This is a genomic window from Oceanispirochaeta sp. M1, from assembly GCF_003346715.1.
In the GTDB taxonomy this organism is placed as follows: Bacteria; Spirochaetota; Spirochaetia; order DSM-2461; family DSM-2461; genus Oceanispirochaeta.
This window is the reverse complement of the sequence record NZ_QQPQ01000013.1, coordinates 1-57,671: the sequence shown is the minus strand read 5'-3', so window position 1 is coordinate 57,671 and position 57,671 is coordinate 1. Positions and strand designations below refer to the sequence as shown.

Sequence of the window (57,671 nt, the reverse complement as noted above, 5' to 3'; positions counted from 1 at the left end):
TCAAATAGATAAAACCGCCGGCCATCAATATAAGAAGAATCCCTGTAAAAACAGTTGTCATAGTACTCCCAACAGGGCCGGATTCTAAAAAACCGTCCCTTCAGCCTGATATATCAATATGTATACCCATTTCAGGGTCTTTTACAACTTCCTTTTTTGGGTCTTCTTTATTTTCTGAAGAAGAAGGCTGTCTTTTCTGCTCTTCCCTCTTCTGTTCTTCTTCTTCTTCGTCAACCTTACTCGTTTCTTTATCTTCTTCTGTAGTGTTGACAGAACTCTTCTTGAGCAGTTCCTGTTCCACCAGTTTTCTGGCTTCCTGGTCCTGCTGTAACGCCGCAGCATGCTGAGTGTGAGATTGCTGTTTACTTAGCTTATTCAGCTGTACAAACATTGTTTGTAGATCAAGAGGCTTGATAGACATCTACTCCCTCCTCTGAATATCCTCCTCAGTGATATCCTCATACTTAGCCGTCGTTATAAAACCATCTTCTATCATAAAGGTGACAGGATAATCAAAGGGATTCGTAACTTCATACTCCTCATCCTTGATATAAACCTTCACCCCTGAATTCACATTCTTTGATGCTGAGATTTTCCCCTGAAGCTGCAGCACAGACAGATATTCCTGCTTATGTTCCAGTGAATCCTTCAGTTTTTCCATTTCATCGATTAAATCATTATGACGCTGTCTGAGCTCTGTAAACATTGTTTCTTTCTCAGCAGAAAGTTTCTTTCTGGCACGTTTCTGCTTCATCAGCCCCTGCAGGTTCCTATCGGCCTCATTCTGTTCCCGATCCAGTTCTTCCTGCCTGGCAAGGAGTTCGTCAAGCTCAACCTTGGCCTTTGGATCATAACCAACCCTCAGGATTGTTTCGGCACCACCTGAGGAACCCAGGGTGGCAGCATTGATCTCTTCAGAAGCCTGCAGCTCACCACCAACGATCCTGGCCCTTTTCCCCTTACAGAGAATACGGCTGGTTGCATTAATATGAGCATTGACAATACCGTCACTGACAATAACATTCTCACCGGCCTCGGCGGAAGCATTATTGATAAAACTGGACCAGATGGATTTTCCGGCAACAATACGACCGAACTCGCCTTCACCGCCGTTGATACCACGTTTTACAACAATATCACCTCCGGCCTGGAGGTTTGACTTACCGACAAAGCCGTTGACTTCAATATTAGCCTGGGCAGAGACGTGGAATCCGTCTTCCACGTTACCCTTCACTATAACTGTACCCAGCCCGCTCACATTACCTGTTGAGGCGTTTACATCACCGGGAATAACCAGAACTGTCTCGACAGTTACCTTGCCCTTCAAAAGAAGAACCTGTCCACTTGTTGTGGCTATGACAGTCTTGCCGTTATCTGTAATGGATACATTCTTTCCCAGTCCCATCTGCGTATCAGTTCCGTCTTTAGCTGGAATATACTTACCATAGACAGTTCTACCGTCTTTACCGGCTTCGGGGGGGATTTTCCTGGCAAGGGGCTGGCCCTTCACCACATTCTGTATAAGGTTCAGTTCTTTGAAGTCAACCGAACCGTCACTCTTCTGTTTCAGTTTGACATGAGACTCTTCTGTTTCAAAAAGATAGGAGATTGAGGCATTACGACCGTTTACGGGAGGGTCCCCTCTTGCAATCAGATAGGGATGACTGTATGAAGGATGATCTTCGAATCCTGTAAGAGCATCTTCAAGAATACCGAATACCACATTGTTATTTCGTAGAAATGAGGTGATATCCGAAGATGTAAGGTCAGCTCCTCCGGGTCCTGATTCCTGAACCTCTATAAATGCCTGCATTTCATCATCAGAGACATCTACTGTGGGACGGGCATCATTTACAGGATTGTAAATAAAATCACCCACTTTCACATAGACAGAATCAGCATTATCAATCACAGCAGCTACACGGTCATTGTTGACTTCGTTTACCCCACGGAAGCTCAGCTCTTTCAGAATCTCATCTTTGTCGACAGACATTCCACCCTTATCTGCTGGTCTGACCTTCAGATAAGCACCGTCACTGGCCAGTCTGACAGTAAAGTCACCATCTTTGATGATAACTTCCTCTTCCTGACTTTCATCTTCAAATTCTTCCAGAATAACTTCGCCACCTGCGGTTCGGGTAATTTTCCGCTCGGCAGTATAAACTATGAGGTTGTAACTTCTTTTACCGATTCCTATAAATCCGCGCTTACCTTTTTCCAGCAGCTCATATTCCAGACGTCTTACCGGAACACCAAGTTCAATGGCGGCCTGTCCAAGTGCTTCTTCTATAGTATTGCCGGATACTTCCACGGATCTGCGTTCTTTATCCGTTTCGGAAAGAGTCCGCATTATATCCTGGAATTCATCCTGGCTGATCATTTACATAATTCCTTTCTTCACATTCGTCAGTTTCGATCTCAGTCTCATAATTGCTTTCGTATGAAGCTGAGAGATTCTTGACTCTGTAACCTCAAGAACCTTTCCGATTTCCTTCAAAGTCAGATCTTCGTAGTAATATAATACGAGGACCTTCTTTTCCTTATCGGGTAGTTCATTGATAGCCTGTACTATAACCCGTCTTATCTCATCTTTCTCGGCAATAGAATCGGGTTGAAGGCTGATGGGAGACTCAATACTGTCCTGTATAGAAACTTTATCTGAATCATCACCGGTAAACCAGACATCATTCAGAGAGAGAATACTTGTTCCCCTGACCTTCAGAACAACCTGATTGTACTGTGCACGGGACATATTCATGGCCTTGGCTATTTCATCATCACTTGCGGATCGGCCTAAAGAGGCTTCCAGACTCTGGATTGTATCTTCTATTTCACGTGTTTTCTGTCTGACTGAACGGGGGACCCAGTCAATGGAACGCAGTTCATCAAAGATTGCTCCGCGTATTCTGGTTACCGCATAGGTTTTAAATTTGACATGTTTTTCGGGATCGAATTTTTCAATAGCATCAAAAAGGCCGAAGACTCCAAATCCTACCAGATCATCGAAATCAACATTTTGAGGCATCCCGACAGAGATCTTCCCAGCTACATATTTAACGAGAGGAGCATACTGCTTGATAAGGGTATCCCGGATTTCCTGCTTATGAGTTTTCCGGTATTCCTTCCACAATTCTTCTTCTGTTACGTTTTCCAATACCTTTTCAGACATTCCCCATTACTTCCTATTTCTGCTGGTCTCTTGCGAGTACGGTTTTTACTGCTTTAGCTATTATCTCTGGATCGCCATTTTCTCCCAGATCAATATTCCCTCTTCCACTTGAAGGTGGTGGAGTAACACTATCTATAGGTTCGGCGGCACCCACTTCTTCACTGGAACTGCCTATGCTTATCTCCAGGGAATCCAGATTCGGGAGCGAGTCCAGAGACTCTACCGCAGCAGCAGCGGTATCAGCTTCCTCTGGTTTATTATTATGCACACTTTCTGTGCTTTCTGCAATTTCATTCTCAGATGGATTTTCATCCAAAGATTCAAGTTCGCCTACTTCGTCACTATCAGCAGCAGCCTTAACTGCTGCTTCCCGGGCGACATTGGCAGGCTCAGGCATTTCGTCAGGCATCACAATGTTGACCCTTCCGCCTTCACTTACAGGCTGACTGACTTCTTCTGATCCCTTAGAATTAAGGTTACTCAACTCCGGCAGAAATGCCTTAATCAGCCAGTCCACAAAAAAAACAAAACCAGCTGCAAAAAGAGCCGCAAAGAGCCCGCGCAGCATAATTTTTACCGGATCAACACCACTTAGAAACCCTGTAATCATTGATAAAAGGGCTGTAGCGGCAGCGGCTGAGAGGGGAACTAATCCTTTGCTGAGTATTTTCAAATGCAAACCCCTCCCTTTTAAATTTTACTCGAATAATCCTTACAGGTCAAATCATTCCATACGCTTCATCAGACGGCGGATAAACTGTCCAACACCCCGTCCTTCCCTATACTCCACATTTTCCAGTCTGTTTACAATATGCTGTATACAGGAAGACGCCTGTCCCCGAGGATCTGAAATCATAAAAGGCAGCTGTTTTCTGACAGACGCCGGAACTGCAGGATCATCATAAACAAATCCTAGATAATCAATCTTCAGATTTAAAAACTGACCTGCAATATTTATAATCTTATGAGAAACCTTCTTTGCCTCTGTAATATTGGCAGCTCTATTTACAATAAGCTTCATACCCATATCTAGATTATCAATCTCGGTGGATATAATTTTAATAATTCCGTAAGCATCAGTAATTGCCGTAGGTTCTGGTGTTGTAACAATCAGAACGTCATCTGCCGCTTCCACAAAAGCAAGTACATTCTGTGAGACACCGGCACTTGTATCAATAATAATAATATCTGCTGATGAAAGCTCGGACAGCTCCAAAATAAAATTATTTCTCTCTTCATCAGTTAGATTGGCGACTCTGGAAAAACCACTGGCTCCGGCTACAATCTGAATACCGTAATTTGTATCCAGTATAACCTCTTTCATGGTCTTCTGCTTCCGGATAACATGATAAAGATTGAACTTTGGAATGACTCCTAATATAACATTGACATTTGCCAGACCGAGGTCAGCATCCAGAACAATCACCTTTTTCCCCATTTTTGCATAGGCAAGAGCCAGATTGATAGAAATGTTGGTTTTCCCAACGCCCCCTTTTCCACTGGCGACAGTTATAATTCTGGTACCCGTAGTGCTGGGTTCCTCTGCACTACCGTTCTCATTCTTTTTTTTCATCATCTCCCTGAGGAGTTCAGCCTGATCCTGCATCTATTCAGCTCCGCATTCTGGTATATTTTTTATCAAGTTTATCAACAATCTGCTGTACATCACTGCTGAAACCAATGAGAGAGTTCAGAAGCTTTGCTCTGGTATTACGAGATATATCCTGGGGCACACCCTGACCATCTGTGATATAGGAAAGTGTCTTGTTTTTCTGGGAGAGGATACTGATAAGATTTCCTACTCTGGTTGTTTCATCAAGCTTGGTAAGAATTACAGATTTATAATGGAAAGATTCAAACTGATCAAGTATCTCGTTGATATCTTTATCCTTTGTCGTGGATGAGATGGCCAGATGAATCTCGGCATTTCCACCGCAGGCTTCCACAATGGAGCGCATTTCTGCAAGTTTCATAAAATCTCTGGGGCTTTTTCCGATTGTATCCACTAAGATCAGATCCTGATCCCGGTTCATATCTATCTTATCTTTCAAATCTTCATAGGACTCTGCTGTAAATACAGGAATATCCATTATCTGACCATAGGTCTCAATCTGTGTTCTGGCACCGATACGATAATTATCGATTGTTATCATACAGACCCGCAGAGACTTATCCCCCGATGTAATACCGTTAATGGCCGCCAGCTTGGCAATGGTTGTCGTTTTTCCCACACCTGTGGGACCTACAAGAACAAAGACCCTGGGAGAAGGAACCGGACTCTCCTGAAGTTCACTCAGTGAAGAACCGATCCATTCCAGTACTGCATCTTCCAGTAGAGAATACTGATCCAGATCATCCAGAGAAAAATCACGTTTTAGACGATCCAGCATATCTTCAATATAGGAACCGGTAAAATCATTCTCTTTCAGAAGATCTTTCATTTTCTCAAGGGAGGGATGGAGAGGGGCCTCTTCACGGGGACCTGATACCAACTGTTGTTTAAGGTCTTTAACTTCCTTAAGTACTTCATCCAGGGTGGACCCTTTCTGAGCCTGTGTCATATTGAGGATTTCTTTTTTACTCTTCTCATCAGATTCCCGTCTGTTCTTTGCGGGATTATCTGTGATGTAACCCGTATACTCTATTCCGTCATGGGTAAAAAGGCCCATAAAACCGCCCAGGCGCACGCTTTTGTAAAAGAGGATTTTGGCTTTATCTCCATATTTAACACGGATATTGCTGATCACTTCAGCATGAGTATATCCGGATTCTGTAAAGTGCTGCTCCATTCCTGTTTTCGTCCTTTATGCCTGTTCTGCCAGGGAAATTACCCCCACGGATTCTATAATAATATCACTTACAACCTCGGGCACTGAGAGAATGACCAGATCGGGCATGGCTCTCTGAGTTGAGGATTTGACCAAAGGTCTGGCCGCTTCACTGCTCAGGATAACAGGGTAATATCCGGATTCCTGCATCTTCCGGATCTGATTTGCCACTGAATTGATCCAGGCTCTCTGAAATTCCGGTTCCAATGCGGCAACATCGCCTTTACCGGTCTCCATTCTTGCATCAATGATGCTCTGTTCGACCGATGGATCAATAGTAAGAACTTTAAGCTCCTTACCCTCTGTAGCATACTGCAAACATATCTGTCTTCCAAGGGTCTGCCTTACTTTTTCTGTCAGGAATCCGATGTCCTTGGTGATTGAACCATAATCACTCATGGATTCAAGAATCATAACCAGATTTCTGATGGAAACCTGCTCCTTCAGAAGATTCTGAAGTACTTTCTGGACCTCCCCTGTAGAGAAGGTCTTGTTCACTTCATCAACAACCGCGGGATAATCCTCTTTAAGAGCATTGAGCATAGCCTGAACTTCCTGACGGCCGAGTATCTCGGGAGCATGTCTCTTAATGATTTCAGTTAGATGAGTGGCAATAATTGAGGGTGGATCAACCACTGTATAACCCTCACGCTCGGCCCGGTCTCTCTGATCAGAACCAATCCAGACAGCAGATAGTCCGAATGCCGGATCCACCGTAGACTCACCGCTGAGGGGTTCTCTCTCCCCTCCCGGATTGATAGCCATATACTGATCCACACGGATCACACCGGTTCCGACATCTACTCCCTTTATCTTGAGACAGTATTCACTGGGTTCAAGACGCATATTATCTATGATACGGATACGCGGCACTACAAGTCCGAGATCCAGAGCTGCTTCCTTCCTGATTCTTGTTATTCTCTCCAGAAGTTCCGCACCCTGATCCTTATCCACCAGAGGAATCAGGCCGTAGCCCAGCTCCAGCGAGAGGGGATCAAAGGGGACAACAGGGGACATCTCGGCAGGTTCAGTGGTCTCTTTTTTATCTTCCTGTTCTGCGGCTTCAGCTTCCTGTTTATGTTTACGACTGAGACGCCATCCCGTATATCCGGAAAGTCCTCCCAGGGGAAGGAGAATATACCAGGGAAATCCGGGAAGGACTCCAAGAAGGAAAAGAAATCCGGCGGCAATGCTGTAAACTCTGGCCTGTGCCGTAAACTGGGTGGAAACATCTTCACCGAAGGTTCCGTCTGAGATGGAACGGGTAACAACCAGGCCCGTAGCCACAGAAATAAGCAGGGCCGGAACCTGGGACACCAGACCATCTCCGATAGTCAGAGATGTATAGGTTGCCAGAGCAGCACCAAATGATTCTCCATGAAGGGAGACACCTACGATGAGACCACCGAGAATATTAACAACGGTGATAACAATACTGACTTTTACATTTCCAGAGACAAATTTAGAGGCACCATCCATGGCTCCGTAGAAGTCTACCGATTGCTGGAGATGCTCTTTCCGTTTTCTGGATTCCTCTTCAGAAATCGATCCGGAATTCAACTCTGCTTCGATAGCCATCTGTTTACCGGGCATGGCATCCAGGGCAAAACGGGCGGCGACTTCTGAAACTCTCGTGGAACCCTTGGTAATAACCATAAACTGTACGGCAATTATTATGATAAATATGATCATACCGACCACAAGACCTTCCTGTCCGGAAGAACCTACTACAAAGGTGGCAAATGCCTTGACTATTTTCCCATCAAACAAGGCTCCCTTAGTCAGAATCAGCCTTGTGGAAGAGACATTCAGGGCCAGGGAGAACACCGTGGCAACCAGAAGCATGGTGGGGAATACAGAAAACTCCAGAGGATCTCTGCTATACATAACAATCAGTATGATCATTACACTCAACAAAAGATTAAGGATCATCAGAACATCCAGCATAAAAGTAGGCAGTGGAATAATGAGCATTATAACAACAGACAGAACTCCTATAGCCACCAGCATGTCACTGTTATCCGAGGTGAGTAATCTTTTTATATTATCCTGCAAGGCCATATTTCCCGCTTCTCTCCCATGCCTGTCAGGGCATAAAAATTGCCCTGGTACTTTATATGCTCAAGGCCTAAGGGCCTAACTGACTGATTTCCCGGTCATTTCGTAAATCTTAACAAGAAGACCCGATACAACACTATAGTATTCTTCCGGTATTTCATCCCCGATCTCAACATTAGCATGTAATGCTCTTGCAAGGGGTTTATTCTCAACAATCGGAACATCATTGTCCCGTGCCAGAGCCTTAATCCTCTGAGCAACTTCATCCATACCCTTGGCGCAGACCCTGGGGGCAGTCATGCTGTCCTGCTTATATTCAAGTGCTACAGCAAAGTGGGTAGGGTTTGTTACGACCATATCCGCATCGGGAACACTCTGCATCATCTGATTTGTCAGCAGCTCACGCATCTTCTGCCTCAGCCTGCTCTTGATCAGAGGATCTCCGTCAGACTGTTTCATCTCTTCCTTGATCTCATGCTTGGTCATTTTCAATGATTCCAGATGCTGTTTACGCTGGAAAAAATAATCCGGCAGAGAAAATACAAGAAGGAGAAGAGCGGTCTCTATCATAAGCCTGAAAGCCAGTCCTCCGACAACCGAGGCCGCATCTCCGACGGTACCGTATACCAGATTGGTTATTTCAGGAACCTTTCTACTGATATTAAAATAAGCCAGAGTAACGATAACAGCAATTTTAAATAGAGATTTGGCCATATTAAACAGCCCTTCTGATGAGAACATGACTCTCTGAGCCCATTTTATTACATTAGGGGATATCTTTGAGAAATCAGGCTGAATAGGCTTGGTTGTAAACAGGAAGCCTACCTGAAAAAGATTTCCCAGGAGAGCCGCAAAAAAGGCAATTCCCATCACCGGCAGTGTGAGTTTCAGATAATAAGAGATAAAGGCCTTTGGTATCATGCCGTCGCTTGTAATATCAGCTTCTGTGGACTGAACAAGAAAAAACTGCAGCATCGATTTGAGAGTTTTAACCATGTAGGGGCTCATAATTGCAATAAGGAGCAGAGAGAAGAGCAGAATCAGTGCTGCAACAAGATCCGCAGATTTGGCAACCTTACCATCTTCACGTGATTTTCTGATTTTCTGTTCGGTAGGCTCTTCGGTTCGCCCTTCATCTTCTGCGGCAAACCACTGCAGATGCATGGCAAAATCACTTTCTTCATGAAGAGATGGAAATGAGTAAAAATGATTCTCAAAACTCTTATTTACAGAACCTTGATTGTCCTTGTGAATTCCTTCAGTTCCAGGCTGTACTCTCTGATTCATCATCATAGGGCGGCCCCCTCAAAATGATACAGTCTGAGGAGCTCTTCGATCTGTGAAAAACCGGTTTCAATAACCATAACCATCTTTTCTGCAAGAAATGGAGCAGACATCATGATAATTAAAAACCCGACCGCAATCTGAATAGGAAAACCTACCATCATAAGATTCATCTGGGGTGATGCTTTGGCCAGGAGACCCATGGTTACAGATACCATCAGGAGTGTTCCCATCATGGGAAAAGCCAGTATGAGAGACTGCTCAAAGAGCTGTCCCAGAGCCTGAATCAGTCCATCAGAGAGAAAACCGGGATTAGTAAGCAGATAATCTCCCCTCATGGCTTTAAATGAGCCGTAAACACCTATAAGAAAGACCTTCTGCAGGCTTCCGGAAATGATGAAAACAAACATACCTATAAGGTTGAAAAACTGACCGATAAGTGGAATCTGAACCTGGGACATGGGGTCAAATGTTGCTGAGGCACCAAAACCCATCTGCACTGAAAACATCTGCCCTGAAAGCTGGAATACAACAAATATAAGCTGAAGAAAAAGCCCGATAAGAAGACCGGTAAGCACTTCCAATATCAGCAGAAACCCAAATACAATTCCTGTATCAGGAATGACATACCCAAGAGTACCTACCATTGGGTATACAGCTACAGCCGTAAAAATTGCCAGACCGGTTCTTGCCATTCCCGGTATACCCGATGATGAGAGTATAGGTGTTATCGTAAACAGAGCAAAGATTCGTGCAAAGATGAGAAAATAAAGCTGTAGATTCGGAATCAGCTCATTCAGTAACAATCAGCTCTCCCTTAACCCGCCATGGATGGGATCAATTCAAAAATTGAAATAGTATAATTAATCAGAGAATTAGCCATCCAGGCACCCAGTAATCCGAGGGTTGTAAAAATAGCCAGGATTTTGGGTACAAAGGTTAATGACTGATCCTGTATTGAAGTGGTTGCCTGAAAAATTGAGATAATCAAACCGATAGTCATGGCCACCAGCAGTACCGGCGAAGCCAGAATCAGAGTCTGAACAACAGAGTTTCTTAAAAGTGCAACAACAAATCCAATAGACATATTTTCCTCCAGGCCCTAAGACCGTTACATAAAACTCAGTACCATCTGCTGTGTCAACAGGCTCCATCCGTCAACGAGTACAAAAAGGACCAGTTTGAAGGGCATTGAAATCATAACAGGTGGAAGCATGATCATACCCATGGACATAAGCACAGAAGCCACTACCATGTCGATAATAATAAAGGGTACATAAAGCAGAATTCCGATTTTGAAAGCGATGGTGAGCTCATTGAGAATAAATGCAGGAATCACAACATAGGTGGGAACATCGGCAAATGTTTCCGGACGATCCAGCCCCCGCAGAGACATAAAAAGTTCGATATTCTTTGGATCATCCTTAAGCTGCCTGTACATGAAATAGCGTATGGGTCCTTCGGCTTTATCAATCATCTCTTCGATACCGATCTCGCCCTGTGAAAAAGGTTTAAAAGACTCCTGATATATCTGGTCGAATGTCGGCCACATTATGAATAAGGTCAAAAACAGAGCAATTCCCATAAGTACACTTGCAGGAGGAACCTGCTGTAGAGAAAGTGCTCTTTTTATAAAGTCCAGAACGATGGAAAGTCTGAGAAAAGAGGTCATCAGAATTGCAATTGACGGTGCCAGTGAGAGGGTTGTCAGTAAAAGGAGAAGCTGTATGGATAAAGCTACTTCCTCATTACTCTGTGCATCCCTGACAGTAAGATTTACAAAGGGAAGATCCAGGATACCGTCGGTCTCACCGGGATCAGGTACAGGTATCTCCTGAGCAAACACAGGAGCAACAAGTAGAAAAAGCATAATCAGAAGGGCAATCTTTTTCATTCTCTGTCCCTCAGATTTTTTAATCGGTCCCGCTGGGACCTTAAGAAATCGGGTGACTGGTCAGTAACTTTTTTACCGCTGCCCAGTGACAATCCCTTTCGAAACAGAGACCTGAAACTTCCCGGAGCTGCAACAGGCGTTTCAGACTGTTCAAGTTTAAACCTGTCCAGAGTCTCCTGATCTGTAATTTCAGAAATAATATTTACAGATGAGCTGCCTGAACCTATGAGAAAGATCTGATTACCAACCTCAATAAGGTGCAGTGAGGAGTCACGTTTCAAATGACGTGTGGCAATCAGAGAAATCCGCTCTTCATCCTTTTCTACCATGGGACTCATCTTCTTGAGAAAATAGACCAGAAGATAGATTAAGCCGATGACGGCAATGAGTACAATAATTACCCTGAGAAGATCGCCGAGACCAACTGTAGGCGGAATATTTCCGTCCACTGCCGGTACATCGGTATCCGGGGTATTGGTATCTGCAGGAAAAAGGGGAAGCTCTGCTTCATTGATCTGCGGGAATTCAGTATTTTGAGAAGACTCCTGTGCCGTGATCAGCAATGGAGTTCCCATTATGATGAGTATCAATAATAAATGTTTCAGTGTCCCCCTCCCAAGTTTCACTTAATTATATGTATAATAGAATTATCCACACCGGGCCGATAGTCGGATCGCCTCAGCACTTTCATAATCCTTCTGTTCTACTGTTCTCCCATCTTGTCCAGATTGGACACAATATCAGTTACACGTACACCGAAGTTTTCATCGATTACAACAACCTCGCCCTTGGCGATCAGGTTATTATTTACAAGGATATCAACAGGTTCACCCGCTAGCTTATCCAGCTCGATAATAGTACCTTCTCCGATACCAAGAATATCCTTGATCTGCCATTTTGTGCGTCCAAGCTCTACAGTCAGCTCCATGGAAACATCCATAAGGAGTCCGATATTACGCTGTTCAGAAGGTGATATATTTCCGCCGAATTCAGGGAACTGGACACCCTGAACATTGGGTGCTGCGTTCTGCTGCATCATGTAAGGGTTCATCTGCTGGCCCATACCCATCTGCTGCTGGCCCATACCCATCTGCTGCTGGGGCATACCCATCTGCTGCTGGGGCATCCCCATTCCACCCATTTGATTTCCCATCATCTGCTGCTGGGGCATACCCATGCCGCCCATTTGATTCCCCATCATCTGCTGCTGCTGATTCATATCGGGCATGCCACCACCCATGGGAGATCCCATTCCGGCGTTTCCACCCATTCCCATGGCAGCCATTGGGTCAACGGCGCCAGAAGTTTCTGGTGAGGCACCGAGTTTGGCTGCCAGATCGGCTGCGACACTCAGTTCCAGGATTTCTACCATTTCCAGACTGCCCTGTCCTTCAATCTCAACAGGATAAGTGATTTTGACCAGTGTATCTCCACCTGTGGAAAGAAGTCCCTTGGCTATCTTCTGGCTTTCTGGACTGATGGTCATTATATTGCTTTTTACGGTATCACCGATGACAGTGACTTCAGAGCCTGTTATCTGAGAAACAGCTTCACCTACAGCACTTATGGCCGTACCGTCAAGTTCAACATCTTCCTGTCCAATCATAGGACCGGCAATTTTCACAGCATTTTCGGGGCTGAAAACAAAGACATGCCCTCCGGAAAGTCCCTGGTTAAAATCCATCTTGACTTCAACAATTTCATTGCTGAGTTGAGCAAGAACGCCGTCCCGGGAGAGGCTTTCAATTACAGGAGGTTTTATAGTTACTCCCGTAGACATTAAACCACTCATAGTGGAACTCAGATTTCCGACAACCTTGGAAAAAAGGCCGTTAAGAGCTTCTAATTCAGAAGAACCGAGTCCACCCGCAGAAGCACCTGATCCCATATCATCCATACCGCCCAGAGAGTCATTACCCATTAACAGAGCATCAATTTCATCTTGAGAGAGGGAACCATCACTCATTCTTCGTCTCCTTCAACGGCCAGTTCTTCAAAGTCCGTCTGATCTATATCTTCAATTTTCCGGGTTACCTGAACAGCAATCTTGTTGCCCACGACTCCGGGACGGCAGTCAAATTTAGGACGGTTACCGATTTTAAGAATCATGGGATCATTCAGAGTTGTATCTGATAATCTGATAATATCACCGGTCTTGATAGAGAGGATATCCCGCATGGAAAGCTGAATACCACCGACTTCCGCCATCATGGGAACGTTGATACCTGCCAGACGCTCCCTCAGTATATTCAAATTTTCAGTAGTTGTACCTCTCCTGATGGATGAGTAGTAATACTGGGCCGACAGTTTTGAGATAATCGGCTCGATTGTCAGATAAGGAATACAGAAGTTCATCATCCCTTCCACATCCTCAACCTTTGTTTCCAGTGTTACAAGAACGACCATTTCTGTAGGAGGTACGATCTGTGCAAACTGAGGATTTGTCTCAATCTGCCCCAGCCGTGGTCTCAGGTCGATAACCTGACTCCAGGCTTCTCTCATATTACCAAGGATTCTTACAATAATTGATTCCATTACAGAACGCTCAATCTCAGAGAGCTCCCTGTTTATCTTGCTGCCCTCACCTGTACCACCGAAAAGACGGTCGATAATAGAAAATGTTACAGCCGGGTCAATCTCAAGTATGGCTGATCCCTTCAAGGGGTCCATATTGATAACCGCAAGAGCTGTAGGAGAGGGAATTGAGCGTATAAACTCTTCATATGTGAGCTGATCTACCGAAGCAACATGTACATTTACAAGACTCCGCAGCTGTGCGGAAAGTGATGTGGTTGTTAAACGTGCAAAGGTCTCATGCATAAATGAGACCGTACGAATCTGTTCCTTGGAGAATTTATCCGGACGTCTGAAGTCCCAGATTCTGATGTTTTTACGCTCGGTGACCTGCTGTGCCTCTTCGGGTTCTGTATCACCCGTGGAGATAGCGGTTAAGAGCTGATCTATTTCATCCTGCGACAGAACTTCTGTCATGCTGTCCCCTTTCCAATATCAGAATTCATAAACTTGGAGTTCCGGAAAAATAATATCCTGAACCTTACCCTGGCTGAGAACTCTGTTCACCAGATCTTTCAATTCAGTTTTTATGATATGCTCTCTTTCCGGAGCCAGTTCAGCGGCTGTTTTCTGACTGAAGTAATTTCTTATTATGTCTGTTAACTGTGCTGTTCTGGCTACAAGTTCCGTTTGAACCTGAGAATCTCCCTCTTTATATCCGATATCCACTTTAACAATTACCGAATGGGGAGACTGGTCCCGGGTGACTCCTCTGATCTGAGGGATCAGGGTGTAATAGGTATAGGGTTCGGGAATGGTTTCGTAAGCCTGTGAAACCTCTGCAAAACTTCTATTGACAGAACCCTTATCCAGTACCCGGAAGGTGACTACTGAAATAGTTATGGTCAAGAGGATAGCTATAATACCCGATGCCACGTACACAAGTACTCTGGCAATCTTATCGGAGATAAAACGCTTTTTCTTCGGCTCACCCATTTCATCGGGTGACGCTGCTTCCAGTGCATTTCCTAATTCTATGTCTTCATCAGCCATCTTATCACCTGCATCCTATTTAACAGATAAATTTTATCAGAAAAAGGTGTTTTATGCAAACACTTCCTCATTTCTGATCCTACTATTACTCATGTGCCTCTGCAAGCACAATAACATCCACTCTTCTGTTATACGCACGCCCCTCCGGACTGTCATCAGCCACCAGAGGAACCGTATCACTCATACCTGCAATCTGGAACTGAGCCTCATCAACACCAAGGTCTACAAGATAGTGCAGAACATTGGCAGACCTTGCGGCTGAAAGTTCCCAATTACTGGGCCAGGGTCCCTCAGGATCAGTAGGACTTGCATCCGTATGTCCCTCAATCCTGAACTTCCTGTCCTCCAGTGCCTCTGATGAGAGAAGCCCGGAAAGTTTCTGAAGAATATCCCTTGTATTTTCAATATCCACATCAGCACTGGCAGGTTTGAAAAAAGCATCAGAGGCCAGAGTAATCACCAGCCCCCGTTCATCCTCTGTTATACGTACCTGCTTGCTCTTTACCTCGGGTTTAAACATGGATACAGCCGTCTGTCTGGCTTTATCCAGTCCCCGCGCCCTCTTGGTGGAAGGCATGGCCATTATGTTATTTCCAAGTTCTGCAAGTTCACCTACATCCAGAGTATTACCACCCTGCAGGGGGCCCAAACCATTAAAGGAAACCATGATAAGCTCCATACGGGCTCCCTCAATGGTTTCCGGATTCATCAGGATTACAAAAAAACATAGAAGCAGAGTTACCATGTCTCCGTAAGTGGTCAGCCACTCGGCTGCACCTTCTTCACACTTTGGACATTTTTTTTCATCTTCGTCAGCCATTGAGTTTCATCCTATTCTCCTCCGCTGCTCTTCTGAGGACGCTCAGCAGGCGGCAGATAGGTGTATAGTTTGTCTTCCAGTATTCGAGGGTTATCTCCCGACTGAATAGACAGGATTCCCTGAATCATAATTTCTTTAACCATAAGCTCTTCTTTATTTCTGTCGTCCAATTTGACTTGTATAGGCATAAGCACAAGGTTGGCAAATATAGATCCGTAAAGAGTGGTTACAAGGGCTACTGCCATGTTAGGACCGATAGACGCCGTATCTTCCAGGTTGGCCATCATACCGATCAGACCCAGCAGAGTACCGATCATTCCGAAAGCTGGAGCGATTTTAGCCCAGTTTCCAAAGAAATCGATCCCGTCCTGATGACGGGAATCTATCATGGAGACATTTCCATAAAGAATTTTTTTTATCACATCAGGATCGGTACCATCAACAACAAGTCTCAAACCACCTCTTAAAAAATCATCTTCCACATCATTCAGAGCATCATCCAGAGATAACAGTCCCTCTTTACGGGCATTATCTGCAAAGGAGACAAGCTGTGTAATAATGGCTTCCTTGTTATAAACCTGTACATTCATGGCGACATTCAGGAATTTTGTAAATCCCAGAGCTCTCTGCAGGGGACTGGCGACAATCATGGCCGCAAAGGAACCGAATATAACGATAATTACAGAAGGGAGATTTATAAATAGATTAATAGCATTACCTGATGCTATTATCGATCCGACAATCAGCAGGAATCCCCCGGCTAAACCACCTATTGTTGCTATATCCATAGAATTGTCTACTCCTCGTTCTTGAATCCGCCGATCAGGCGTCTGTAATCCACTATTCTCTGGAAGATAGTATCATAATCTTCCTGGATCATCAGACGCTTTCCTGACAGCATTACCAAGGTTGTATTTGCCTCTGTCTCAATGTATTCAATCTGATGGGGATTCAGAAACAAAACCTTGCCCAGTTTCCCCATCACAGTTATTTTAATCATTGATCAGATTAACCTTATCTTTTCAGCTGCAGAAGTTCCTGCAGCATGGTGTCACTGGTTGTAATTGTCTTACTGTTGGCCTGAAACCCTCTCTGAGTAATAATCATATCAGTAAACTGTTCAGCCAGATCCACATTTGACATTTCCAGTGCACCTGAAACAAACTTACCCTTTCCGGCTATTCCGGATGGACCTACATTGGCTTCACCGGAGTTGATGGTTTCCATAAAAGTGCTTTCACCATTCTTTTCCAGACCTCCGGGATTAACAAAGGATGCCAGGGCAACCTGCCCCAGAGACCTGTTTGTGCCGTTGGAATAGACACCGGTAATAACACCGCGGGAGTCAATCTGGAATGTCTCCAGATATCCCATGGAATATCCATTCTGACGAAAGGCTTTTGTGGAGGAAGTTTCAGCAAACTGAGTTACAGTATTGGTATAACTTCCCACTTCACCAAGATTAAGGTTAAGTGTCTGTCTTAAAAGAGCTCCATCTCCATCGGGGGTGGTATCCTGTACATCAAAAGAGACAGGAATAAGAAGAGCACCTGCTTCCACTCTGTCACCCTGTCCGTCAAAAGCTGCTGTCAGGGCACCAAGATTATCAAATTCCATGATGAAATTGTTGTCTGTATTATTTTCAGCACCGATATCCAGTGTTGTGTTGGAGGGCAGTTCGGCATCCTCATCAACGGCAACATTGACATTCCACTGGTTGGCAGTACCGTTCACCTTGGTGAAATTGACGGTCATCTTATGAACATTTCCAAAGTTATCATAAATATCTTTATCAATTGTCCAGCTTCCCTGCCTGACATCACCGGGGCCTGCGCCTTCAAGTACTTCAGGTGTTCTTTTATCCAGATTACAGGCCAGCTCAACCTCACTTGTAGCACTGGCGGGATCTTTACTCCCTATAGGAATAAAAAGACTTTTTGTATCACTGGCTGAATTGATAAATGTCTCACCATCTACAGTTTCGGCTTCCCAGCCCTGTACACGCATACCGTTTGCAGGATTAACAAGCATTCCACCTTCATCCAGACCGAAGGCTCCGGCTCTTGAGTAGAATTCCTTGTCTCCCTGACTCAGGATAAAAAATCCATTCCCCTGGATAGCCAGGTCTGTAGTATTACCTGTGGACTGAAGAGATCCCTGAGTGTGAATGGTATCAATAGTGGCTACGGTCATACCGAGACCTACCTGCATGGGGTTTACACCACCAAGCTCTTCGCTGGGACGGGCGGCGCCCCGCATTCCCTGGGAAATCATATCCTGAAAAATCACTCGACCTTTTTTAAATCCGATTGTGTTTACATTGGATACATTGTTACCGATGACATCCATTCTTGTCTGATGATTCTGAAGTCCGGATACACCGGAATAGAGTGAGCGCATCATAACTGGGATTCTCCTTTGCTGTTAAATACTGTCTGTAATGTATCGAAATCATAGTAGTTACCATCAATAAGCAGCTGAGGGTATTCGCCGCCTGTTACGGCTTCGACTGTACCCTTAACAGCCTGACCGCCGGACATCAGTTCAACGTCCTGTCCAAGCACATTGAATGCCTGTGAACTATTTAGACGTTCTGCCACGTTGGTAAACTGCTGATTCATATTTGTCATCTGCTCAAGACTTGAAAACTGTGCCATCTGAGCGATGAATTCTTTATCTTCCATAGGCTTTGTAGGATCCTGATGAGAGAGCTGGGTAATCAGAATCTTCATAAAGTCATCCTTATCAAGATTCTGTTTAACGGCTTTGCTGCCGTTGAGTGCTTTGTTAAAGCTATCTACCTGCATGGTAACTTTTGCGTTATCCGATGCATTCATTGCTGTGCTGAATTCCATTCCAACGTTCTCCTCTATATGATCCTACACAACCAGATTTATCTGGCTCAGGTTTACACCGTCTTCATAAACTACGGGAATCTGCCCGTCCATATCGTCCAGAGCATTGCCCGTAAAAAATACGGGAGCCTCTTCTCTGTACTGTGAACCGCCCTGGGTCTGACCACCGCCGACAGAAACATCAAGGGAAGCGCTGCTGAAACCGCTGTCTTCCAATGCCTTTGTCAGATCGGCCAGATTATTCAAAAATGCCTGGCGTACACTATTATTTTCGACAATTATTTTCCCGACTATATTGTTTTCACTCAGATTCAGGTTAATACGTACTTTTCCAAGGGCTTCAGGCTTAAGAATCAGCTTGATTTCTCCCTCTTTATTGTCTTTGAGTACAAAACGGATATTTTTAGAAAGTTCCTGGGTACCCTTATCCTGAAGCTGACGATCCAGCAGGGCCGCACCTTTCTGCTCTTCCGCAGACATAAGGGAGAAGGTTTTTCCTGTATCTGCCTGCTCACCCTGAGGCATAGCGGATGTAACATCATCTGAAGGTACCAGTTCCAGAGTCAGCTTATTTGAAGAACTTCCACTCTCAACTTTCTTTAAGATGGGTGTTCCCTCTTTTACTGTTCTTCTGTCATCCACTGTGATTTTCAATTCAGATGATTTTTTATCGCTTTTCTGCTGAATACGGCTTTTACCATGTTTGTCGTTTTCTTTACCGTCTTCTTTGGCGGGAATATTCTGCTGTACAAGAATCGATGCTGTTTTAGCTGCCTGAGAAGCAGAATCACTCAAAGCTTTCTGTTCGCCACTATCTTCAGCTATCAGTTTTTCAGCAGCTATCAGTTTTTCAGCAGTCTCAGTAAGAGCAGAAGCCTCAGCTTTTGTATCTTTTACTTCAACTGCGGACTCGTCACCAGGCTCTGCTCCGGCGATCAATGACAATGCTTCATGATTCAGAGACACAGTCTTTGTCTCTTTACCTGTCTCATCAGTACCGGGGCCGGCAAGTTTCAGTGATTTTTTATCAGTATCTGATTTTACAAGTTTGAGTCCGGAATTCTTTTCCTTAGACTGGGTCGCCTTTTCAGCAGACTTGGATTCGGATGCGGCAGAAGATGAAGATGCTTCTCCGTCACTCTTCTCAGCCTTTTCAGTATCACCCTGTAGAACTTTCTGTTTCTTATGAGAAACAGTTTCAGCTGTTGGGGATTTTTTTTCCGCATCTCTGGACTCATAAATCTCTTTCTGCTCCCTGTAAGCAGTCCTGAAACCATTATCCTCAGTTTTTAGAGCATTGTTTTTTTCAGGTGATGGCCCCTTCTGTACCGGAAACATTTCGACCGGTGGGGAAGATAACTGAACCATGGCACCTCCAGATAATTTAATCTACCGGTTTCAACGCCATCTTGCTTTGCAGCTCTGCAGCTCTGTCCGCAGGCATTAATGACAACCAGTAGGCAACCAGGGACGCTTTACCGGACTCCACAGCCAGTCGCTCTGATGTTCTCAGAAGCTCAACCAGCTCGGTATCCTGCATTTCTACCATAATAGAAACTGCATTTTCCGGAGGCATTCCCTCCAGGTACTTTGCATTTTGTTCCAGGTTTGCTCTCTTATTGTCGTAAGTTTTTAAGGCTTCATTAAGAGATTTCTCTTTTTCCTCAATAGATTTCTTTGATTCTTCAAGTTGACCGCCCAATTCTTCGAGCTCGGCTTCTCTTAAAACAATCCCTTCTTCACGGGCAGTAAGGGCAGCTTCTCTGATATCAAGAGCTTCCTGTTGCTTGGCCAGTCTTTCCCTGTCCAGAAGATACATATCATCCGGCTGTTCCACCGCTTCGGGTACATCCAGGCGTACAAGCTTCAATATGGGGGAAAGTGTCTCCCTGGCATCAACGAGTCCAAGAAAGTCGACCCATAGCATTCCTCCGACGATTAGAACAAGGATCAGTACGATGAGAAAAAAGATTTTTGCCACTCCGGCGCCGCCATTTATACCAGCCACAGGACTCTCCTATTAATGAACCGTTTTCATATTATTCAACAAATCATCCAGACTGTGGGCTTCCACCCTCTTCCTGATTTCATTGTGTTCTGCTTTCCGTTTCTCTTTCAGTTTATCAAGACCTTCCCTACGGGCGCGGGCGGCTCTGTATTTTTCCCTGAGCTCTTCAAGATGCTCTTCCCGGGAATCCATATCTTTCTGAAAATGATGAATTTCCTGATTAATCCGGGCCATATACAGTCCATTCTGAAGAAGATCCTGACCGCCCGCCATGGGAGAGACTTTATTCTTCTCCCTGATTGCTAGCCGCTGCATTCTTTCTTCATTCAGATGATTCCATTCCCCCATGGCCCTGCCGAGAATCATCTCAGCTTCCTGTTCCTCTTCAAGGCGGAGTTCCAGGATAGACTCAAGCGTGAATTGAAATCGTTTCATCTCTCAGGTCCTCATCTCTCAATTTCTTATCTGTTCCCAGTTTTGCTTTTCGGTCCAGAATCTCCAGATCTTCATCTGTCAGTACATCTCCACAAAGCATTCCCGCATCCTTCAATGTGGTTTTAAGCTCAGCATTTTCTTCAATTTTCTGCTGCAGGAATCCATTGATTTCATCAATTTTCTCTATAGCCTCATCGACCAGAGGATTAGACCCCCTTGCATAAGCACCAACAGAGATCAAATCTTCCTTCTCTGTATACAGAGCCAGAAGTTTTCTGATATATCCTGCATTCTGTCTCATTCTGAGGGGCATTATTTTAGTTTCAAGCCTCGAAACTGAAGCCAGAACATCTATGGCCGGATAGTGATATTTTTCCGCAAGTTTTCTGGAAAGAACAATATGGCCGTCAAGAATACCCCTCACCGCATCGGTAATGGGCTCTTCCATATCATCTCCCTCTACCAGAATGGTATAAACACCGGTGATGGTACCCTTTTCTGCAGTTCCGCTCCGTTCAAGGAGTTTAGGCAGCAGTGTGAATACTGATGGTGTATATCCTCTGGTTGCCGGAGGTTCCCCCACCGAAAGGCCGATTTCTCGCTGGCTCATGGCCAGACGGGTTACGGAATCGAAGAGGAGCATCACATTCTTGCCCTGATCCCGGAAATATTCTGCAATGGTTGTAGCCGTAAAGGCCCCTCTTACACGGCTGAGTGCAGAAGTATCTCCCGTAGAGACAACCAGAACCGATCTTTTCAGGCCTTCAGGACCCAGATCATTTTCAAGAAATTCTCTGACTTCGCGGCCGCGCTCTCCAATAAGGGCGATAACATTGATATCCGCGGATGTATTACGTGCAATCATACCCAGAAGTGTAGATTTGCCCACGCCCGAACCCGCAAAGATTCCGATCCTCTGGCCTTCTCCCAGGGGGATCATGCTGTCGATCGAACGGACACCGGTGATTATCTGATTATCAATTGCTTTTCGGGTCAGAGGAGAGGGAGGAGTCTGAAAAACTGTTCGTCGGGATGATCCCTTTATACCTCCCAGACCGTCTACAGGATGACCAAGACCGTCCAGGACTCTTCCAAGTAAATCATCTGAAACCTGAATGCTCAGCTGTTCTCCCGTAGCAATTACGGGGCAGCCCGCCTCAATTCCCTGAATATCATCGTAGGGCATAAGCTGAACCCGCTGATCCTTAAGGGCAACGACCTCTGCAAGGTGCTCCTTCCCCAGACGTGGAATAATGATACGGCAGACTTCACCGATCACCGCCTGGGGTCCGCTGGATTCAATGAGATTTCCCTTTACCCGGATAACACGGCCCTGATATTTGACCGTGTCTATTTCTTCAACAGTATGTATATAACGTTCAAGCATGTTCCCCTCCCCAGCGGCATGCTGATCATGAAATCAGGCGGCTTTTACTGCTCACCCTTAACCTTGATTGGTACAAGTTCCATGATTTTTTCTTCAATTTCTTTAAGCTGACTTGTGATACGAGCATCAATCTGCCCAAAATCTGTCTCAATTATACAACCGCCGGGATCGACGGAGGTATCTTCCAGAATTGTGATTGATTTTACATTTTCAACCATCTTCATAAAGTCACGCGTATGATCTGTGGCCAGATCCAGATCTGCAAGATTCACACGAACAGCCACATCACCCCGGCTTTTCAACTTTCGAAGTGCCTGTACAATATTGTTAACCACAACGTTTTTCTGGTTTTCAGAAATAACCTTTATTACCTTGCGGGAGATAAGAAGCACCAGATCAATCATCTGGGTTTCGGCTTCATTGATCATATCTTCCCGCTTTTCGATTGCCTTATCAATAATAACGTGGAGTCTCTCAATCAGACGTTCGGCCTCTTTGTGCCCTTCCTGAAAACCTTCCTCACGACCGGCTTCCTCACCCTTCTTACGGGCCTCCTCTTCAATCTGGGAGACCTGATGCCGGGCTTCACTGATCATCTTATCGACATCGGATTTTGCCTGTTCAAGAATTCTGGCAGCCTCATTCTCGGCTTCGATTTTTTCACGGGATGCCTGATCAGTCTTACGACGGACCTCTTCAAAAGCAGTCTCTTCCGCCTCTTTTCTGATTCTATCGGCGTCTTCCTGGGCCCTTGTGATCAAGCCCTGCTTTTCATCTTCCCAGCTTAACTTGAAGGCTTCCGCCTCCCGCCTCAGGTCGTCCGCAGTAGGGCCGGTATATTCATCGAGATCCTGCAGATCATCCAGATCTTCCTCAACCTCAAAAACAGGGGCAGAAATCTGCACCTTCTGTGCCGTGAGGTTCACGATTTCCATGGGTCTGAACAGATTCTTAGCCATAATCTTTCTCCAACTACCAAAGCCCGTATAGAGCTTTGGCACTTTATTCGCTTAGGCCGATGGGCCCGGGATTAAATTGCTATACGAGAACGTCTTCTTCACCGCTTCTTGCGATAACAACTTCACCCTGATCTTCCAGTTTCCTGATAACAGATACGATTTTCTGCTGAGCCTCTTCCACATCCTTGCGACGTGTGGGTCCCATAAAATCCATATCTTCTTTCAGAAGTGCCGCAGCACGCTTGGACATATTTCTATAAATTTTGTCCTGAACTTCTGCATCTACAGCCTTGAGGGCCTTGGCCAGTTCGGCAGTATCAACTTCACGCATAACCCGCTGTACAGCACGGTCATCCAGCATGATGATATCTTCAAATACGAACATTCTCTTCTTGATTTCTTCTGCCAGTTCCGGATCTTCTTCTTCAAGAGATTCAATAATGGTCTTTTCAGTTGTACGGTCTACAAGGTTGAGTATATCAACAATGCTTCCCACACCACCGGCCGATGTATAGTCTTCTGATGAAAGTGAGGATAATTTCTTTTCAAGAACCCTTTCCACCTCTCTGAGGATTTCAGGAGAAGTACGGTCCATGGTTGCAATTCTTTTAGCAACATCAGACTGCTTTTCCTGGGGTAGCTGACTCAGAATCTGTGAAGCCTTCAAAGGTTCCAGGTAGGCCAGGATAAGAGCGATGGTCTGAGGATGCTCCTGCTGAATGAAGTTAAGCAGATGTGCGGGGTCAGTTCGTCTGACAAAGTCGAAGGGCCTTGTTTTAAGAGAACTGGTAAGGCGGTTGATAATATCAACCGCTTTCTGACTACCCAGTGATTTTTCAAGAAGTTCACGAGCATAATCGATACCACCGGAAGATATGAAATCCGAAGCCATCATGAGTTCCTGGAACTCCTGAAGGACCAGATCTCTCTTTTCGGAATCTATATTTTCAAGCCGTGCAATTTCAAAAGTCAAAATCTCTATTTCATCTTCCCTGAGATGCTTGAATACTTCTGAGGAGATATCAGCTCCCAGGGTTACCAGAAAGATTGCTGCCTTCTGCTTTCCTGAAAGTTCTTCCTTATGTGAGGGATTATTACCCTGCTGGTTATTGGCCATTCTACTCCTCCGCCAGCCATGTCCTGATCAGGTTGGCAACGTCTTCAGGATGCTCTCTGGCCATATTCTTGGCATTTTCCTGCATCTCCATACGTGCCCGTTCCTGAACAGACATTTCTACATCGATACCTTCTTCCTCGGCCTGTCTGAGGGTCTGTTCTCTCATAGCCTGATGCTGTCTTGCCAGCTCCTCTTCTCTGAGGCGGCGGCGTCTTTCCAATTCTTTGGAGATCATTCTGAATATGAAGAAGGCGGCAATCAGAATGACCAATGCAATTATGGAGAACAGCACGGTCTGCTGAATCTGCTGTTGACGTCTGTATTCGTCATCTTCAGATTTGAATTCAGAAGATCTGTCAAAGGGGATGTGCTGTACTGTGACAGTATCACCTCTTGCAGTGCTGAAACCTACAGCGTGCTGAACCAGAGTCAGAGCCTTTGAAAGATCTTCATCCGAAACAGCCGTATAAATACGCTTGATGCTGCCCCTCTCTATAACGGGCTTACCTTTATCATCATAATCCCAGTTCCAGATTCCGTCCACGGCAACCGCAACAGACATTCTGGCAATATTGAACGGACTCTTCTGTTCCTGAATATTACGTGTGTTTACAACCTCATTCTGGGTTTCACTGTTACTCTCATAGCTGCCCACAAGATTATTCAGATCTTTATAGGCGGGAGCAGTCTGACCTTCCTGTCCGGGAGGACCCTCGGGATTAAATCCTGTTCCTTCAAACAGTTCGGAAGAGCTGTTCTTGCTCAGGGTAATGGAATTGACTGTCTCCAGCTCACTGTAGGGAGTTTCAGGATTATCTTCACGGACGGTAATGGGGAAGTGTTCTTCCGTGGCGATAGTCTTGTTGATAAACTCAAGATCTATATCAATATTTACAATATTGACACGCTTTGCGGTAAATACATTCTGCAGAGAGGCAAGAATAGTATTTGTATACTGAACTTCCAGTGAACGCTTCTGTTTCAGCATCCGGGAGGTGAGCATCAGGTCATCCAGTTTACCCATATTCTCAAAATCATTGAGAATCTTACCGCTGTAGTCCAGAATTGTGATATTGTCCGCTTCCAGTCCTTCCACAGCAAACTGTATCAGTTTTACAATACCTTCTACTTTTACACGGTTCTCGCTTATATCACTTCCCGGACGGGGTGTGATTACGGCTGAGACAGTAGTAGGATTCTGATCACTTGAAAACAGGGTCCTCTCGGGGATTACCAGAGAGACCTGAGCATTATCAATATCACCCAGAGCCTTGATATGCTGCTCCAGATTAGCTGTAATGGCTCTTCTTAAATTTACATCCCTTTCAAAATCCGTAAGAGTCCAGCGTTCTACATCAAAAATAGCCCAGGGGTCTGTACCTGTGGGTATAAGATCTTCTCTGATAAGAAGAGAACGCATACGTCTGGCAACCTTGTCGTCGGAAACAAAGATCTTTCCATCTGCGTCGAGTTTATAATTTACGCCTTCCTCATCCAGTTTAAGGATGATTCTTTCATTCTGTGACTGATCTGTAATCGGGACTCCCAGCAAGGGTACCATGCTGGGTGATGACGAGACAGTAAAAAGTAATACGATACCCACAACGGCGCCGGTTAAGATCCCTGCGAATATCAATTTCTGGACAATACTCCACTTTCCCCAGATCGTTCCGATCTGTGATAAAAGTTTTTTAATCCATTCCAGCATTTCCCCCTCCCACGGTGAAACCTGAGGATTCCGGTTTTAAGGCCGAAACCCTTCCAAGCTTATTTACCTCATATTGATAATATCTTTATATGCCTGAACGGCTCCATCAACTATACTCTTGGTCATCTGTAGGGACATGTTGGCTTTTGCCATGGCAATGCTCACATCATGAACTTCCACTGAATTGGGATCTGTGATCATTTTCACAAAGATCTCCTGGCTGTCCAGCTGATCCTGATTGGTAGCTGTAAGTCCCTGCTTAACAAGATCGGCAAAAGCAGATTCTGCAGGAATCTCTTTGGGATCACTGTTTTTAACGGCCTTCATATGAAGATTGTTTGTAGTTTTCATTCCCACAAAGTTTCCTGAAACAGCCGATTCATTCATTATGTTCAACAGACTCATATATTGCTCCTACTTAAACTCTGCTAAGGCAGACTATCTTCCGATCTGCAGCGCTTTCTGAAACATTGATTTGCTTCCATCCATTATCGCTACATTGGCTTCATATGCTCTGGTGGCGGAAATCATATCCACCATTTCATTCACAATATTAACATTTGGATACTCAACATATCCCTTCTGAGGACCGGTTTTAATGGCATCGGGATGAGTCGGATCATAAACAAGTCTCAGTTCACTATCCATATCCTTCTCAATTTTAGAGACACGGACACCCTGGCCGATTCCGTTGTCAAGCTTGTCCGGAAGAAAAGGGCTCCGCCAGTAAGGCTGATCTACTATAGGGCGAAAAACCACACGGCTTTTTCTATAGGGTCCACCTTCGGCGGTGCGAGTGGTATTGGCATTGGCAATATTATCAGAGATAACATCGAGTCTCATGCGTTCGGCTGAAAGGCCGGATGCTGCGGTATTGATTGAACTGAATAATCCCATTACTTATTCTCCCTCGAACCCGGTTATCTGGTTACGATGTTGATCTGGCTGAATTGAAATCCCACTGATGTAGACAGCAGTTCATACATCATCTGATTCTCTGTGGCACTCATCATTTCCTGCTCAATGTCTACATTGTTTCCGTTATTCTTGCTGGTTGTCAGGTAATCCAGGACCCGTCTGGGTCTGACGCTGCGGTAATCTGTGGATTCATTAAAGCTCATATGCCTTGAATCTGTTACCTTGGCGGGGAGGGTGCGCTTCTGTTCTGAGGCCAGTGCGTTTTTCAGTTCTGTCTCAAAAGAGACATCGCTTCTTTTAAAATCAGGTGTTTCCGCATTAGCTATATTATTGGATATAACTTCCCTTCTCAAGAGACTCGTATCCATTGTCCGCTGCAGAACATCTACTGTTTTTCCAAAACTGCTTCCTGTAAACATACCTTTCTTCCTTATCTTGAAAACTTCTACCTTAATAATTTCGGCAGAACCCCCGCCTTCACTTAGGCTTTTGTACCGTTTATTCCTAAAGGATATAACGGCTTAAATCCCTATCCTGTATAACATCACCAAGCCGGTCATCCACATAGGCCGGTGTAATATCTATGGTCTGTCCCTTTAAATCGGGAGCATTGAATGAAACGTCCTCAAGGAGGAGCTCCATTATGGTATAGAGCCGTCTGGCTCCAATATTCTCGGTGCGGTTATTAACCTCTTCAGCCAGCTCTGCCAGTCTTCTGATTGCATCATCTGTAAAGGTCAAAGTGACTTCTTCTGTCCCCAGCAGTTCTTTATATTGTTTGATCAAAGCTGTCTTGGGCTGAGTCAGGATCATTTCAAAAGCATCGGCATTCAGATCTTCCAGTTCCACTCGAATGGGGAAACGTCCCTGAAGTTCAGGGATAAGATCAGAAGGCTTGGACAGATTGAAGGCGCCTGCGGCAATAAAGAGGATGTGTGATGTATCGATCATGCCGTACTTGGTATTCACGGTACAGCCTTCAACGATGGGGAGAATATCTCTCTGAACACCCTCTCTGGAAACATCCTGTCCACCGGCTTTGGCATTGCTGTTTGCAATCTTGTCAATCTCATCAATAAAAATCATGCCCATGTTCTGAACCCTGTCACGGGCCATATCCATGGCATTGTCACTGTCAATCAGCTTATCTGTCTGTTCCCCCAGGAGAATCTCTCTGGCCTGTGAAACCTTGACTTTTCGGCTCTTTTTGTTCATTCCACCGAAGATATTTCCCAATGCTCCCATTTTCATATCCATGGATTCAAAGTTGGAGCCCGAGAAGATCTCAATTGAGGGTCCACCCCCGCCTGAGATTTTAACCTCTACCATTTTGTCTTCAAGTTCGCCGTCTCTAAGCTTGCGTCTCAGAACCTCTCTGGTATGGGCTCCGGGAGGCTCAGGAATAATATCCGGCAGGTTGCCCTGATTATCGGGAACAGGATTCTGTACCTTGGAGCCGGGAAGAAGCAGATCCAGAAGAGCTTCTTCAGCTGCCATTCTGGCTTCTTCCTGAACACCTTCCTTCAGTTCAGTCTTGACCATGGAGACAGCAGAGGCCATAAGGTCCCTTACCATTGACTCCACATCACGCCCCACATAACCGACTTCCGTAAACTTTGTTGCCTCAACCTTGATAAAGGGAGCCTTACAGAGTTTTGAGAGTCTTCTGGCTATTTCTGTCTTACCTACACCCGTGGGTCCTATCATGATGATATTCTTGGGCGCTATTTCATCTCTCAGATCATCGGGGAGTCTGGAGCGTCTTAAACGGTTTCTCAGGGCGATTGCCACTGCTTTTTTTGCCTTATCCTGGCCGATTATATATCTATCCAGTTCTGAGACGATCTCTTTAGGTGTCTGCATTTCCAGTCCGACACTCATACGATTTCCTCCACAATGATATTGTGATTTGTGTATACGCAGATATCCGCTGCGATTCCCAGGGAGCGCTTCGCGATTTCGGCGGCATCCAGATCTGATCCGTCCAGATATGCCTTTGCTGCCGCAAGGGCAAAACTTCCACCGGAACCGATGGCTATGGCGCCTCCCTCAGGTTCTATAACATCCCCTGTTCCCGAAAGAACAAGTATTTTTTCCTTATCCATCACCAGAAGCATGGCTTCCAGTTTTCTCAGAGCCCTGTCGGTTCTCCAGTCTTTAGCCAGTTCTACGGCTGAGCGTGTAATATCTCCCCCGAACTCCCTGAGCTTGCCCTCAAAACGCTCTTCCAGAGTGAACGCATCGGCTGTGGAACCTGCAAAACCGCAAACCACCTGACCGCCGAGCAAACGGCGCACTTTTTTGGCATTTCCCTTCATGACAACAGATTCACCCATTGTCACCTGACCGTCACCGGCCATGGCCATATGTCCGTCTTTGGTGACGGCTAAAATTGTTGTTCCTCTCAGTTTCATATATACTCCCGCCCTGACGGAGTGAATTAAATCACTCCCATATTTTTCATTTAAGACCTGAAGGTCCTGTGAATATTCTTCTCATCTATGGTTCTTTTCCCGTGGGGATGGGCGTTTCTGTATACCTGACGGATACGCTCAATTCCTGTATGGGTATAAACCTGTGTTGTTGAGATACTGGCATGTCCCAGCATCTCCTGTACTACCCTGATATCAGCTCCCTCATTGAGAATCTCTGTAGCAAAGGCATGACGGAATGCATGAGGTCCGATCTTCCTGCTGAGTCCTGATTTTCTCATATATTTCTGAAGAATATAATATACACCCCTGGTTGTAAGGCCCTTACTCTGCTCGTCCAGTATCAGGGAACGGATATCTGTAAGCCCTTTCTGTATCAGACGTTCTTCCCTGAAAGGAAGATAATCATCCACAGCCATACGGGCCTTTTCTCCAATAAAAACATAACGCTGCCTTCCGCCCTTTCCTCTAATGAGGATACGGTTTGAAGCAACTGCGTCAACAGACAGATGACAGAGTTCACTCACACGGCAGCCCGTTGAGTAAAGCAGCTCGAACAAGGCTCTGTCTCTCGTTGCTGTAAAATCTTGACCTTCCACATGCTCCAGAATAATACTGACCTCTCTGTTTGTCAGATATACAGGAAGATGAGCCGGTTTTTTCATGGACCGGACTCCTGTAAAGGGATTGCCCTTAACTTCCTCTCTATTTTCCAGAAAGCTGTAATAGCTTTTCAGTGAAGAGAGGCTTCTATTTATGGTGGACGCTGCAAGCTGACGCATGGAGAGAGTACTGACATAGAGTCTGGCATCATCCCGTCCTGCGTTCTGTACAGTGAGCCCCTGCTGATTGAGAAACTCAATCCAGGCTGTTATATCATTACCATAGGCACGGAGAGTACTTTCTGAGAGACCTTTCAGATTTTTTATGTATTGTTCATATTCCTGAAACCCGTTGTCTGTCATCAGTACTGAACCCTCCCTTTGTAAAAACTCAAGCTGCCCTTTAATTCTTTACTCATCATTGTGGAAGCATGACGACCGGCATCCCCGGTACTGCCTGAAGCCAGACCGTAACTCTCATTCATGGAATGTCCGGCTTCTGTCAGATTTGGATAGATATCTTTGAGGGCCCCGATTACAGTTGCCCCCTGATCTGCCAGAGACGCAGTGCCGCCGCTCTTTCTTCCATAGAGTCCGCTTTCATGAACATAGACATCTCTGCCCTGATCAAGTGCAAAATCCGCAGTATACAACGCACCCGATCGTACAGGTGCCTGTACAATCACAACAGAGTCGCTTAAACCGCTGATAATCCTGTTCCGTTTTGGAAAATTATAGCGGGCTGCTCCTGTGCCGGGTATATATTCGGAGATAAGACCTCCGCCTTTATTCAGTATTTCTGCAGCAAGTTTCCTGTGCTGCCTTGGATAAGCTATATCACATCCGGTTCCCAGGACTGCCCAGGTCTTACCGCCGCCTTCAACAACACCCTTGTGTGCACTGCCATCAATTCCCGCCGCCAAACCTGAAATAAGGGGAATATCTCCCCGCGCTGCATCCAGGCCAAGAGCAAAGGCAGATCTGTCTGCTTCCAGTGCAGGTTTTCTTGTACCTACAACCGCCAGAGCACCAACAGCTTCGGGTGGAAGTGTGCCTCTCCAGAAAAGGAGGAAAGGAGGATCATAAATATTCTTCAGTATTGAAGGATAGGAAGGAGAACCGTACCAGCACCAGCTGATGCCGAGAGATTCCGTGCGCTTCAGATCAGAGATCCCCTGTTCCAGGAGTTCCCGGATATTGAATTTCCGTATTCGGAGTTTTCTATTAAGAATCCATTCCAGTTCAAAGCGGGACAGATCTTTGAAGTTCTCCCCCGTATTGAAGGAATTAAGCAGTCTGATTTTTTCTATCAGGCTGAGTGAGGCTAGCCTGTTTACTGCAAAAAGAATATTACGATCAATCAAAATGCATCCTCCCTGACACGTTCCAGGTACAGACGGGCCTGTTCTTTTTCTGCATTGAATCCGCTTATGGAGAGCAGTAAATTGTACTGATCCATAGCTTTTTCACTCATTCCCATCTGCTCCAGAAGCTGACCGTACAGAAGTAATGCCCGGCCGTCGCTGCGTTCTATCTTGAGATACTGCTCCAGATAGGGTTCTGCTTCAAAAGGACGCTCTAATTCGTAAATATAGAGAATGGCAAGACTGTAATTAGGAGGCATATAACGGGGTTCAAGGGATATGGCTCTCTTGTAGTCCTCTTCAGCCTGTTTAAGTTCGCTGACTGTCTGCTCTGCAGTATCACGGGAAACAGCCAGTTTTGAAACGGCTACGGCCCGGTAATAATACATCCGGGCATCGGAGGATGTAATTTCAAGTCCCCTGGAGAAGCTGTCTCTTGCTGGACCGTACATATCATAATCCATAAACTTCAGCCCCAGAGTTCTGTAATAACGGGCTGTATTTTTCCCGGCAGTGATGGCATCATTCAGCTCATCTTCCCAGCGGTTTATATCCTTGCGTATTTCCTTGATCTTTTCAGGATCTTCGACTGTTCCTGTCTGCTCAATCTCATATACCCTTTCGGCCAGATCATCATTTCTCATGGGTTTACAGGAAGAGAGTGAAAAAAGAACAATAACTGTCATAATTGCCGGAACGGTTCTTTTAATCTGCTTTATCATGCCTTCCCCCTGGGATGAAAAGATTCATGAGCATGCTGCAGGTCATCACGGTTGAGGTGTGTATAGATCTGAGTTGTACTGATATCCGAATGTCCCAGCATTTCCTGTACAGAACGGAGATCGGCTCCACCCTGAAGAAGATGGGTAGCAAAAGAGTGTCTCAGAGTATGAATTTTACCACTTACACCTGCATGTTCGGCTATGGTTTTAAAATTTTTCCACATACCCTTTCTGGACAGCCCCTTTCCCCTGTTATTCAGAAATACAGAGTTGGTCATATATGCGGGGCGGACAAGCCGGGGGCGGATATCATGAAGATAGATACTGAGCCAGTGTTCAGCAACAGGCCCCAGGGGAACCCATCGTTCCTTCTGTCCCTTGCCGAAAACCTGAACCATCCCCTCTTCAGGGTACAGATGATTCATTTCAAGATCCACAGCCTCTGAGACTCTCAGACCGCAGCTGTAAATCAGTTCAAAAAGGGTCCGGTCTCTCTGACCGAGGAGTGTATCAAGAGGAATGGCTTCCAGAAAAGATTCAACTTCCTCAAGAGTCATTACCTCGGGCAGAGACTGACTGATTCGGGGCATATCGATACCCTGTAGAGGGTTGTCGGAGCGGTATCCGCTGAGGATCAGGAATTCCATCATAGAACGTAAGCTGCTGAGTATTCTTGAAAGAGTCCTCGGGCTCAGGTCCTGATCCTCCTGACGGAAAGCCATCAGGTAATTTTCAAGAAGCGGCGCATCAAGATCCTGCCAGCTTCTTCCGGTACGGGTCAGAAATTCCTCCAGTTTCAGCACCTCTCGGAGGTATGCTTCAACCGTATTGGGAGACATACGGAGTTCAACAGTGAGATAAACTTGAAACTGTCTGGATAAATCCTGTCCCGTCATCTTCAGCTCCCAGCCTTCCTGTTTCTAAGGTATGTAGGTACGTATAGATCCGATTCACTGGGCCCTGCTCCTACAAGACTCTGAAAAGGACTGCTATGGGATTCACCGGGTTTATCATCATAAAAGCTCTTCCATTTGTCATAGGGAAGGATTTCATCGTTATTTCCGGGTACTTCGGGGATAACCTCTTCTTCCTTAGGAAGATTGGCCTCTTCTCTTCGGCTTCTGAATCCTGTAGCAATTACGGTAACCTTAATTTCGTCATCCATTGTTTCATCAATGGTTGTACCGGGAATCACAGTAGCCTCAGGGTCGATATTTTCGGCAATGATATCCATAACCTCTTTATACTCCGAGAGGGCAAGGCTGTTACCACCGGCTACGTTGACCAGAAGTCCTCTGGCTCCGTCTATGCTGGCATCTTCCAGAAGAGGATTATTGATAGCACTGGTTGCGGCATCAATGGCTCTGTTATCACCACGGCCTGAACCGATCCCCATGAGGGCCTCACCCTGTCCGTGCATTACGGCTTTCACATCGGCAAAGTCGATATTTATATCACCATGCTGGGTAATCAGATCTGAAATACCCTGGACACCCATTCGCAGGACATCATCTGCCATAAGGAAGGCTTCCCGTATGGGAGTATTCTTCTCAACTATTTTCATAAGGTTTTCGTTGGGGATGGTGATAAGAGTATCTACTTCCTTATACAACTTATCAATTCCTTCTTCTGCAAGAACCATCTTCCGTCTCTGCTCAAAACCGAAGGGCTTTGTTACAACAGCAACAGTCAAAGCTCCAAGTTCTCTTGCCAGTCTGGCAATTACAGGAGCCGATCCTGTACCTGTCCCCCCACCCATTCCGACAGTAATAAAGATCATATCTGCCCCTTTGAGCACATTCTTCAGGGTTTCCTTATCTTCTTCGGCAGCCTGAGCTCCAATCTCAGGATTTCCGCCTGCTCCGAGTCCACCTGTGAGCTTTGTGCCCAGAGGAAGTTTAATCGGAGCCAGTGATTTGTCCAGAGCCTGCAGATCGGTATTGGTTGCAATAAACTCAACACCCTTCACTCCACAAGAGATCATTCTATTCACAGCATTGCTGCCGCCGCCGCCTGCACCTATTACTTTGATAACTGTCTTGTTACCTAAAGTTTCTTCCATAATTTCAAGTTCCATGAATCCCCTCCCAAGGATAGATGTCCATTCAGTCATATTTGATCAGACCAACGGCCCGTCAGTTTAATCACAGACCCCGGGGTCTGTAAGTATTTATATAAAGTTCGAAAACCATTCCTTCAGTCTGGTCCATGCCTGCCCGCCTACGGGAATTTCAGTCTCCATACTTTCATCAGCCTCATGAGCTGCCATCACCAGGCCTATTACGGTGGTCCATTCCGGTCCACGGTAATCATTTGGCAGATTCTTCATTCCCGAAGGAAGAGCGATGCGTACGGGTCTCTGGAATATATCAGATGCCAGTTCACCGACACCAGGTAAAAGAGCACCCCCCCCTGCCAGTACTATTCCACCGCCCAGCCGATTCATATATCCCTTCTGCTGCAGCTGTTTGCGAATAAGAAGTAAAATTTCTGCCATTCTGGACTGAGTGATACGGCACACATCCAACTCGGGAATACTCCGGGGAGGACGTCCGCCTATCCCGGGAAGCAGAACTTCCTGAGAACTGTCCACCAGAGGTTCCCAGCACTTTGCCTGAGAGAGCTTGATCATTTCGGCCTGTTCCATGGACTGTTCAAGTACAATGGACAGATCTGTAGTCACCTGCTCTCCGGCAACTGGAAGTGAACCGGAAAAATGGGGAGTACCTTCAAGATATACAATGGCATCACTTGTTCCACCGCCTATATCCAGATACAGGACACCCAGTTCCTTCTCATCCTCCGATAAAACAGCCTGAGACCCCACAAGGGATTCCAGTGATATTTCATTCACCTTATAACCACTTCTGTTAGCACATTTTATTACATTCTGTGTAGCGGCGATACTGCCGGTCACAATGTGAACATCAGCTTCCAGACGGACTCCGATCATATCTATGGGATTTCTGATTCCCACTTTGTCATCCACCATATAATGTTGAGCTACCACATGAAGGATTTCACGATCCATGGGGACAGCAATGGCCTGAGCTGCTTCAATAACACGGCGGATATCCTGCTGGGTTACTTCACGCCCCTTCCCGCTGACAGCAACAACACCACGAGAGTTAAGGCCTTCTACATTACCGCTTGTGACTGCTGTATACACATCGTGCACCGTACGTCCTGCTTCCTGCTCGGCAGCTTCAATGGCTTTAGCAATGGCCTGCTGAGCTGCTTCGATATTTACGACAACACCTTTTCTCAGTCCCTGAGAAGCAACAGAACCGGCTCCTGCAAAGCAGAGTTCTCCCTCTTCATTGTATTCAGCGATAAGAGCTGATACGCGGCTTGTTCCGATGTCCAGTCCAACGACTATATCTCTTTCCGGCAAAACTAATTGCCCTCCCTTGTTTTCAGAACTACCTGATCGGCTCTGAAATCTGCATATTCAAAATCCTTTATGCGGTCTGCTTCATTCAAAGAGTCCAGAACCAGAAGTATCTTTTTCATAATACCGTCTGTAAGTCCTGATGAAAGGACAACAGGCAGTCTATAGGCACTTGTATATAGATGAACCTCATAGAGAGCACCCTCTATTCTCTTGATTTCAATCTCTGAAATCTGACCGAAAAGCTTGGGAGAATCTATTTGAAGGGTCTTTAAATCACTCAAAAACGGATTCAGTGCTTCCGGCAGAACTGAAAGGCTCTCTTTATCCAGCTCTAAACCCGAAAGAACAGGAAGATTCCTGTAGGGAGAAGTATCCGCTGAATGATAAAGAACACCATACTCATCAAAAACCAGAGGATTATCAACTCCATTCCTCTCAACCATCATAAGCCCCAGTGCTGATCTTCCGTAAAGGACAAGTTTTAAAGTGGAAGGGAACTGTTTTTCCACAAAAGCTTTCCTGATCAGGGGTGAACTCTCATAACGGGCTTCTATCTCTTTAGGATTCAGAGAAATATAATTTTCTGAACCTGTTATTCCACCCAGAGCCAGAAGCTCTGCATCACTGAGATTAAGTGTACTTTCCAGAAGGATCTGTGCAATTTCCATTCTGGGAAGAACAATAAACCGGGTAAGCAGCTGAAATACAAGGAGGACTGCAAGCACTGCAATAGAGATAAACAGGAGTTTTCTTATTTTTGTAAACAAAGGAGTTACACCTACTTCAGGCACCACAGAGGACCTCCCTGTCTTTTGCCTTGAATCTGGAAAAATTTATCAGAAGTCCGAAGATTCCCAGTGTTACCAGAGTTGAAGTTCCGCCCGCCGAAAAGAGGGGCAGAGGGATTCCGGTCGCAGGAAGAGCTCCGCAGACTACAGCTACATTGATAAGAACCTGAAAATAAACCGATGAGGTCAGTCCGAAGGCAGCAAGTCTGACATAACAGCTGGAGCTGTTAAGAGCAACAGAATAACCTTTCAACGCAAAAACCAGGAACAGAAGCAAAATAAATACAACACCCACAAAGCCTGTTTCTTCACCTACAACGGCAAATACGAAATCTGAATGGGCTGCAGGCAGACCTCCCAGCTTAATCTGTCCCTGTCCCAGTCCACGCCCCAGAAAACTGCCGTTCTGAAGAGCCATCTTTGACTTGAGAAGCTGGTAGCCGGCACCCGAAGGATCCGCCATAGGACTGAGCCATGAACTGATACGTTCCAGACGATAGGGTTTTGCAAGAATCATGGGTACAGCCAGAACCACAATAGTCAAAGAACCGATAGTGATGTATGTCCAGCTGATACCGGCCAGAAACAGCATGATAATAGCCAGGAGGAATACATATATTGCCGAAGAGAAATCATTCTGAAAATAAACAATACAGGCCATCAGAACAGACATAATCAGAACAGGGAGGATGGAATTGACAAAATCATCCATACAGTCTTTCTTTTTTTCAAGAATATGAGCGACATACAAAACAAGAGCAACACGAACTAATTCACTTGGTTGAAAAGAGTTACCGGCGATTTCTATCCATCGCTGAGCACCGCCTGCGGTACTGCCGATTCCCGGGACATAGGTAAGAGCATTCAATACTAAAGTAAAAATAACAAAGGGTATTGTCAGCTTACGGATCAGATCCAGTGGTACACGGCTCAGAATTAAACTGAAAAAGGTACCGATAATGATCCATATAATCTGACGGTTGAAAAAGAAAAATGGATTTCCTGCAGCTACACTGCCGAAGTGATAAGAAGCTGAGAAGAGAGCGCTCACACCGGTTCCCGTAAGAAGAACCATAATAGCCAGCAGGCCTGAGTCACTCATTCTGTTAACCATACGGTCAGCTTCGAACCGTCTCATTTCCCTTTATATCCCCTTTCCTACTGAATCTTCAGTGTAGACAGTCCCAGGATGGCAAACATGCCGCCCAGAATCCAGAACCGTGTCACAACCTTGCTTTCCGCCCATCCGGATAGCTCGAAATGGTGATGAAGAGGGGCCATCTTAAAGACCCTCTTCCCTGTTTTTTTGAACGAATAAACCTGGATCATCACAGAGACTGTTTCAATTACAAAAACACCGCCGATGATGACAAGTAGAATTTCTTTTTTAAGGATCAGTGCCAAGGTGGCTATAAAGCCGCCCATTGAGAGGCTGCCCGTATCACCCATCATGAGTTCAGAGGGGTGGCAGTTGAACCACAAAAAACCTATACAGGCCCCCAGCATGGCAAACGTGACAACTGTCAGTTCACCGGAACCCTTTAAAAAAGGGATCTGCAGATAGTCTGAGAACACGGCATGACCTGAAAGATAAGCTATTACAGTAAAAGCAATTAAAGCAATAATCATAAGCCCTGTAGCCAGGCCGTCAAGACCGTCGGTAAGATTCACTGCATTGGAAAAACCCACCAGCATAAAAACACCGAAAGGAATATAGAGCATTCCCATATCAAGTACAGGATTCTTGAAGAAAGGAAGGTACAGCAGAGTTGTGTGGTCATTCTTATAAATATAGAGGATAACCATGATAATCGTGGAAACAATCAGCTGACCCCAGAGTTTAAGACCTGAGCGCAGCCCTTCAGAACTTTTTCTTGAGATTTTAAGGTAATCATCGAGAAAACCGAGAATTCCGAAACCAATAAGAGCAATTAATGTTACCCAGGTGTAAAATTCACTCAAGTCCTGCCACATAATGACAGAGAATGTAACAGAGAGAACAATAAGGACTCCACCCATGGTGGGTGTTCCCGCCTTGGAAAGATGAGTCTCAGGTCCGTCATTTCTTACTTCCTGTCCTAATTTCAACTGAGTAAGCATCCGGATTACTCTCGGACCGAACATAAATGAAATGAGGAGTGCTGTCACTGCGGCATAAGCCGAGCGAAAGCTTATATACTTGAATATATTGAAAAAAGAAAAATACTTAACAAGCGGATAAAATATCGCTTCAAACATGTCCCCTCCCGAACATTAACGACCCCCTGCACCGCAGGAAGCCTATTTCAATTTATAAGACGCTTTAAAGTCAGGACTTCAAAACAGACTCACTTGACATGCCCTTTAAAAGAGGAGCGGTCAATCTTTCCAGTTCCATTCCCCGGGACCCTTTCAGGAGAAGAAGATCTCCAGGCTCCACAGTACCCAGTACTTGCTGTTCCAGAATGCGATAGTCGTCGGTACAAAACGCATTCTTTCCACTCAGTCCATACTCCCGGGCTGCGGCCTTCATTTCGGGGCCGAAGAAAAACACCTCGTCCACAGAGCTGTCGGTTAACGCTCTGCCGAGATTACTGTGTGAAGTATGACTCTCTTCACCGAGTTCAAGCATATCGCCCAGCACCAGAAGACGTCTTCCGCCGCTTGGGAGATCCACAAGCATTCTTACCGCAGCCATGACAGAATCAGGATTGGCATTATAACAGTCCTGAATAATGTCAACTTTCCCTTTCAGAATTTCGCTGCGTCCGAATACTGCCGAGAGTTTCCCCAGACCTATTCGAATATGATTCCAGTCTGCCCCCAGACTTCTGCACACAGCTGTTGCAGCCAGTGCATTATTTAGATTATGGATCCCGGGAAGAGCGAGAGTGACGGTACAGTCGGTGAATACCAGTTTCTGCCCTTCCAGGCCCAGATCAATAACTTCAAGCAGCTCAGGTATGGACTTTACTCCAAAACGGAGTGTTTCACCCTGAGCATTTTCAAATAAAACATCAGCAAAGCTCTCATTTTCATAAATAAAAGCCTTCCCGGAGGAATCCTGAAGAGAAAAAATCTTTCTCTTTTCTTCGGCAATGCGTCTCTGACTTCCCAGATACCCTATATGTGCTGTTCCCACATTTGTTATAACAGCCGTATCGGGACGGGCGATATCAACAAGAATATCCATTTCACCTATATGATTGATCCCCATCTCTAAAACGGCATATTCGTACTGCTTGTTCATTCTGAGCACCGTAAGAGGAAGTCCAATTTCGGAATTCAGATTTCCCGGATTCTTATAGGTGCTTCCCATTGTCTCAAGAATAGAGGCGATCATCTCCTTTGTAGTAGTTTTCCCATTACTACCGGTGACTCCTACAACCTTCAGATCCTTAAAAAGCTGCCTATGTCGGGAGGCCAGGATCTGCATATGCTTCAGAGTATCATCTACAGGAAAAAACAGAACATCATAAGCAGAAGCCCAGTCCTGGAGTGTTGCTGTATGATTTTCAGCCCAGACCTTTTCAACCAGAACAGCAGTACTGCCGCCCTCTATTGCAGATTTGATATGAAGATGACCGTCAGTCCGTTCCCCTTTCAGTGGAACAAATAGAGTATCAGGACGAGCATCTCTTGAGTCTATGCAGATATAATGTGGTTCCCGCCACTTATTTCTGTCTCCCAGGAAAAAGCCCTCGGAAAGCTTAAGCAGTTTTGTGACACCGAAAGGTGAGGTCACTGGCCCTCCTTCTGCAGCAGAATTATATCTGACGCAGCCGCTTTCACAAGATCATCGCTCTCTTCTGCCAGAAGCCCCACTCTCAAGGGGGAACTGAAGACGGCAACAGCCGCAAGAGCACGTTTATTCTTCTCTACAAGGTCCAGCTGCTGTTTCTGCAGACTCACAAGGTCCGCCTCCAGCTGCTGATACCGAAAACTCTGCCATACATTCAGACAGAGGAGTGCCGGAAAAAGGACCAGCAGACTGAAGTGCAGTACTTTCCTATACATCAGATTCTCTCCAGAAATCCGAAATTCTGCGGGCCACCCTCAGCTTGGAGCTGCGGGAGGCAGGATTTATAGAGATTTCTTCTGCTGTAGGCACTACGGGCTTACGGGTGACCATATCAACCACTCTGGCTCCGCCGCAGCTGCAGCGGGGCTGTTCGGAAGGACAGATACAGTCCCGGTTTAAATCTCTGAAAAAGTGTTTCACTATCCGGTCTTCCAGAGAGTGAAAAGTAATAACGGCAATCACGCCGCCGGGTTTAAGAGACTTTACCGCACCCCTGAGAACAGAGTGAAGACGTCCCAGTTCATTATTCACGACAATGCGGATAGCCTGAAAGGTTCTGGTGGCGGCGTGTATGCGTCCATGCCTATAGGCTGCAGGAACCGAGTGAGCAACTATATTTGCCAGCTGAGAAGCTGATTTAATAGGCTCTACGGCTCTTTCACGAACTATGGCCTGAGCGATTCTTCTGGAATAGCGCTCTTCTCCGTATTTATAAATAAGATCAGCCAGTTCCTTCTCATCATATTCATTAACCAGAACCTCTGCAGAGAGAGGATTATCCGTATTGAGTCTCATATCAAGAGGTTCATCCTTGGCGAATGTGAATCCTCTACCACTCTCCTCGTAATGAAACATGGAGATACCAAGATCCAGGAGAATTCTGTCAGGCTTATCAAGACCGATCTGATCTTCAAAGTATTCATCAAAATATGTATTAATAAACTGAACCCGATCCCCGAAGGAGGCCAGGCGTTTTTTGGCTTTCTGCTGTATTACAGGATCTGCATCCAGTCCTATCAGGCGGATATCAGGAAAACGGCTCAGAAACTCAAAAGAGTGACCACCCTCACCCATTGTGCAGTCCACAAAAAGCTGGCCCGACTCACTGGGTGCGAGAAACGAACAGACTTCGTCTTTCATTATTGAAAAATGTACAAATTCTTTTTTTGCCATTATAATCCCAGGTCCCCCATACCGGACAGGTTACCCCATCCTTCCTTTACTGACTGAGCACAGGCTTCTTCATACTCTTCGTATACCCGCTCATCCCAGATCTCTATATGATCATCCATACCTATCAGAGAACAGTCTCTTGTCAGATCAACAGACTTCATCAATGAAGGGAGGAGATTAATCCTACCGTTCTTATCTATGGAAATTTCTTCAGCAGGAGCAATCAGTCTTCTGTAGATCATCTGATACTGATCACTAAACAGTGATTTCTTCTCTCTCAAACCTGCTACCAGACGATCCCAGTGTTCTACAGGGAATAACCACAGGCATCTGTCAACGCTCTTCGTAAGAACCAATGACTCAAGAGGAACCTGTGAACGCAGTTTAGCAGGAAGCATCATTCTTCCTTTCTCATCAAGAGTACTGCTATACTGTCCTCGAATTCCCTTGATTTCCACTAATTCCTACTTATCTCCACTTTTTTCCACATAATCCCATAATAGGCACGTAAATTTGGATTGTCAACAGAGATTAAGAAAGTGAATTCCCTAATTATCAAATAGACAGAAAAATACTACACGTATGTTTAGTCAATATACAAAAAAAGACCCCGAAACAATATTCGGGGTAAAAAACGCTGATTTACGCTTCAAGTTTAGTAATCGGTAGATTCTTTTTAAAACATGGGTTACAGAACATTAATAAATCTGCAGCCAGATCCCTCTCAGGACGGCTTTATCAATAATCCTTACGGAAGACCCTGTAATCCAGGAATGGAAAAATATTATCTTTTTTCTCCAGTTTGGTAAGCCATTCTGTCTTAATTGTATTACGGGACAGGGAATCATAAATATAATTGAAATTATGAATATGAGTCTTAATTCGTTTTCTGGCATAGGGTACTGTGGTACCTGCCTTCATGATAAAAGGCCAGTCTGAAGCCTGAGACAGGAGAACCTCACGGGCTGCCTGATTCAGAGTTCTTTCCTTAAGTCCCTTTTCATCGGGAAAACGCTCAACCAGCTCCTGCATTCTTTCGATCAGCTTATGAGTATGTCTATAGATCCAGTCATTGGCACCATCCAGCCATACCTGGCCGTACCCCTTATCTCCCCAGCTTGAGAAAGCAGGTTTTGTCACCTGATTCTGAGGATATACCTTCAGATAGTCTGAGGGAGTCACCAGAGCTATTTCATCAGACTTCTCATGAACCTTGCGAATCAGAGCCTCAAGAAAAAGAGGCCCTTCAAACCACCAGTGGCCGAAAAGTTCAGCATCATAGGGACAGGGAATAATCGGAGTCCGGTCCATATACTGTCCCAGAGTCTCACACTGCTTGATTCTGTTATCAAGAAACAGAGCTGCATGCTCTTTCGCCTTGGCGGCGGCGGCTGCAGGATTATAGATCAGCTTGTTATCGCTTTTATCTGTAATAGCAAAATACTTCAGACCTGTATTTACACGGTTCACACCGCAGTTGATATAAGGACCAATATAATCCAGAGGTCTGTCAAAACCGAGGTCTCTATAGAAATCTCGATACACAGGATCTCCCGGATAACCGTCTGTAGCCGACCAGACCGCTCTGGAGGAGGCTCTGTCCCTTGCAAAGGCATGAACACCATTGGGACAGCTGACAGGTGAATAGAGTCCGTTAACCGGTCTGTCCTCAGAATAGAGAAGACCATGAGCCGAAGACATGAAGTATTCAATACCGAAGGGTTTCAGATATTCCTCGACACCGGGAAAGTAACCGCACTCGGGAAGCCAGATCCCTTTGGGCTGACTTGAAAAAACTCTGTCATGGGATTCAACCCCTGTCAGTATCTGAGCACGGATCATTTCCGGAAGATTCTGATAATGGGGCAGAAAACTGTGGGTTGCGCAGGTTGTTATAATCTCAAGATAACCATGCTCCTGAAAGTATTTGAATTTCTTCAGAATATTGCGTTCGTAAACGTCCTCATACTCTCGAAGAGTCAGAGAATAAAGTTCATGATACATCTGAGCCATCTTATGCTCTTCAGGATTGGAGGCTGTAAAATCAAGCTCCTTCTCTGCAAGCTCCAGAAGCATTGCCAGATGATCCACATAACGCTGCTGCAGCAGATCATCCTGAAGCATATGAGTCAATGTAGGTGAAAGAGATATTGTCACTCGGGCGGGAATACCATCTTCTTCAAGACGGGAAAACATCCGCAGAAGAGGAAGATAGGTCTCCGACAGGGCTTCAAACAGCCAGGCTTCCTCAAGAAAGCGTTCATGCTCAGGATGCCTTACAAAAGGCAGGTGAGCATGGAGTACCAGGGAAATCATCCCCTTTTTATTCTTAAGCTGTTCAATCATTAAGTTGTTCCTCATCCAGCAGATCATGAATAGGAATAATCCTCTGAGGGATCTCCTGATATCCTGAAACACCATGAGTTTCACCGAATTCTGCTGTAAAACCTGAAAGGCGGATCAATTCATCACTGTGGGAATTCCGATTGTCGTGGGAAGCTGTAACATATTCTCTGGTAGTCTCAATAATATTGGAGCGGATAATAAGATAATCCTTCTCCTCAACCAGAGCACGAATCTCCACACAGTACCATGTGTCTTCACTGGGAAGATTTACATAGCGGCGAAAATCGCTGAATTTAATGGGAATATCAAAATAATCCAGAATATTATCTTTTCCGTATTGTTTCGAGTTTAACTCAACCACACGCAGAACAAGACCCTGGAAACCCGGAGTATTCCGTATCTCATCGGCTTTCTTGTCTTCCAGATCCCAGAAGCAGAAAACCCATGAGGGATCTCTCAAAAGAAGTGTGGCGCTAGTTTCATTATAGCGTAGAGGCAGTTCCAGGTCGTCATCCTGACCCAGATCAAGTTCCTCGTCCTGAGAAATGGAGAATTTTCTTGCTTCCATCTGTATAGCCAGATTATTCAGCTCTTCTCTTTCGTTTCTGTCCTCTTCAAAGGCATCAAGCAGGAGACCGATTAAAGTTGATTTATCAACTCCCGGTGTAACCTGTATGTTACCGCGATCAGAAATTTCAAGAAGCTGTTCGTATGAAAAAGAATAAAGACGCTCTTCAGTCATTTACAACCAATCCGTTTTAATGATTGTTTATCGTAAGAAAAATGAAAGGATCATGTCAAGGGGCATGATAAGTAGAAACACCCCTCTGAACTTTCACATCTCAAGGATAAATCCAGTTAAAACTGTTTACAAGAAAGCGTCTTTCCAGTCAATATGTAAGAATGAGGAATTTGATATTTCATGGACATTTCTACCAACCTCCCAGAGAAAACCCATGGACAGGGATAATTGGAGATCAATCGGAAGCCTCACCATTCGGAAACTGGAATGAAAAAATATGCCGTGAAGCCTATGAGGCAAATGCCTACTCACCTCTTTTAGATAAAAACAGCCTTATAGAGAGCTTCTACAACAACTACAGCCATATTTCCTTCAATATGGGCCCCACACTGCTTGACTGGCTGAAGAGCCATTCCGAGCATGTTTATTGCAAAATAATTGAAGCCGACCGTATCAGTGAAGAGGCCCTGGGACAGGGAAATGCACTGGCTCAGGTCTACAACCACATCATACTTCCTCTGGCCTCTGAAAAAGATAAAAAAACACAGATTTACTGGGGCCTTGAAAACTTCCGCAGACATTTCGGCAGAGACTCTGAAGGAATATGGCTGTCGGAAGCTGCCATTAACATGAGCACTGCAGAGGAACTTGTCCGTTCAGGGGTAAAATATACGATATTATCTCCCCATCAGGCAGAAAAAATCCGTTTTGAGAACAACAATCTTGAAGAATCCGCGCAATACGAATCACTCCTATGGCAGAAACCATGGACTCTGAGCACCTATGAAGGACCTCTTACCGTCTTTTTCTATCACCCCGGACTCTCTTCTGATATATCATTCAATCATCTACTGAGGGACGCTGACTACCTTTTCAACAGAGTATGCCGTGAGCTGGATGAGAATAATGCAGAAACCCTGTCAGTAGCAACCGACGGTGAAATATACGGACATCATGAAACTTTGGGCAATATGGGGCTTAGCGCCTTCCTTAATAAGGTTGAAAACTCAGAAGACATCCGGATGGTCAATTATTCATGGCTCTGCAGCAACACAGAAGCCGCTGGAGAGATTTCCCTGAAAGAAGGTGAAGAGGCTCGAGGCAGCTCATGGAGCTGCTCTCACGGAGTCTCACGATGGTACAAGGACTGCGGATGCTCCACAGGAGGACAGGAAGACTGGAACCAGAATTGGAGAGCTCATCTGAGAACCTCTTTAAACAGTCTGGATGAATCGATTGATAGAATTTTTGAACAGGGTATGGCACGCTTGAGCAGAACTGATCCATGGACTGTGAGAAATGATTATATACATGTTCTTACTTCAAATGAAGAACCCGATACCTTTTATAAAAAATATTCAGGAAGAAAAACATCTACAGCTGATAGAAATCATTTTTTCAGACTTCTTGAAGGCCAGAAATATAAGATGCTCATGTACACATCCTGCGGCTGGTTTTTTGCTGACATATCCGGTGTGGAACCCCTGCAGAATCTGATGTATGCAGCCCGCCTGATGGAGCTCTATGCACCCTTTTACTCCTCAAGTCCGGAAAATACCCTTCTGGAGCATCTGGCAGAGGCCCGGAGTAATATCCCGGAGAAGGGAAATGCCGCAGTTCTCTACACTGGAGAAAAAATAATTCGCAAAAAAGATCTTTTTATAACTGCTTTATCCATGATAGTCAGAAACAGCTATGGGATGGCTGTACAGGACGATGGTTTTCTAAAGGGAAAAATCCTGAAAAATCCAGAAAATGTCCTTGAAATCACTAACCCTCTTACAGCAGAAAAATGGACTATTCCCTTCAGAATTGAGGGAGAAGAGCGTCTATTCTCAGGCATCACCCTCTATCCGGGAGAACAGGAACAGAAATACAGCGCTGAAAACCTGAGAAGCAGTGACAAACTTGCTCTCATGAAAGAGCTGTGTCTCCTTGAACTGGAGAGCAAGATGACCATAAGCCGTAAATACAGTGGTATTATCAGCCAGATGGATCAATGGCTCAGGCTCAGACTGCCTGAATCAGAAGATCTGGTAAAATCAGTTGAGGCTCTTCTCCATTATGCCCTGAGAGAGGTAACTTTTCTGATGGCAAGCGGCAACAGTGAAGCCTGGAACTGCTTTCTGGATCTGATCAATAGAAACAGGATATGGAATATATCTCTGCCGGAGGATCTGAACCACTGGCTCAGTTCGGTTCTGGAAGAAGAGCTGCTGAATAAAAGAGAAATAAGGAAAGAGCTTAAAGAGGACCGAGAAGGACTTCTTAAAAAACTTATCATCATACTTTCAGTTCAGAAAGAAAAGAGACAGAGGGGTATCAGCTTCTCCCTTTCCGGAAGAATATATGAAGTTTTTGCAGCAAACAGAACAGGTCTGGCAATTCTTGAATCTGCTGAGGATGAGACGGTATCCGAACTCAAATCACTGCTGAATCTCTCTGACAGTATTCATTTTACTTAATCCGGAAGCTTCTGAAGAACCATCATCATCACATCACCCCAGCCTAATATCTTGACAAGCTTATCTACGGGTTTCTTGATAAATGCCGGTGCATAACCAGCTCCCAGACCGCCCCAGGTCCTGATTTTCTTAACGGCAAAACCGTTATCTTCAGCCAGGCGCCGGAGAGTTTTTTTAGAAAAAAGGCAGAGATGATCTGCAATTGCAGACCGCCATTTAGACTGAAAAAGCCGTGCCTGAAATCCATCACTGTTAGGTGTGGCACAAAGATAGTACCCCCCGGGTTCAAGAACTCTGTGAATCTCCTGTAAAAACTGATCGGGTCTGTTAATATGCTCGATAACATGAGAACTGTGAACAAAATAAAAGCTCTCATCCTCAAATTCAGCCTCATCAAGAGTTCCTGTAAAGATATCGATCTCATAATGAAGGTTGCCGAATGCGGCCGCCTCCCGGCAGACCTCGACTCCCCTGGCCTTCCATCCTCTTTTATTCAGATAGTCTCCCAGGCGGCCGGTAGCACAGCCGATATCAAGAAAAGTCTTTCTCTCTTTTTCAAGACTGTTCCATCTGAAAAATCCAATATCCTTCAGACCCAGAAGCATAAGCTCAAGAAATCCGGCCTCATTCTGGCTCTCATATGAAAAATATTCATTATCATAGCGCTGAATAATATCCTCAACTTGAGGCTGTGGGTTCTGCAGAATAAGAGAACAGCGGCTGCAGCGCTGCCACCGGGTATGATCGCTCTGCCAATGAGGCCTGAACTGATCTTCTCCGCAGCAGGGACATTCTATAAAAGTACTGTTTTCTGAAGAATCAGGTGTTTTGGAAAATGTTTTAAAACTCATCTGAAGACCTGGAGCTGAAAGGACCTGGAACCTTCGTTTCCGTGTATATCCGTTACAGAGATCTCAAGGAGTGCCTGACCTGAAGTGAGTATGATCTCTCCCAGACTGAGATAGGAGGGCATAGAAAAAACAGAGTCCAGTGTTTTACCGTCCTTAAAAACCCGCTGGGCGTCCTTAAGGACAAGTGCATCCAGTTCACGCTCAAGAAGCAGAGAACCCAGATTATAGAGAGCATAACTGTATGGCATCTGTATCACAGCTCTGTTTGTCATATCTACAGCTTTAACAAATACCTCATAATTTCCCACAGGCATAGATCTGTCTTTCATTCCGCCCATCAGTTCAAAAGATCTATCTCCATCCATAAGAATCACAGATTTTATAAGTGGGATGACCGAATCATCAGGAACAGGAAGGAGGATCATAGGATTAACCAGCTGATTCAGATGAGCATCTCTTATGTAGAAATAACAGGTAGAGAATTCATTATCCTCAGAAGGAGCCTTCAGATATTCACCGGCAGAGAGCCTGTTACGATCCTGCCTTGCCTCGGAAGGACTTATTCCTGAATAGATGGATTGAAAACCGTTTTCATGCTCCAGAACCAGCATAGAGTCCCCTTCTCCCGGAAGGGCCCCATAGGCTTCGGGGACATACCTGAAGATTGTCTCTCCATAGTCATAGGGCCGCATTGAATCATAGCCTTCAAATACCAGACCTGACTGTACTGTCCCAGATCTTTCTTCAAGAAATGAACTGGTCATATACTCAATGTCCACAGGCCACTGCAGAGCATAGGCGGCATAGGAGAGAACGAATAAAACTGTGATCAGAATCTTATGCTTCATCACATCTCCTGTCTGTTTAACATCATAATATTATCATTCATGCTGAATATCAGATCGGCAGCATTGATTTGAAATGAAGCTGGAAAATACTCGGTTTTATTCTCAAATAAAACTGTACCTTCTGGAGAAAAGCTCTTTAAAGTATACAGGATATCCCCTCCTGAACCTTTACTTCGGCTCAAAACATAGATCAAACTGCCCTCTTTATCATGAGTCATGGTTATAAAAGAATCCTCTACAGGAATCAGCAGAGGAGGACTGTCATCTGTATACTGAAGAAGTCCATCTTCCTGTTCAACCCAGAGATAGACGGCGTCATCAGAGTAATACATCTTCACTGGTCTTCTATATTGACTATCCAGTGTTACCTGACTCAGCAGCTGAGGATTCTCACCCAGAGTATATGTTCTCAAATACTGATTCCTCAGGCCTGAAATAATGGCCATACGGCTGGAGTCTTCAGAAACTGCCACCCCATAAACAACATGATCCCCTTCAGCAGGATAAACAGGATACTCCGTAATATCTCCTGTTTCTGCTATGAGACTCACTGTTCCGTCAAGAGAACCTACTGCAGTAAAATCATCGTTCCATGCAAGGGAAGTAATAGGCGCCAGCCCCTTCCAGGACCAGAGAATACTGCCTGTCTTATCAAATTCTTCAATAAAGGCTGAGCCGTAATCTACAGAGAAATAGCGTTCTCCCAGTACCAGAGGAGAACTGTCAGTTATAGCAATGGCATAGGAGTAGGCTCCGAACTCCTTCAGATACAAAGTATCACCTTCCTTATAGAAAGCATGAGTTGAAGAGATAGAACCTTTGAAATCCGGTTCCGACAGAAAATTATTTCCGGATTCAGATCCCAACACAGCCTTATACTTTCCCTGATTAATAACAACTACTTCATCCAAAGGAGTATCTGAAGGATTTAATCCCTCAAAGGGTTCACAATAGGCTGCTGTCCAAACCATTTCTGTACCGCCTTCCCATGGAAACATAAAATAATACAGAGTAAAAAAGATAATGATCAGTGGAAGGAAAAACGTTTTATTCATGTGCCTTCTTTGAATGCTTGATTAGAAAAATATATTATACTATGAATAAAGTCTGGTCAAACTGACCGCTAAAAAACGCAATAAGGATTATATGCCCATGAACATGGAAGAACTGATGGAAAAAGCCAGAGCCGCAGCAGAATTCTCATACTCTCCCTATTCCAAATTCAGAGTCGGTGCAGCCCTCCTCTGCAAAAACGGAGAAGTAATTACCGGTACCAATATAGAGAACAGATCATTCGGCCTGACAGTATGTGCAGAAAGAAATGCCCTGGGAACTGCTCTTGGAAAGGGTATCACTGAGTTTGAGGCTCTGGCTGTATCCTGTCCTGATGCAGATTATGCTGTATCACCCTGCGGAGCCTGCCGCCAGGTTATAAGTGAGTTTACAACGGATGATTTCCCTATCTCTTTTCAGGGGGATAAAGGTGAAGTGGTTAACAGAACGATGTCTGAACTCTTCCCGGATAATGCATTGAATGAGTTGAAAGACTGATTATTTAGAAAGGCGTTTGATGCGGGCTGCATTTTCAGTCTGCTTGGCGTCACTTTCCATTTTCTGCTTCCAAATATCAATTTTCTTCTTGAGCTCTTCAATTTCTCGTTTCTGATTAGTCAGTGTAAAAAAACGTTTGAGTGCCGACAGATAATTGATGGCTGCTTTAAAATCATCCATTCTGTTTGTGGAGAGCTCATATTTCATCCTGTAGCTGTCAGCAGCACCCTGCAGGAGTCTGCATGTAAGACGAAAATGCTCCACCCGCTCTCTGAAACCTTCAGATCTTGGATCCATTCCAGGGACGAATTTCTTCAGATCAATGACATTCTTACAGAGAGTAGCCAGACGCCCTTCCATCTCAATAATTGACCACTTCCATTTTGAATTTTCCCCAAAGCCGTCTTTAACCATCTGAATGGAAAAACCAAGCTTTCTTATAAGTTTATAGCGGCTTTCTTCCGGATAGTCCTGAACCTTATCGATCCTGTCTGAATACTCAGAATAAGCTACATCAAGATAATCTGAAAAAACATCTTCAAGATAGATAATTATCTTATAGCTGACCTTACGTGCATCATTGAGGAAATTTTCATTTTTAATTCCAAGTAGATCGAGGGAAAGCTGATTCATCAGCAGATAATTAGACAGCATCAGCAGATTTTCTTCCGCCAGCTGTATCTTCTGAAAAGATGCATCATCACTTGAGGCGTTGATAATAGCCTGAATTTTCTTTTCCTGGGCCAGGATATTGTCTATTCCTGTTTTATATTCTCGTATTTTTTCAAAATAACGGGTTCGAGCTTCTTCACTGACTTTAGCCATTCAACACACCTTCAAACTGATGCACTTCTGAGCAATTCTTCTGCATGGCTGATAGAGGCATTCCCCTCACTGTCACCAGACAACATTCTTGCTATCTCAGAAACCTTCTGACCATTCTCCAGGGCGAATAAATCCGTCAGAGTCCGGTTTTCACGTTCAGTTTTCTGAACTTTTATATGATTATCGGCATAAACCGCTATCGACGCAAGGTGAGTTATACATAATATCTGGTGAAAACCCGCCAGTTTCTTCATATGCCTGCCAATGGAGGAACCGACCTCTCCGCCTATTCCTGCGTCAATTTCATCAAAAACAAGTATAGGAATCTGGTCCGTACCGGCTAATGCCGATTTAATACCAAGCATCACTCTGGAGAGTTCACCACCCGAAGCAACATCTTTCAAAGGCTTCAAAGGTTCTCCTTTATTTGCAGTAAACAGGAATTCCACCCTGTCCAGACCGTTCAGACCGCAGAGAGCCTGTCCCTGCTCTCCTGTCTTCTGCGTGATACCCACTGAGAAGACAGATGAGGGCATACCCAGAGATTTGATAACAAGCTCAACAGACTTCTCAAGAACACTTCCTGCTCTTTTCCTCTCTTCCGAGAGAGTACGGGCTTTACCTATCAGCTCTTCTTCAAGAGCATCACGCTCCTTGTTGAGTTCCCCAAGACGATCAGTACTGTTATCAAGCTGATCCAGTTTGACCCTGCACTCTTCCAGATGACTCTGTACTTCAGTAACACCGGGACCATACTTACGACAAATCTTTTTTATTATGGCAAGGCGATCTTCAAGAGTCTCCTTTTCCCCGGGAGAAAAGCTCAATTCATCATTCAGTGATGCAATAGAATCAGTAATATCCTCAAGTTCATAAAAAGCATTGGAGAAACGATCTTTCAATTCTCTGCTGCCAGGATCCATATCGCTGAGTTTTTCCAGCAGATCCAGCCCTCTTCTGAGAGATGCCAGTGAGCCTCCCCTGTTTTCGGGAAGCAGAGACAATAGTGAATCTACGGTTCCATAGAGCTGTTCCGACTGCTCCATACGACTGAGAGAATTACGGATTTCATCCTCTTCACCATCCTTCAGAGCAGCGTCTTCTATCTCTTCTATAGAATGGTTCAGCAGCTCGGTCTCTTTTTCTATATCATTCAGGGCCTCTTTCAGGGCTCCGATTTCTTCAGTTTTATCTTTAAGACTGTTGAAGAGTGCCTGCACAGCACGGTTATCATCCTCAAGTTTTCCGCTTTTATCCAGAAAACGGCGGTGCTGGTCAATATAAAAGAGAGACTGGTGATCATGCTGACCATGAATATCCACAAGTAGCTTTCCAAGTTCACTCAACTCTGCAAGCGTAAAGGGTCTGGACTGAATATAGACGCCACCCCGGCCGCTGGTTCTGATCTTCCTTCTTAAAATAAGGCTGTCTTCAGAGGCATCCAGATCATGGTCTTTAAGCCATTCTTTTACATCAGGACTCTCCACAGTGAATACCGCGGTAACTTCGGCTTCATCACAGCCTGTTCTTACAGCCGAATTATCAGCTTTGGAGCCCAGAACAAGACCCAGGGCACCTATAAGAACCGATTTACCTGCTCCGGTTTCACCTGTCAGAATATTAAGTCCTTTTTGGAACTGGACAGTAGTCTCGTCAATAAGTGCAAAGTTTCTGATATGAAGCTCTTCAATCACGAGGTCCTCCTTTCCAGTCCAGTTTCTTTCGAACTACTTCATAAAAATTCATTTTTTTAAAACTCAGGATATCAGCACTGTAGTGATGTTTCTTTGTAATAACCTCATCTCCCGGCAGCAGAGGAATAACATCCTGACCATCAAGAGTAAGCACAAGACTGGTTCGCTGCTGTCTGTTTACAAAAACAGTTACTTCCTCATCAGCAGGAATCACCAGAGGCCTGTTTGACAATGTGAAAGGGTTGATGGGGTTTACTATCACTGCAGATAGCTCCGGATGAATAATAGGCCCACCGGCAGCCATGGAATAGGCTGTTGATCCCGTGGCTGTAGCCAGGATGATTCCATCAGCCCTGTATTCAATGACTTCCTGGTTGGAGATACTCACCTTGAGATTAACAATTTTAGCCATACCCGTAGATGTAATGACACAGTCATTGAGACAACAATGATACCCCAATATTTCTCCATCCCTTTTCAGGGCGGTATTGAGCATTATTCTGTGACTGATCCCCATCTTACCCATTTGAAACAGATCAAAAGCCAGAAGCCATTCATCCGGATTGACTTCTGCCAGAAAACCGAAAGTTCCCAGATTCACAGCAAGAATGGGCATGTCCATCCCGGCACATAGACGAGCACTGTATAAAACCGTACCATCCCCGCCCAGAACGATGGCAAGATCAGCTTTAACAGCAGAAAAATCACCGGGACTGCCTTCAAAACAGTGTTCGGAAATTATAATATCATGCTTATTCATATAAGCAATGATCTCCTCCCTCAGTCCGGAAGCTCTGTTTTTTGATAAATTTGTTATTATAAGGACACTTTTTACGGAAGCCATATAGTTCCTTTTACTTATTCAGTCTCAAAACCATCAGGGCAATGTAGCCAGGATTCTTGAAATAGTCTCACTGTTGGTTTTCCCTAAAGAAGGATACAGAGGAAAGAGGATACAGTTTAGAATAAGGGTCTCGGCGACAGGACATACAATCATATCACCCAGTTCCTCTTCCAGACAGCAGCCACGGAATGCCAATGTTGTTTCCACATTCTTTTTCTGTGCATACTTCTGTATTTCCTGTCTGTTTCCTTTCACAAGCACAGGAAAAGAAGCATGGATAATTTTCTCATCACTGTTATTAACAAGAGTTCCATGCTTTCCCTTACGAAGTGCTGATAAGAATAACTGATGTAATTCATCCCGTAATTCAAAGTTTTTGTCAAATTCTTTCATCATGCTGAAACCAAGAGCCGCATTCATGTCTGAAAGCAGGACCGTATCATCCAGAAGTTCTATCTCTAAGGTTACTGCATCACTGAGTTCCTTATTCCTGGCCATTAAAGATGAGCCGCCACCGGTAGTTAAAAGATCCTGAGGCTCCATTCTCATTAAGACAAGATCCCCAGTGGATCCTGCAGGTATATCTGAAACAGAAGAACCGTAGTTCTGAGTGATGTCCTCAATAAGTACCACTCCCGGATTCTCCCACTCTGAAAAATCCCAGTGATAACCAAATACACCCATAATGACAATGGCAGCGGTATTCTCATTGCTCTTATCCAGAAAATCATCAAGATCCGGAACCGCAGTTGTTACATTTACATCCACAAAAACAGGCTTCAGATCCAGTTTTTTTATAACATGGAGATATGTGTCAGGCACCAGAGGAGAGAGTACAACTTCTTTTCCAGCTTCAAGATTCAGGGCCTTAAAACAGATTTCAACCGCCCGTTCATACTCACGAAGTAAAAAGGCGGACTTGGTTCCGCAATACTGATTAAGGAGTTCCTGCAGCTGCTCTGAATACATCCCGGGACCTATATGATCCGAGACCATACAGCTGAGAACTGAGTCCATTTCTTTTCTTCTTATGGAGGGTCTGAATACAGGAATAGACATGATTATCGGTTTACGAGGCTTATCTGCTGTAATTCAGCGGGATCAAAAAGACGCCTGATATCCAGAATAATAAGATATCCATCATCCTGATGTATAACACCCTGAATATACTCGGTACCTATACCGGTAATCATCTGAGGTGGAGGCTGAATTTTCCCCTTATCAATTGAAACGACTCTAAGCACCTTGTCGATTATAATACCGAGCTGCATACCATCCAGATTGATGATAATAAAACCGCTGAGAAGAGCATCATCTTCGGAAAGTTCAGCTTTTTGCAGGTGGAATCTCTTATGGAGATTAATGATAGGTATTATATCGCCCCTGAGATTAAAGATACCCTCAACGTATGCCGGGGCATTAGGTATATCACGGACTTCCTGAATGCTGTATATCTCTTTAACATCCATAATATTGATACCATAGTTTTCAACACCAAGTTGAAAAGTGACCATCTGTAAAGTTGTATCTGCCATTAAAATCTCCCCTCCTCATTATGTTCTATTCTCATTTGAAAATCAATGACTTAAATCATTCAAAATATTATCGATATACTGATAAAGCTTACGGCAGCCAATGCGAAGATTTTCTTTAAAATCAGTTCTCATCTCTGCATCAGCATTATCAGTGATTACTCTCCAACTAAAGTGTCGAACCATGCGAAGCTCCGCAAAACGACACAAACTGTAACTCTCCATACTGCAGACATCTGCCTTTTTTCCCAATTCCACTCTCATATGTCTATTCTCAATTCCAGTGGAGACCTCTATAAGACTTGCTGTTCTGATTTGATCATTTTCACCAGGATCATCAAAATATACATCCCGTTTACCATCCCTGCAGACTCTTGAGATTCTGATGATTTCTCCAATATCATATTCATTTGAAAGAGAGGCACAACTGCCACTATCAATAATAATATCTGCCACTCCGTATTGCTTATCATAATATGTCAAGGCAGTTTCAAGTTCAAAGCCACACTGTAGAATATCTAATTGAAATCTCTTTTTTATTATCCTTGCAAATCGATAAACTGAATCTGTATCAGTTTCTACTGCCGAGAAGACCTCTCTTGCACAGTGATATTCCTTCAGCATAGGAGTTATAATTAAAATTCTCATATTACAGCTCCTTAATTTAATACATTATACACTCTGTCATATGAAGAAAAAGAATTGATTATTTTTTTTTATATCTTATTTCGCAACACACTGTAGAAGTAGATATATTCTCCACTTGGTTATTCTCATTAATACAATAGCCTGATTATTCTATTTGTCATATTCGTTATTCGCATGTAAAATGGCTCATATAAATGAATAAGGAGATTTTTTTGAAGATTAAATCTGTTTTACGTATTTTTGTCCCACTTTCAATTGTTGCAATTTTGTTTCTAATTATTTCTTTCAGCACAAGGAAAGATGAGCTAAACAGGCGGGTATCAAAAAAACTATTCCAAATTGGAATGGACCCGAAAATTAAAACCGAACAGGTGATAACACCTGATGAGATGCCATCCCTACCCAACATAATTATCATTTTGGTAGATGATCTGGGGTATGGAGATATTGGAAGCTACGGTAGTACGGCAATACAAACACCATATCTGGATCGAATGGCAGAAGAAGGTATGCAATTTACAGACTTTTATTGCAGTAGTCCCCTCTGCTCTCCATCAAGAGCTGGATTGTTAACTGGTCGCTACCCCTTAAGAAGTGGTTTAACATTCCCTCTTCAACCTGGTAAAGATACGTTCACAAGAAAACTTGTCAAAGAGGCAGCTTATGCTATGGGTGTTCTTGGTGTTGTTGATATGAAGAATGCAAAAAATCTAGTCAAAGGTCTTCCTCAATCGGAAATAACAATTGCCGAAGCACTCAAGATTCAAGGTTATACTACAGCTGCAATCGGAAAATGGCATCTCGGAGACTTTGTAGTAGACATGGAACATCATCCATATAATCATGGATTCGACTCATTTGTCGGATTCAATGCTTCCAATGACGACTGGCCAGCCTCATTTTGGGTAGAAGATAAGCAAATAGTAGAAGATATTGCCCTTAATCAGGGTGAATATACAGAACGTTTTACCGACGAAGCTATAAAATTTATAAATAACTCAGGTGATAAGCCTTTTTTTATCTACCTCGCTCATAAGGATCCGCATCAACCATGCATACCATCAGAAAAGTTTGCAGGACTCTCTGATGCAGGAGCTCATGGTGACACTATAATGGAATTGGATTGGAACACGGGTAGGATATTTGAGCAATTAAAGGACCTGGGAATAGACGATGAAACCCTGGTGATTTTCACAAGTGACAACGGTCCCTGGTTTGACGGCAGTTCAGGTGGACTAAGAGGACGAAAGGGAGAAACCTTTGCAGGCGGATTTAGAGTACCGATGATAGTTCGTTGGCCTGGTACCGTACCTGCCGGAACAGTTAACAGAAATCCTTCCAGCAATCTGGATATATTCCCCACCTTAATGGAGTTGACAGGACTCACACTTCCTTCGGACCGGATTATTGATGGCCGTGACCTCAGTGATGAGTTCAAAGGCGCGACTACTGCCGATCCCAAGGCAATATACTTTTTTCATTACAACGAAGTTGAGGCGGTCCGTGTTGATAATTGGAAATATATCCGTAGTACAAATACCCGATCATGGCCCATACCCATGGATAAAAAAAACTCTCTGTTTGGTAAACTTGCAGGTGGAGCGGATTACAAACCCGAGGGTAGCAATGAATCAGTACCCACACTGGCTAAATGGCCCATGCTTTATAATATGGATACTGATCCCGAAGAGAACTACAATTTAAGCGACAGAAAACCAAAGATTCAGAAAAATCTTAATGAGCAGATAGAAAATTTTGAAGCTGATTTCTTTAAGAATCCAAGAGGATGGATAGACTAGTACAAGCAATAGAATTACAGCTTCTGTAACTGAAAATAGCATCCGTTACAGAGGCTGGCGTCTACAGTCCCCTCACATCCAAGTAGGTACGGCCTACTTCATGCGCAAAAAAAAGCCCCAGTCCGAAGACTGGGGCTTAATTAAACTGGCGACGACCTACTCTCCCACCTTGGCAGTACCATCGGCGCGATTGAGCTTGACTTCCGTGTTCGGGATGGGAACGGGTATAACCTCAATGCTAAAATCACCAGATTGCAGGGATA

Annotated in this window: 60 protein-coding genes and 1 rRNA gene (1 of these 61 running past the window's edge); 3 read left to right on the top strand and 58 right to left on the bottom strand. The window is 44.7% G+C overall.

Features of this window, described 5'->3' with window-relative positions; all coding sequences use genetic code 11:
* The 48 genes from DV872_RS11065 to DV872_RS10830 all read right to left on the bottom strand — a co-directional run.
* A protein-coding gene (locus DV872_RS11065) for a hypothetical protein (protein ID WP_114629995.1) crosses the window boundary here: on the bottom strand, positions 1 to 61 show its 5' portion. 497 nt of this gene lie to the left of the window's left edge; 61 of the gene's 558 nt are visible here — the first part of the coding sequence; it begins with the start codon at positions 59 to 61; the stop codon falls past the left edge of the window.
* Between the two features lie 39 nt (positions 62 to 100).
* On the bottom strand, positions 101 to 421 hold the full coding sequence (locus DV872_RS11060) for a hypothetical protein (protein ID WP_114629994.1): 321 nt from the start codon (positions 419 to 421) through the stop codon (positions 101 to 103).
* Positions 422 to 2,380 (bottom strand): FapA family protein, encoded by a 1,959-nt coding sequence (locus tag DV872_RS11055; protein WP_114629993.1) that lies wholly within the window; start codon positions 2,378 to 2,380, stop codon positions 422 to 424.
* Positions 2,381 to 3,169, bottom strand: coding sequence for an RNA polymerase sigma factor WhiG (whiG, locus tag DV872_RS11050; RefSeq protein WP_114629992.1), 789 nt, complete (start codon positions 3,167 to 3,169; stop codon positions 2,381 to 2,383).
* Between the two features lie 13 nt (positions 3,170 to 3,182).
* A complete protein-coding gene (locus tag DV872_RS11045) occupies positions 3,183 to 3,842 on the bottom strand; it encodes a hypothetical protein (RefSeq protein WP_114629991.1) in 660 nt (219 codons plus the stop codon).
* 51 nt (positions 3,843 to 3,893) lie between these two features.
* Entirely contained in the window at positions 3,894 to 4,775 is an 882-nt protein-coding gene (locus DV872_RS11040; RefSeq protein WP_114629990.1) for a MinD/ParA family protein, read from the bottom strand.
* A 4-nt stretch (positions 4,776 to 4,779) separates the two neighbouring features.
* On the bottom strand, positions 4,780 to 5,958 hold the full coding sequence (locus DV872_RS11035; RefSeq protein WP_114629989.1) for a flagellar biosynthesis protein FlhF: 1,179 nt from the start codon (positions 5,956 to 5,958) through the stop codon (positions 4,780 to 4,782).
* A 15-nt stretch (positions 5,959 to 5,973) separates the two neighbouring features.
* The gene (gene flhA, locus DV872_RS11030; RefSeq protein ID WP_114629988.1) at positions 5,974 to 8,058 is read right to left on the bottom strand and encodes a flagellar biosynthesis protein FlhA; all 2,085 of its coding nucleotides are present in this window, start codon (positions 8,056 to 8,058) and stop codon (positions 5,974 to 5,976) included.
* Positions 8,059 to 8,133: 75 nt separating this feature from the next.
* The gene (flhB, locus tag DV872_RS11025) at positions 8,134 to 9,342 is read right to left on the bottom strand and encodes a flagellar biosynthesis protein FlhB (protein WP_114630078.1); all 1,209 of its coding nucleotides are present in this window, start codon (positions 9,340 to 9,342) and stop codon (positions 8,134 to 8,136) included.
* Positions 9,343 to 9,344: 2 nt separating this feature from the next.
* Positions 9,345 to 10,145: a flagellar biosynthetic protein FliR gene (gene fliR, locus DV872_RS11020; protein ID WP_114629987.1), complete on the bottom strand. Its 801-nt coding sequence runs from the start codon at positions 10,143 to 10,145 to the stop codon at positions 9,345 to 9,347.
* 11 nt (positions 10,146 to 10,156) lie between these two features.
* Complete coding sequence (gene fliQ / locus DV872_RS11015; protein WP_114629986.1) at positions 10,157 to 10,426, bottom strand: flagellar biosynthesis protein FliQ; 270 nt, start codon at positions 10,424 to 10,426, stop codon at positions 10,157 to 10,159.
* A gap of 24 nt (positions 10,427 to 10,450) precedes the next feature.
* Complete coding sequence (gene fliP, locus DV872_RS11010) at positions 10,451 to 11,233, bottom strand: flagellar type III secretion system pore protein FliP (RefSeq protein ID WP_114629985.1); 783 nt, start codon at positions 11,231 to 11,233, stop codon at positions 10,451 to 10,453.
* Positions 11,230 to 11,808, bottom strand: a complete 579-nt coding sequence (locus DV872_RS11005; protein WP_114629984.1) for a flagellar biosynthetic protein FliO — start codon at positions 11,806 to 11,808, stop codon at positions 11,230 to 11,232. The genes fliP and DV872_RS11005 overlap by 4 nt, the downstream gene beginning before the upstream one ends.
* Before the next feature lie 128 nt (positions 11,809 to 11,936).
* Positions 11,937 to 13,199 carry a flagellar motor switch protein FliN gene (gene fliN, locus DV872_RS11000; protein ID WP_114629983.1) on the bottom strand — a complete coding sequence of 421 codons (1,263 nt, stop codon included), beginning with the start codon at positions 13,197 to 13,199 and terminating at the stop codon, positions 11,937 to 11,939.
* Positions 13,196 to 14,224, bottom strand: coding sequence for a flagellar motor switch protein FliM (fliM, locus tag DV872_RS10995; RefSeq protein WP_114629982.1), 1,029 nt, complete (start codon positions 14,222 to 14,224; stop codon positions 13,196 to 13,198). Before fliM ends, fliN begins: the two co-directional genes overlap by 4 nt.
* Before the next feature lie 18 nt (positions 14,225 to 14,242).
* On the bottom strand, positions 14,243 to 14,800 hold the full coding sequence (locus DV872_RS10990; RefSeq protein ID WP_114629981.1) for a flagellar basal body-associated FliL family protein: 558 nt from the start codon (positions 14,798 to 14,800) through the stop codon (positions 14,243 to 14,245).
* Positions 14,801 to 14,885: 85 nt separating this feature from the next.
* Positions 14,886 to 15,620: a flagellar motor protein MotB gene (motB, locus tag DV872_RS10985; protein ID WP_114629980.1), complete on the bottom strand. Its 735-nt coding sequence runs from the start codon at positions 15,618 to 15,620 to the stop codon at positions 14,886 to 14,888.
* A gap of 11 nt (positions 15,621 to 15,631) precedes the next feature.
* On the bottom strand, positions 15,632 to 16,408 hold the full coding sequence (locus tag DV872_RS10980; RefSeq protein ID WP_114629979.1) for a motility protein A: 777 nt from the start codon (positions 16,406 to 16,408) through the stop codon (positions 15,632 to 15,634).
* An 8-nt stretch (positions 16,409 to 16,416) separates the two neighbouring features.
* Positions 16,417 to 16,620 carry a flagellar FlbD family protein gene (locus DV872_RS10975; RefSeq protein WP_114629978.1) on the bottom strand — a complete coding sequence of 68 codons (204 nt, stop codon included), beginning with the start codon at positions 16,618 to 16,620 and terminating at the stop codon, positions 16,417 to 16,419.
* 14 nt (positions 16,621 to 16,634) lie between these two features.
* Complete coding sequence (gene flgE / locus DV872_RS10970) at positions 16,635 to 18,023, bottom strand: flagellar hook protein FlgE (RefSeq protein WP_114629977.1); 1,389 nt, start codon at positions 18,021 to 18,023, stop codon at positions 16,635 to 16,637.
* Positions 18,020 to 18,475: a flagellar hook assembly protein FlgD gene (gene flgD, locus DV872_RS10965; RefSeq protein WP_114629976.1), complete on the bottom strand. Its 456-nt coding sequence runs from the start codon at positions 18,473 to 18,475 to the stop codon at positions 18,020 to 18,022. The genes flgE and flgD overlap by 4 nt, the downstream gene beginning before the upstream one ends.
* Positions 18,476 to 18,499: 24 nt before the next feature.
* Positions 18,500 to 19,843, bottom strand: a complete 1,344-nt coding sequence (locus tag DV872_RS10960) for a flagellar hook-length control protein FliK (protein WP_114629975.1) — start codon at positions 19,841 to 19,843, stop codon at positions 18,500 to 18,502.
* A 16-nt stretch (positions 19,844 to 19,859) separates the two neighbouring features.
* On the bottom strand, positions 19,860 to 20,483 hold the full coding sequence (locus DV872_RS10955; protein ID WP_233516421.1) for a periplasmic-type flagellar collar protein FlbB: 624 nt from the start codon (positions 20,481 to 20,483) through the stop codon (positions 19,860 to 19,862).
* Positions 20,484 to 20,495: 12 nt separating this feature from the next.
* Positions 20,496 to 20,918 carry a flagellar export protein FliJ gene (gene fliJ, locus DV872_RS10950; RefSeq protein WP_114629974.1) on the bottom strand — a complete coding sequence of 141 codons (423 nt, stop codon included), beginning with the start codon at positions 20,916 to 20,918 and terminating at the stop codon, positions 20,496 to 20,498.
* Positions 20,893 to 22,305: a FliI/YscN family ATPase gene (locus DV872_RS10945; protein WP_114629973.1), complete on the bottom strand. Its 1,413-nt coding sequence runs from the start codon at positions 22,303 to 22,305 to the stop codon at positions 20,893 to 20,895. The genes fliJ and DV872_RS10945 overlap by 26 nt, the downstream gene beginning before the upstream one ends.
* Positions 22,306 to 22,349: 44 nt before the next feature.
* Positions 22,350 to 23,264 carry a flagellar assembly protein FliH gene (gene fliH / locus DV872_RS10940; protein ID WP_114629972.1) on the bottom strand — a complete coding sequence of 305 codons (915 nt, stop codon included), beginning with the start codon at positions 23,262 to 23,264 and terminating at the stop codon, positions 22,350 to 22,352.
* 79 nt (positions 23,265 to 23,343) lie between these two features.
* Positions 23,344 to 24,381 carry a flagellar motor switch protein FliG gene (gene fliG / locus DV872_RS10935; RefSeq protein ID WP_114629971.1) on the bottom strand — a complete coding sequence of 346 codons (1,038 nt, stop codon included), beginning with the start codon at positions 24,379 to 24,381 and terminating at the stop codon, positions 23,344 to 23,346.
* Between the two features lies 1 nt (position 24,382).
* Positions 24,383 to 26,089: a flagellar basal-body MS-ring/collar protein FliF gene (gene fliF, locus DV872_RS10930; protein ID WP_114629970.1), complete on the bottom strand. Its 1,707-nt coding sequence runs from the start codon at positions 26,087 to 26,089 to the stop codon at positions 24,383 to 24,385.
* A 63-nt stretch (positions 26,090 to 26,152) separates the two neighbouring features.
* Positions 26,153 to 26,494, bottom strand: coding sequence for a flagellar hook-basal body complex protein FliE (gene fliE / locus DV872_RS10925; RefSeq protein ID WP_114629969.1), 342 nt, complete (start codon positions 26,492 to 26,494; stop codon positions 26,153 to 26,155).
* Positions 26,495 to 26,527: 33 nt separating this feature from the next.
* Complete coding sequence (gene flgC, locus DV872_RS10920) at positions 26,528 to 26,986, bottom strand: flagellar basal body rod protein FlgC (RefSeq protein ID WP_114629968.1); 459 nt, start codon at positions 26,984 to 26,986, stop codon at positions 26,528 to 26,530.
* A 23-nt stretch (positions 26,987 to 27,009) separates the two neighbouring features.
* Positions 27,010 to 27,426 carry a flagellar basal body rod protein FlgB gene (flgB, locus tag DV872_RS10915; protein WP_114629967.1) on the bottom strand — a complete coding sequence of 139 codons (417 nt, stop codon included), beginning with the start codon at positions 27,424 to 27,426 and terminating at the stop codon, positions 27,010 to 27,012.
* Positions 27,427 to 27,511: 85 nt separating this feature from the next.
* Entirely contained in the window at positions 27,512 to 28,888 is a 1,377-nt protein-coding gene (gene hslU, locus DV872_RS10910; protein WP_114629966.1) for an ATP-dependent protease ATPase subunit HslU, read from the bottom strand.
* Positions 28,885 to 29,421, bottom strand: coding sequence for an ATP-dependent protease subunit HslV (hslV, locus tag DV872_RS10905; protein ID WP_114629965.1), 537 nt, complete (start codon positions 29,419 to 29,421; stop codon positions 28,885 to 28,887). Before hslV ends, hslU begins: the two co-directional genes overlap by 4 nt.
* Before the next feature lie 50 nt (positions 29,422 to 29,471).
* The gene (locus DV872_RS10900; RefSeq protein ID WP_114629964.1) at positions 29,472 to 30,404 is read right to left on the bottom strand and encodes a tyrosine-type recombinase/integrase; all 933 of its coding nucleotides are present in this window, start codon (positions 30,402 to 30,404) and stop codon (positions 29,472 to 29,474) included.
* Positions 30,404 to 31,405: a DNA-processing protein DprA gene (gene dprA / locus DV872_RS10895; RefSeq protein ID WP_158546923.1), complete on the bottom strand. Its 1,002-nt coding sequence runs from the start codon at positions 31,403 to 31,405 to the stop codon at positions 30,404 to 30,406. Before dprA ends, DV872_RS10900 begins: the two co-directional genes overlap by 1 nt.
* Complete coding sequence (locus tag DV872_RS10890) at positions 31,402 to 32,127, bottom strand: tetratricopeptide repeat protein (protein WP_114629962.1); 726 nt, start codon at positions 32,125 to 32,127, stop codon at positions 31,402 to 31,404. Before DV872_RS10890 ends, dprA begins: the two co-directional genes overlap by 4 nt.
* Complete coding sequence (locus tag DV872_RS10885; RefSeq protein WP_114629961.1) at positions 32,124 to 33,023, bottom strand: site-specific tyrosine recombinase; 900 nt, start codon at positions 33,021 to 33,023, stop codon at positions 32,124 to 32,126. The genes DV872_RS10890 and DV872_RS10885 overlap by 4 nt, the downstream gene beginning before the upstream one ends.
* 2 nt (positions 33,024 to 33,025) lie before the next feature.
* Complete coding sequence (ftsZ, locus tag DV872_RS10880; protein WP_114629960.1) at positions 33,026 to 34,204, bottom strand: cell division protein FtsZ; 1,179 nt, start codon at positions 34,202 to 34,204, stop codon at positions 33,026 to 33,028.
* A 93-nt stretch (positions 34,205 to 34,297) separates the two neighbouring features.
* Positions 34,298 to 35,521: a cell division protein FtsA gene (ftsA, locus tag DV872_RS10875; protein WP_158546922.1), complete on the bottom strand. Its 1,224-nt coding sequence runs from the start codon at positions 35,519 to 35,521 to the stop codon at positions 34,298 to 34,300.
* 2 nt (positions 35,522 to 35,523) lie between these two features.
* Entirely contained in the window at positions 35,524 to 36,315 is a 792-nt protein-coding gene (locus tag DV872_RS10870; RefSeq protein ID WP_114629958.1) for a cell division protein FtsQ/DivIB, read from the bottom strand.
* Entirely contained in the window at positions 36,305 to 37,447 is a 1,143-nt protein-coding gene (gene ftsW, locus DV872_RS10865; RefSeq protein ID WP_114629957.1) for a putative lipid II flippase FtsW, read from the bottom strand. Before ftsW ends, DV872_RS10870 begins: the two co-directional genes overlap by 11 nt.
* 20 nt (positions 37,448 to 37,467) lie before the next feature.
* Positions 37,468 to 38,547 (bottom strand): phospho-N-acetylmuramoyl-pentapeptide-transferase, encoded by a 1,080-nt coding sequence (gene mraY, locus DV872_RS10860; RefSeq protein WP_114629956.1) that lies wholly within the window; start codon positions 38,545 to 38,547, stop codon positions 37,468 to 37,470.
* Between the two features lie 70 nt (positions 38,548 to 38,617).
* Positions 38,618 to 40,033 (bottom strand): UDP-N-acetylmuramoyl-tripeptide--D-alanyl-D-alanine ligase, encoded by a 1,416-nt coding sequence (gene murF, locus DV872_RS10855; protein WP_114629955.1) that lies wholly within the window; start codon positions 40,031 to 40,033, stop codon positions 38,618 to 38,620.
* Positions 40,030 to 40,305: a hypothetical protein gene (locus DV872_RS10850; RefSeq protein WP_114629954.1), complete on the bottom strand. Its 276-nt coding sequence runs from the start codon at positions 40,303 to 40,305 to the stop codon at positions 40,030 to 40,032. Before DV872_RS10850 ends, murF begins: the two co-directional genes overlap by 4 nt.
* Complete coding sequence (gene rsmH, locus DV872_RS10845) at positions 40,298 to 41,263, bottom strand: 16S rRNA (cytosine(1402)-N(4))-methyltransferase RsmH (RefSeq protein WP_114629953.1); 966 nt, start codon at positions 41,261 to 41,263, stop codon at positions 40,298 to 40,300. Before rsmH ends, DV872_RS10850 begins: the two co-directional genes overlap by 8 nt.
* Positions 41,263 to 41,721, bottom strand: coding sequence for a division/cell wall cluster transcriptional repressor MraZ (locus tag DV872_RS10840; RefSeq protein ID WP_114629952.1), 459 nt, complete (start codon positions 41,719 to 41,721; stop codon positions 41,263 to 41,265). The genes rsmH and DV872_RS10840 overlap by 1 nt, the downstream gene beginning before the upstream one ends.
* 280 nt (positions 41,722 to 42,001) lie before the next feature.
* Entirely contained in the window at positions 42,002 to 43,609 is a 1,608-nt protein-coding gene (locus DV872_RS10835; RefSeq protein WP_114629951.1) for a glycoside hydrolase family 57 protein, read from the bottom strand.
* Entirely contained in the window at positions 43,602 to 44,351 is a 750-nt protein-coding gene (locus DV872_RS10830) for a DUF4912 domain-containing protein (protein WP_114629950.1), read from the bottom strand. Before DV872_RS10830 ends, DV872_RS10835 begins: the two co-directional genes overlap by 8 nt.
* A 161-nt stretch (positions 44,352 to 44,512) precedes the next feature.
* Here DV872_RS10830 and DV872_RS10825 point away from each other — a divergent pair, with 161 nt between their 5' ends.
* The gene (locus tag DV872_RS10825; RefSeq protein WP_114629949.1) at positions 44,513 to 46,816 is read left to right on the top strand and encodes a DUF3536 domain-containing protein; all 2,304 of its coding nucleotides are present in this window, start codon (positions 44,513 to 44,515) and stop codon (positions 46,814 to 46,816) included.
* On the opposite strand, the gene DV872_RS10820 is transcribed toward DV872_RS10825, so the two are convergent.
* The 3 genes from DV872_RS10820 to DV872_RS10810 are packed head-to-tail and all read right to left on the bottom strand — an operon-like array spanning position 46,813 to position 49,570.
* The gene (locus DV872_RS10820) at positions 46,813 to 47,667 is read right to left on the bottom strand and encodes a bifunctional 2-polyprenyl-6-hydroxyphenol methylase/3-demethylubiquinol 3-O-methyltransferase UbiG (protein ID WP_114629948.1); all 855 of its coding nucleotides are present in this window, start codon (positions 47,665 to 47,667) and stop codon (positions 46,813 to 46,815) included. The genes DV872_RS10825 and DV872_RS10820 overlap by 4 nt on opposite strands.
* On the bottom strand, positions 47,664 to 48,515 hold the full coding sequence (locus DV872_RS10815; protein WP_114629947.1) for a hypothetical protein: 852 nt from the start codon (positions 48,513 to 48,515) through the stop codon (positions 47,664 to 47,666). Before DV872_RS10815 ends, DV872_RS10820 begins: the two co-directional genes overlap by 4 nt.
* Complete coding sequence (locus tag DV872_RS10810) at positions 48,515 to 49,570, bottom strand: hypothetical protein (RefSeq protein ID WP_114629946.1); 1,056 nt, start codon at positions 49,568 to 49,570, stop codon at positions 48,515 to 48,517. Before DV872_RS10810 ends, DV872_RS10815 begins: the two co-directional genes overlap by 1 nt.
* 97 nt (positions 49,571 to 49,667) lie before the next feature.
* Between DV872_RS10810 and cdd the strand changes: the two genes are divergently transcribed.
* The gene (gene cdd, locus DV872_RS10805; RefSeq protein WP_114629945.1) at positions 49,668 to 50,066 is read left to right on the top strand and encodes a cytidine deaminase; all 399 of its coding nucleotides are present in this window, start codon (positions 49,668 to 49,670) and stop codon (positions 50,064 to 50,066) included.
* On the opposite strand, the gene DV872_RS10800 is transcribed toward cdd, so the two are convergent.
* The 6 genes from DV872_RS10800 to DV872_RS10775 all read right to left on the bottom strand — a co-directional run bounded on the left by DV872_RS10800 (position 50,067) and on the right by DV872_RS10775 (position 55,609).
* Positions 50,067 to 50,891, bottom strand: coding sequence for a hypothetical protein (locus tag DV872_RS10800; RefSeq protein WP_114629944.1), 825 nt, complete (start codon positions 50,889 to 50,891; stop codon positions 50,067 to 50,069). It lies immediately after the preceding gene.
* Positions 50,892 to 50,902: 11 nt separating this feature from the next.
* Positions 50,903 to 52,585: a DNA repair protein RecN gene (gene recN, locus DV872_RS10795; protein ID WP_114629943.1), complete on the bottom strand. Its 1,683-nt coding sequence runs from the start codon at positions 52,583 to 52,585 to the stop codon at positions 50,903 to 50,905.
* Complete coding sequence (locus DV872_RS10790; RefSeq protein ID WP_158546921.1) at positions 52,578 to 53,345, bottom strand: NAD(+)/NADH kinase; 768 nt, start codon at positions 53,343 to 53,345, stop codon at positions 52,578 to 52,580. The genes recN and DV872_RS10790 overlap by 8 nt, the downstream gene beginning before the upstream one ends.
* Positions 53,346 to 53,462: 117 nt before the next feature.
* A complete protein-coding gene (locus DV872_RS10785; protein WP_114629941.1) occupies positions 53,463 to 54,488 on the bottom strand; it encodes a DegT/DnrJ/EryC1/StrS family aminotransferase in 1,026 nt (341 codons plus the stop codon).
* A 2-nt stretch (positions 54,489 to 54,490) separates the two neighbouring features.
* Positions 54,491 to 54,964 (bottom strand): chemotaxis protein CheW, encoded by a 474-nt coding sequence (locus DV872_RS10780; protein WP_114629940.1) that lies wholly within the window; start codon positions 54,962 to 54,964, stop codon positions 54,491 to 54,493.
* 42 nt (positions 54,965 to 55,006) lie between these two features.
* Positions 55,007 to 55,609 (bottom strand): hypothetical protein, encoded by a 603-nt coding sequence (locus tag DV872_RS10775; protein WP_114629939.1) that lies wholly within the window; start codon positions 55,607 to 55,609, stop codon positions 55,007 to 55,009.
* Positions 55,610 to 55,821: 212 nt separating this feature from the next.
* On the opposite strand from DV872_RS10775, the gene DV872_RS10770 reads away from it, so the two are divergent.
* A complete protein-coding gene (locus DV872_RS10770) occupies positions 55,822 to 57,408 on the top strand; it encodes a sulfatase (RefSeq protein ID WP_158546920.1) in 1,587 nt (528 codons plus the stop codon).
* A 143-nt stretch (positions 57,409 to 57,551) separates the two neighbouring features.
* Here DV872_RS10770 and rrf read toward each other — a convergent pair.
* Positions 57,552 to 57,660, bottom strand: a 5S ribosomal RNA gene (rrf, locus tag DV872_RS10765).
* Positions 57,661 to 57,671 lie beyond the last annotated feature (11 nt).

Coding starts and splice junctions, on each gene's coding strand:
- DV872_RS10780 (WP_114629940.1), bottom strand. CDS start 54,964: ATGGCAGATACAACTTTACAGATGGTCACTTTTCAACTTGGTGTTGAA.
- DV872_RS11060 (WP_114629994.1), bottom strand. CDS start 421: ATGTCTATCAAGCCTCTTGATCTACAAACAATGTTTGTACAGCTGAAT.
- DV872_RS10820 (WP_114629948.1), bottom strand. CDS start 47,667: ATGAGTTTTAAAACATTTTCCAAAACACCTGATTCTTCAGAAAACAGT.
- DV872_RS10980 (WP_114629979.1), bottom strand. CDS start 16,408: ATGGATATAGCAACAATAGGTGGTTTAGCCGGGGGATTCCTGCTGATT.
- DV872_RS11040 (WP_114629990.1), bottom strand. CDS start 4,775: ATGCAGGATCAGGCTGAACTCCTCAGGGAGATGATGAAAAAAAAGAAT.
- fliM (WP_114629982.1), bottom strand. CDS start 14,224: ATGACAGAAGTTCTGTCGCAGGATGAAATAGATCAGCTCTTAACCGCT.
- DV872_RS10790 (WP_158546921.1), bottom strand. CDS start 53,345: ATGAATAAGCATGATATTATAATTTCCGAACACTGTTTTGAAGGCAGT.
- DV872_RS10810 (WP_114629946.1), bottom strand. CDS start 49,570: ATGAATAAAACGTTTTTCCTTCCACTGATCATTATCTTTTTTACTCTG.
- mraY (WP_114629956.1), bottom strand. CDS start 38,547: ATGTTTGAAGCGATATTTTATCCGCTTGTTAAGTATTTTTCTTTTTTC.
- fliE (WP_114629969.1), bottom strand. CDS start 26,494: ATGAGTCTGTTGAACATAATGAATGAATCGGCTGTTTCAGGAAACTTT.
- flgB (WP_114629967.1), bottom strand. CDS start 27,426: ATGTTTACAGGAAGCAGTTTTGGAAAAACAGTAGATGTTCTGCAGCGG.
- hslV (WP_114629965.1), bottom strand. CDS start 29,421: ATGAAACTGAGAGGAACAACAATTTTAGCCGTCACCAAAGACGGACAT.
- DV872_RS10960 (WP_114629975.1), bottom strand. CDS start 19,843: ATGGTTCAGTTATCTTCCCCACCGGTCGAAATGTTTCCGGTACAGAAG.
- DV872_RS11035 (WP_114629989.1), bottom strand. CDS start 5,958: ATGGAGCAGCACTTTACAGAATCCGGATATACTCATGCTGAAGTGATC.
- hslU (WP_114629966.1), bottom strand. CDS start 28,888: ATGAGTGTCGGACTGGAAATGCAGACACCTAAAGAGATCGTCTCAGAA.
- fliJ (WP_114629974.1), bottom strand. CDS start 20,918: ATGAAACGATTTCAATTCACGCTTGAGTCTATCCTGGAACTCCGCCTT.
- flgE (WP_114629977.1), bottom strand. CDS start 18,023: ATGATGCGCTCACTCTATTCCGGTGTATCCGGACTTCAGAATCATCAG.
- motB (WP_114629980.1), bottom strand. CDS start 15,620: ATGGCTGACGAAGATGAAAAAAAATGTCCAAAGTGTGAAGAAGGTGCA.
- DV872_RS10775 (WP_114629939.1), bottom strand. CDS start 55,609: ATGAGAATTTTAATTATAACTCCTATGCTGAAGGAATATCACTGTGCA.
- DV872_RS10785 (WP_114629941.1), bottom strand. CDS start 54,488: ATGTCTATTCCTGTATTCAGACCCTCCATAAGAAGAAAAGAAATGGAC.
- flhA (WP_114629988.1), bottom strand. CDS start 8,058: ATGGCCTTGCAGGATAATATAAAAAGATTACTCACCTCGGATAACAGT.
- fliQ (WP_114629986.1), bottom strand. CDS start 10,426: ATGTCTATTGGATTTGTTGTTGCACTTTTAAGAAACTCTGTTGTTCAG.
- flgD (WP_114629976.1), bottom strand. CDS start 18,475: ATGGAATTCAGCACAGCAATGAATGCATCGGATAACGCAAAAGTTACC.
- DV872_RS10945 (WP_114629973.1), bottom strand. CDS start 22,305: ATGCTTGAACGTTATATACATACTGTTGAAGAAATAGACACGGTCAAA.
- cdd (WP_114629945.1), top strand. CDS start 49,668: ATGAACATGGAAGAACTGATGGAAAAAGCCAGAGCCGCAGCAGAATTC.
- whiG (WP_114629992.1), bottom strand. CDS start 3,169: ATGTCTGAAAAGGTATTGGAAAACGTAACAGAAGAAGAATTGTGGAAG.
- flgC (WP_114629968.1), bottom strand. CDS start 26,986: ATGGGATTATTCAGTTCAATCAATACCGCAGCATCCGGCCTTTCAGCC.
- fliP (WP_114629985.1), bottom strand. CDS start 11,233: ATGAAAAAGATTGCCCTTCTGATTATGCTTTTTCTACTTGTTGCTCCT.
- flhB (WP_114630078.1), bottom strand. CDS start 9,342: ATGAATCAGAGAGTACAGCCTGGAACTGAAGGAATTCACAAGGACAAT.
- DV872_RS10885 (WP_114629961.1), bottom strand. CDS start 33,023: ATGACGGGACAGGATTTATCCAGACAGTTTCAAGTTTATCTCACTGTT.
- DV872_RS10990 (WP_114629981.1), bottom strand. CDS start 14,800: ATGGCTGATGAAGACATAGAATTAGGAAATGCACTGGAAGCAGCGTCA.
- DV872_RS11055 (WP_114629993.1), bottom strand. CDS start 2,380: ATGATCAGCCAGGATGAATTCCAGGATATAATGCGGACTCTTTCCGAA.
- fliG (WP_114629971.1), bottom strand. CDS start 24,381: ATGGCCAATAACCAGCAGGGTAATAATCCCTCACATAAGGAAGAACTT.
- ftsZ (WP_114629960.1), bottom strand. CDS start 34,204: ATGGAACTTGAAATTATGGAAGAAACTTTAGGTAACAAGACAGTTATC.
- DV872_RS10825 (WP_114629949.1), top strand. CDS start 44,513: ATGAGGAATTTGATATTTCATGGACATTTCTACCAACCTCCCAGAGAA.
- DV872_RS10850 (WP_114629954.1), bottom strand. CDS start 40,305: ATGTATAGGAAAGTACTGCACTTCAGTCTGCTGGTCCTTTTTCCGGCA.
- DV872_RS10815 (WP_114629947.1), bottom strand. CDS start 48,515: ATGAAGCATAAGATTCTGATCACAGTTTTATTCGTTCTCTCCTATGCC.
- ftsW (WP_114629957.1), bottom strand. CDS start 37,447: ATGAGACGGTTCGAAGCTGACCGTATGGTTAACAGAATGAGTGACTCA.
- DV872_RS10975 (WP_114629978.1), bottom strand. CDS start 16,620: ATGATTAAAATAACTGTGATGGGGAAACTGGGCAAGGTTTTGTTTCTG.
- DV872_RS10890 (WP_114629962.1), bottom strand. CDS start 32,127: ATGATAAAGCAGATTAAAAGAACCGTTCCGGCAATTATGACAGTTATT.
- DV872_RS10830 (WP_114629950.1), bottom strand. CDS start 44,351: ATGACTGAAGAGCGTCTTTATTCTTTTTCATACGAACAGCTTCTTGAA.
- fliF (WP_114629970.1), bottom strand. CDS start 26,089: ATGCTGGAATGGATTAAAAAACTTTTATCACAGATCGGAACGATCTGG.
- DV872_RS10835 (WP_114629951.1), bottom strand. CDS start 43,609: ATGATTGAACAGCTTAAGAATAAAAAGGGGATGATTTCCCTGGTACTC.
- DV872_RS10800 (WP_114629944.1), bottom strand. CDS start 50,891: ATGGCTAAAGTCAGTGAAGAAGCTCGAACCCGTTATTTTGAAAAAATA.
- fliN (WP_114629983.1), bottom strand. CDS start 13,199: ATGAGTGATGGTTCCCTCTCTCAAGATGAAATTGATGCTCTGTTAATG.
- fliH (WP_114629972.1), bottom strand. CDS start 23,264: ATGGCTAAGAATCTGTTCAGACCCATGGAAATCGTGAACCTCACGGCA.
- rsmH (WP_114629953.1), bottom strand. CDS start 41,263: ATGGCAAAAAAAGAATTTGTACATTTTTCAATAATGAAAGACGAAGTC.
- DV872_RS11005 (WP_114629984.1), bottom strand. CDS start 11,808: ATGGGAACTCCATTGCTGATCACGGCACAGGAGTCTTCTCAAAATACT.
- DV872_RS10900 (WP_114629964.1), bottom strand. CDS start 30,404: ATGACAGACAACGGGTTTCAGGAATATGAACAATACATAAAAAATCTG.